We start from the raw sequence: 57,016 nt of genomic DNA, 5'->3' as shown, positions 1-57,016 counted from the left end.
GGGGTGTTCCCGATGGTGTGGGCGATCGGCCGCTTGGTGAGCTGTTCCCATGAGCCGTCAACAGTCCTTTCCTGGACTCCCCGTCGCCCTTGCCGTCGCAGCCGTCGCCCTGGGAACGCTGACCGCAGCCACCGCCGCACCGGCCGGGCCAACTCACCATTCCCCGCCCCGATTACACCCGAGCACCCAGCCCGCGCACGTGAAGACCCAGGCCGTGCTGAACGAGATCGTCGCGCGGGGCACGCCCGGTGTCATCGCCCAGGTAGGGGACGCGCGCGGTGTGTGGGACGGCCGGGCCGGTGTCGGTGACCTGGCCACCGAGCGGCCGAGGAGCACCGGCGAGAAGTTCCGTATCGCCAGCGTGACCAAGACCTTCACCGCCACGGTGCTGCTCGGGCTCGAAGCCGAGGGCAGCCTCTCGCTGGACGACAGCGTGGAGCAATGGCTGCCCGGGGTGGTGCGGGGCAAGGGCTACCGGCCCGGGAACATCACCGTGCGGCACCTGCTCAACCACACGAGCGGCATCTTCGACTACAACATGGACGAGGGCTTCCGCGCCCTGTACGCGGGGGACGAGTTCGACCGGAACCGCCACACCAGGTGGTCCCCGGAAGAGCTGGTGGACATCGCGCTCGCCCACCCGCCCAACTTCCAGCCGGAGCAGGGCAGCAGGCCCGGCAGGCCAGGCAGGTGGGACTACTCCGACACCAACTACGTCCTCGCCGGCATGGTCGTCGAGAAGGCCTCCGGCGGCACGTACGCGCAGGCGGTCGAGCGTCTGGTCGTCCGGCCGCTCGGTCTGCGCGGTACGAGCGTGCCGGGCGCCTCGCCCCGACTGCCCGCACCGCACGCGAGGCACTACTCCACGCTGTTCGAGGACGGGCCGGAGGCGAAGGTGCGTGATGTCACCGAGTTCAGCCCCACCGTCGCCTTCTCCGCCGGGCAGCTGATCTCGACCGTGGGAGACGTGAACACCTTCCTGTCCAAGCTGCTGGCCGGTGAGCTGCTGCCGCCCGCCCAGCAGCGGCAGTTGCTCGACACGGTCCACGTCGACGGGGACAAGGGACACGGTGGTCCGCAGGACCGCTACGGCCTCGGCATACGGCACTTCAAGCTCAAGGAGGGCTGCTGGGCATGGGGCCACGGCGGCATGATCCCCGGCTCCGCGACCCGGACGCTCGCCTCGGCGGACGGCCGACGCGTCATGACCATGAACCGCGACGGCGACTGGGGCGAGCAGCGACTGGAGGACGCGGCCGTCGAGACCGAGTTCTGCGAGCGCTGACCGCGCCTGCCCGTACGCGCTGCTCACAAGTTGATCCTGGCCGCCACCGGCAGGTGGTCGCTGCCGGTGGCCGGCAGTACCCATGAGCTCCGCGGTTCCACACCGCGGACCAGGATCTGGTCGATCCGTACGACCGGGAACCCCGCCGGCCAGCTGAAACCGAAGCCGTCCCCGGCCGTCTCCTGGGCCGAGCGCAGCTGTGAGGTGAGGCCGGCGAACGCGCGGTCGTCCGTCGTGCCGTTCAGGTCGCCGAGCACCACCACCCGCTCGTTCGGCTCGGCCGCGACGGCCTTGCCGAGCTCCTGCGCGCCGTCGTCCCGCTGGCTCGTCGACAGGCCCGCCCTGGGATTGACGCGTACGGAGCCCAAGTGGGCCACGTACACCGCGAGCGGCCCCTGGTCCGTGGCCACCGTGGTGCGCAGCGCGCGGGGCGTGGCCGCCTTCTCCTCGGCCGACAGGTTCCTCGCCAGTGGTCCGGCCATGCCCAGCATCGCGACGTCGACCGTCCGGGTGTCCGACAGCGGGCGCTTGCTCCACAGCCCGACCGTGCCCTTGACCGCGTGGTACGGGTACGCCTTCGCCAGCCCCTTCTCGTACGCACCCCGGGCCTGTGTGGTCAGCTCCTCCAGAGCCAGCACGTCTGCCCCGGAGGCGGCCAGGTCGCGGGCGGTGCCGGCCGGGTCGGAGTTGCCGGCGCCGACGTTGTGGCTGACCACGGTGAGGTCACCGCCCGGGTGGGACTTGTCGCTGAGCACGCCGCCGAAGAGGTTCAGCCACACCGTGACCGGCAGCAGCAGTGCGACCAGGGTGGAGGCCGAGCGGCGCCACAGCGCTCCGGCCAGCAGCACCGGGACGAACAGGCCGAACCACGGCAGGAAGGTCTCCACCAGGCTGCCGACGTTCTTCAGCCCGTCCGGGATCCGCGCGTGCAGGAGCATGAGCAGGCCAAGGAGCACCGCCAGGGCCGCGAGCACCGGGCCGCGCTTCCAGGGCTCAGGCCGGGAGACGGCGCGGATCGCCCGGCGGATGCGCGCACGCCAGGCGACGGAGCCGCCCCGGGGGTCGGCACCCCGGCGGCCGGCGTCGCCCTGTCCGGTCTCCGCCGTGTCCCGTGCGTCGGCGGCCACGAGTTCCTGAGTGTCCGGCTGGGGGGTGGTCGTCATCGCGTGGAGGCTCCCGGTCGACGGGGCCGAAGCCGGCCACGGCCGGTTCCTGTTCCTGCTGGTTCGCTGCTGGACATGCCCCCAGTCAAGGCAGCGCGGTGTTGCGGGCACGTATGCGGTTTTCGATATGCCGGCGATATGCGTCGGCTCGTAGCATCGGGCGTATGCGTGTGCTGATCGTCGAGGACGAGCCCTTTCTGGCAGAAGCCATCCGCGACGGTCTGCGCCTGGAAGCGATCGCCGCCGACCTCGCGGGTGACGGCGACACCGCTCTGGAACTGCTGGGCATCAACACGTACGACATCGCCGTCCTCGACCGCGACATCCCGGGCCCCTCCGGTGACGAGATCGCCAAACGCATCGTCGCCTCCGGCAGCGGCATGCCGATCCTCATGCTCACCGCCGCCGACCGGCTCGACGACAAGGCCTCCGGGTTCGAACTCGGCGCCGACGACTACCTCACGAAACCTTTCGAACTCCGGGAACTCGCGCTCAGGCTCAGAGCACTCGACCGCAGACGCGCCCACAACAGGCCGCCCGTGCGGGAGATCGCGGGTCTGCGCCTGGACCCGTTCCGCAGAGAGGTCTACCGCGAGGACCGCTACGTCGCGCTGACCCGGAAGCAGTTCGCCGTGCTCGAAGTCCTCGTCGCCGCCGAAGGCGGCACCGTCAGCGCCGAGGAACTCCTGGAACGCGCGTGGGACGAGAACGCCGACCCGTTCACCAACGCCGTGCGCATCACCGTCTCGGCCCTGCGCAAGCGGCTCGGCGAACCCTGGATCATCGCCACCGTGCCGGGCGTCGGCTACCGCATCGACACGCAACCGGAGGCCGGACAAGGGGCGGGACACGGGGCCGGGCACGGGGGAGGGGACCGTGGATAGGCGGCCCGGTATGAGCGTTCGCCTCAAACTCACCCTCAGCTACGCCGGATTCCTCATGATCGCCGGCGTCCTGCTGCTCGCGGCGGTGTGGGTGTTCCTCCTGCGGTACGTCCCCGATCGGGCGATGCTCAACACCGCCGACGATGAAACGCTCACGAATGGTGTCTTCCCCATCCGGTCCGTCCTCCTCGGCGTCTTCGCTCCGAGGGCGGCCGCGGTACTGGCGTTCCTGCTGGTGTTCGGCCTCGTGGGAGGGTGGATCCTCGCGGGCCGCATGCTCGCCCCGCTGACCCGCATCACGGACGCCACCCGAACCGCCACGAACGGATCGCTCTCCCACCGGATCCGGCTGCCGGGCCGCAAGGACGAGTTCCGCGAACTCGCCGACGCCTTCGACGCGATGCTCGCCCGGCTCGAAGCGCACGTCGCCGAACAGCAGAGATTCGCGGCCAACGCCTCTCACGAGCTGCGCACCCCGCTGGCGGTCTCGAAGGCACTTCTCGACGTGGCGCGAGCCGATCCATACCAGGACGCCGGCGTGGTCATCGACCGCCTCCACGCCGTCAACACCCGGGCGATCGACCTCACCGAAGCACTGCTCCTGCTCAGCCACGCCGACCAGCGGTCCTTCACCCGGGAACACGTCGACCTGTCCCTCCTGGCGGAGGAAGCCATCGAGACACTCCTCCCCCTCGCCGAGAAGCGTGGCGTCGCCTTCGAAACGTCCGGCGACATCACGCCCACCCTCGGATCGCACGCGCTCCTGCTGCAGCTGACCACGAACCTCGTGCACAACGCGATCGTCCACAACCTGCCCGAACAGGGCACTGTGTGGGTCGACACCGCCGTCCGCCCCGACACCGTGGTGCTCACCGTCGAGAACACCGGCGAGAAGCTCACCCCACAGCAGGCCTCGACACTCACCGAACGATTCCAGCGCGGCACAGAACGCGTACACACCGACCACGCGGGCGTCGGCCTCGGCCTGGCCATCGTCAAGACCATCACCCACGCCCACGACGGAACACTCACCCTCACCCCGCGCTCCGACGGCGGGATCCGCATCACGGTGGAACTGCCCGCCGCACCCTCCGGCCCGAGCTGACCTGCTACGGACTGCGGGCCTCGGTCAGGCCGAGCCGTTCCACAGCTCGGTGCTGTTCGCCCTGGTCAGTGAGGCGACCCGGTCGACGACCTCCTCGGCCGGTAGCGGTTCGAGGCGGCGGCCGTCGCGCAGGCGCAGTGCCACCCGGTCGTCCACGGCCTCCTTCGCGCCGATCACCGCCTGGTACGGGACCAGACGGGACGCCCGGACGCGGGCGCCCAGGCTACCGCTCCCCGGGCCGGCGATCTCGGCCCGCAGCCCCCGTTCGGCGCAGCGGCGGGCGAGGGAGGCGGCGTCCGGGAGCTCCGCGTCCGAGATCGGCAGGATCACCAGCTGGGTCGGGGCGAGCCAGGGCGGGAAGGCGCCGCCGTGCTGCTCGACGAGGTGCGCCACGGCACGCTCCACGCTGCCGATGATGCTGCGGTGGACCATGACCGGCCGGTGCTTGCCGCCGTCCGCGCCGATGTAGTGCAGGCCGAACCGCTCGGGCTGGTGGAAGTCGACCTGCACGGTGGAGAGGGTGGACTCCCGGCCCGCGCCGTCGGCGACCTGGACGTCGATCTTCGGACCGTAGAACGCGGCCTCGCCCTCGGCCGCCTCGTACGGCAGCCCCGAGCGGTCCAGGACCTCGGTCAGCAGTGCGGTGGACCGCCGCCACAGCTCGGGCGCGGCGACGTACTTGCCGCCCGGGCCCGGCAGGGACAGCCGGTAGCGGACCGGGTCGATCCCGAGCGCCTCGTAGGCCCGGCGGATCATCTCCAGCGCCGCCCCCGCCTCGTCGGCCACCTGGTCCAGGGTGCAGAAGATGTGCGCGTCGTTGAGCTGGATCGCCCGTACGCGGGTGAGGCCGCCGAGTACGCCGGACAGCTCGGAGCGGTACATGCCGCCCAACTCCGCCATTCTGAGCGGCAGTTCACGGTAGCTGTGCGGTCGGGAGCGGTAGATCACCGCGTGGTGGGGACACAGGCTCGGGCGCAGCACGACCTGCTCCGAGCCCAGCTCCATCGGCGGGAACATGTCCTCGCTGTAGTGTGACCAGTGCCCCGAGATCTCGTACAGCTCCCGTTTGCCGAGCACCGGCGAGTACACGTGCCGGTAGCCGGCCCGCCGCTCCTCGCCGCGGATGTACTCCTCCAGGGTGTGCCGTACGGTCGCGCCGTCGGGCAGCCAGTACGGCAGCCCCGCCCCGATCAGCGGATCGGTGTCGAACAGGTCCAGCTCACGGCCGAGCCTGCGATGGTCGTGGCGGTCGCCGTGGTCCTGGCCGTGGCTGCTGACGGTGTTGTTGTCGGTGTGGTTGTCGTTCATGGTCGCGGTCTCCTCGTGGACGGGAAGATGTCCGGGCGAGCGACCGGGAACGCCGAAGCCCCGGGGCACTCGCCCCGGGGCTTCGGACTGGCTCATGAGTCAGCGCGCCGGGACACTCTCCGGCGTCGTCGTCATATGGGCGCGCTTCATGGCAGGGACGGTAGCAAGGGGCCGGGGAGTGCGCGCGGGGTTTTTCTCCGCGTCCCGGCAAGGGGGTGTCTCCCGGTCCCGGCCGTACGGCCGTCACCGCGCCGATGCGTGCCGCCCGCCCCTCGCGCGCGCCCTCCGACGCCTGGTCACCGGGATCATCAGCGTGGCCAGCAGCCCCAGGGCGGCGGCGACGAGCCACCACGCACGCGGTATGGGACTCTCGTCGGCCGCGTTCTGCGTACGCGCGGCCTTCGGTACTGCCGACTCCGCGGCGGCGCGGGCGGTCGCGGACGGGCTCGCGGTGGTGGCGGCGGTCAGGACGACGTCGTTGCCGTCACCGCCCCGGTAGCTGATCCGGTACTTGGCCCTGCCCACCTCGACCGCAGCGCCTTCCTTCAGCCCGGTGAACGTGCCGGTCGTCCTCGCCTTGCCGGCGTGGTCGATCAGCGTGACCGTCTCCGTCTCCGTCTCGGTATCGGTCTCGGTCTCGGTCTCCGAACCCGAGCGGGCGTCCAGCTTCCCCGCCAGCGTCACCTTGCCCCCGACCTTCAACGCCTCGCCACCTACGACGAGTTGACCACCCGGCCGCTGCGTGTAATCCCCAGTCACCGTCACCCCGCCCGAGACCTTGCCCGTACTGGTCACCGAGCCGACGACCGTGCCCTTGCCGGACAGGGAGGCCGTCAGGTTCAGGGCCGCGCCGGGCGCCTTGCGGACGTCGAGCCGCGCGCCGGAAGCCGTCAGGCGGATCGCCCTGCTGCGGGTCGGGCCCGTCCCGTCGAGCGCGAGCGTGCCCTTCGTGACGGTCGTCGTCCCGGTGTACGTCACCGCCGGGCCCGTCAGCGTCGTCGTGGCGACCCCCGACTGTGTGAGGGAGCCGCCGCCGCTGATCCGGGAGAGAGCCAGCGGCTTGGAGGTGTTGCGGAGCACCAGCGAGCCGTTGTTGACCACCTTGTAGAGGTCGCCCTTGGTGTACAGCCCGCCGTCGCCGCCCGTCTTTCCGCTGCCCAGCCGCAGGACCGCACCCTTCTGGACGGTCGTGGAGCCGTCGTAGTACTGGACGGCGGCGAAGGTGACGTCGTTGCCCTTGGTCCCCTTGATGACGACGTCCCCGGCACCGGGCGCGGACAGTGTGTCGTGGAACCGGCCGCCGCCGATGGGCGCGCCGAGCGTCACGGGCCCGTTGTAGTCGAAGGTGAGCAGTGAACGGGCCCTGGCGGCAAGCAGGTTGATGTAGACGGTCTCGGCCGTCCCCGGCATGAAGATCTTGTTCGTGGTCCCGTCGCCCCACTGCACGTTGGCACCCTTGATGTTGGTACCGCGCTTGTTGACGTTCTTCGCCGCGGGCCGCCAGTTGAGCGCCGGGTCGCTGAGCGAGGGGTTCGTGTCGCCGCCCTGGTTCGACCAGCTGTACTGGCCGGTGAGTACGACCTTGCTGCCGGGCCGCGACTGGACGTTGATGTCGCTGCCGTACTCCCGCTGGTAGAAGTTCTGCCGCAGGGTGACGGTCTGACCGAGCGGGGTGTCGACGGTCCAGGTGCCCTGGTTGAGGATGGCGCGGGCGTTCGGCAGGGACACCGGGTACTCGGACTTGCCCGCGTCCATCGCGGTGCCGTTGTCGATCACCCCGGTGAACGGGTGCGTGCCCGCGATGTCGAGCTTGCCCCACATGAACCGCGGCTGGCTGACCAGCCCCGAACCGCTGATCGTGCCGAGGTTGAAGGTCCGTACGAGGGAGAGCCGCAGGGTTCCGTCGACCCTGACGTTGAGCTGGTTCAGCTGGTAGCCCGGGGTGTTGTACGGGAAGTGTCCGATCAGACCCGTGCCGCCGCCCGTGCCGTACTGGAGGGTCGCCCCGCGCTCGACGGTGATCGCCGGCGGGTCCGGGTTGCTCACGGTGGTGTACGGGTGGTTGCCGCCCAGGGTGGCGATCCGCTGCCGTTGCCGGGCCTTGGGCAGCGTGAAATCGCTGTCCTTGGTGAGGACCAGGGTGCCGGAGCCGCGCACGGTGAGCGTGCCCTCGCCCCGGAACACCCCGTCGTACGTGGTCTCCCCGGCCGGCACGGTCACCACGGTGTCGCCGCTCAGCGTCACGTCCCGGTCGGCGAGCACCGCCGCCGTGACGTCCTTCGCCCCGGCGGGCGCCGCGACCGCGCCCGGTGCCATGACTCCTGTCGCGACGACGACGGCGAGCGCTCCGCCGACTCCCGCCGCCCGTCCACGAATCCCTGTCGCCCGTACGCGAATCCCTGCCGCCGGTACGCGGATGTTCTTGTTCACGTCCGTGGAGACGGGTTCGGGCGGGGGCCGATAACAGAAACTTCGGTCGCAAAAGTTTCGCTCCCCGGTTCTCTCCCGAACCGTTGACCTCCCCGGAACGCACCCTTACGGTTTCGGCGTTTCTTAATGTCAGATGTTGTTCGAAATTGTGAACATGAGCGTGGAGGGGCACACGCATGAGCCGCAATGACGTCGACCCGTCCGAAGTCCCCAGCCGCAGACTCCTTTTGAGGGGCGCCGTCGCAGCGGGCGCGCTCACGGCCGTACCCGGGGTCGGGGGCGCAGTCGCCGAGGCCGCCGCCGACGGGGCCGGACGGGGCGGCCGGTACATCAACCCGCTCGTCCGCAACCGCGCCGACCCGCACATCCACCGACACCGGGACGGCCACTACTACTTCACGGCCACGGCCCCCGAGTACGACCGGATCATCCTGCGCCGCTCCCGGACCCTGCGCGGGCTGACCGGGGCCGCCGAGTCCGTGATCTGGACGAAGCACGCGAGCGGTGACATGGGTGCGCACATCTGGGCGCCGGAGATCCACCACATCGACGGCAAGTGGTACGTCTACTTCGCCGCCGCGCCCGCGAACGACATCTGGGCCATCCGCATCTGGGTGCTGGAGAACGCGAGCCGTGACCCCTTCCGCGGGGAGTGGGTCGAGAAGGGCCAGCTGAAGACGGCCTGGGAGACCTTCTCCCTCGACGCCACCACCTTCACCCACCGGGGGACCCGGTACCTGTCCTGGGCGCAGCACGAGCCCGGCATGGACAACAACACCGCGGTCTGGCTGTCCGAGATGGCGGATCCGCTGACTCTGACGGGACCTCAGGTCCGGCTCACCACTCCGGAGTTGCCCTGGGAAGTAATCGGCTTCAAGGTCAACGAAGGGCCGTCGGTCATCAAGCGCAACGGCCGTGTCTTCATGTCCTACTCGGCGAGCGCCACCGACTTCAACTACTGCATGGGCCTGCTGACCGCCGACGCCCGCAGCGACCTCATGGACCCCGCGAACTGGTCCAAGTCGCCGACCCCCGTCTTCACGAGCAACGACACCACCAAGCAGTACGGCCCGGGCCACAACAGCTTCACCGTCGCCGAGGACGGCCGCACCGATGTCCTCGTCTACCACGCCCGCCAGTACAAGGACATCGTCGGCGACCCGCTGAACGACCCCAACCGGCACACCCGCATTCAACGGCTCGGCTGGAAGCCCGACGGCACCCCCGACTTCGGCATCCCCGTGGCCGACACCTCGAAGGAGAGTGTCTGAGATGAGACGTGCGTACGCGGTACTCCTGGCCCTCTGTCTGGCGCTGGCCGGCGCACTCGTCACGGCCGGTCCGGCCCAGGCGGCACCCCAGACCGTCACCAACGGCACGCAGTTCACCGACACCAGCGGGAACCCCCTGCACGCGCACGGCGGCGGGGTCATCAAGGTCGGCACGTACTACTACTGGTTCGGCGAGAACCGGAACACCGACAACACCTTCCGGTACGTGGACGCCTACCGCTCGACGGACCTGAAGAACTGGGAGTTCCGCAACCACGTCCTCACCGAGGCGAGCGACCCGGAACTGGCGACCGCGAACATCGAGCGGCCGAAGGTCATGTACAACGCGTCCACCGGCAAGTTCGTGATGTGGATGCACAAGGAGAACGGCGTCGACTACGGCGAGGCCCGCGCGGCGGTCGCCGTGTCGGACACGGTCGACGGCAACTACACCTGGCAGGGCAGCTTCCGGCCGCTCGGCACGCACATGTCCCGTGACATCACGGTATTCGTGGACACCGACGGCGCCGGCTACATGATCTCGGCAGCCCGTGAGAACTACGACCTCCAGATCTACCGCCTGACCGCCGACTACACGGGCATCGCGAGCCTGGTCGCGGACCCCTGGCACGGCGGCCACCGCGAGGCACCGGCCCTCTTCAAGCGCAACGGCGTCTATTTCATGCTGACTTCGGGCGCGACTGGCTGGAACCCCAACCAGCAGCAGTACGCCACGGCGACCTCGATCGCGGGCCCCTGGACGGCGATGACGAACGTCGGCGACTCGACGACCTACGGCTCGCAGACCGCGTACGTCCTTCCCGTACAGGGGAGTTCGGGCACCTCGTACCTCTACATGGGCGACCGCTGGGGCAACGCGTTCGGCGGCACGGTCAACGACTCCCGTTATGTGTGGCTGCCGTTGACCTTCCCGAGTTCGACCACGATGTCCATGTCCTGGTCCCCGGAGGTCACCGTCGACACGACCGCCGGGACGGTCACCGGAACGAGCGCCGCCTACAACACGCTGATCGCCCGCCACTCCTCCAAGTGCGCCGACGTGACCAGCCAGTCGCTGTGGGCGGGCGCCCAGATCAAGCAGTACACCTGCAACGGCGGCAACAACCAGAAGTACTGGTTCAAGTCCCTGGGCAGCGGCTACTACCAACTGAACGTCCGAGGCAGCTCCCTGTGCGTCCAGGAGAACGCCAACACCGTCACCCAGGAGAACTGCAGCTCCTCGGCGACCAGCCAGCAGTGGTCGCTCACCACCAGCGGCTCCTACGTGACCATCACGTCCCGCGCGAGCGGCGAGTGCCTTGACGTGAACGGCGCTTCCACCGCCGACTCCGCCGCGATCATCACGTACACGTGCAACGGGGCGACCAACCAGCAGTGGACCCGAGGGACTTGAGGGAATTGAGGAGTCGCGTTGAGACGCATGACGATCACCCTGCTGGCCGCGCTGACCACCGCCACGGCTCTGTCCGCCGTCCCGGCCCAGGCACACGGCCGCGGGACGGGGACGGGGACGGGTATGGGGATGGCGAACTGCACCGCGACGGCATGCCACTTCGACGTCGCGCCCGGCACGTACGACGTGCGTGTCCGGCTCGGCGGTGACACCGCGGCGAGCACCGGCATCACCGGTGAGACGCGGCGCACCCTGCTCGCCGAGACGCCCACCGGGGCGGGCGAGGCGGTGACCCGCACCTTCACCGTGAACGTCCGCACGCCCGAGGGTGAACCCACCGGAGCCGAGGGCACGCCCGGTCTCGACCTGGTCGTCGGCGGCTCGGCGCCCGCGCTCGCCGACATCCGGGTCACTCCGGCCGCCGTCCGGCACACCCGCCAGATCTTCCTCGTCGGTGACTCGACGGTCTGCGATCAGCCGGGTGACCCCTACTCCGGCTGGGGCCAGCAACTTCCGCAGTACCTTCGCAAGGGCGTCTCGGTCGCCAACTACGGGGATTCCGGGGAGAGTACGGTCACCTACCTCGCCGACCCGCGGCTCTTCGGGACCGTCCAGCCGTTGATCCGCAAGGGTGACCTCGTTCTCATCCAGCTGGCCCACAACGACAAGCAGACCGACGAGGCGACGTACCGCGCGAACCTCGAAACGCTCGTCGCGGGCGTACGGGACAAGGGTGGCCGACCGGTTCTGGTCACTCCGATCGTCCGCCGCTGGTTCAACAGTGACGGCACTCTCAACAACGGCACGGCCCTGCTGGTGAACGGCCTGGGCGTCGACCATCCGGCCGTCACCCGCTCGGTCGCCGCCGCCCGCGACGTGCCGCTCATCGACCTCACGGCCAGGACGAAGGCCCTGGTCGAGTCACTGGGTGTCGAGGGCTCCAAGGCGCTCTACCTCTACAACGAGAAAAGGGACAACACGCACACCTCCGCGTACGGCGCGACGGCGTACGCGGAACTCGTCCGCGACGAACTACTTGCCCAACACCTGGTGCCCGAGCGCCTGGTGAGGTGAGCTGGACTCCTGGGGCGTCCCGTCCGGAACCGGGGCGTCCCAGGTACACACATTCCACCCGAGCGAGACAGGAAGCCCGACCGATGTCCGCAGGCCCCGCCGGAATCCCCGAGGACCGCGCCCTCAGCCCGCACACCGGCTACACACGCGCGCACTGGGAGGCGGCGGCCGACTCCCTGCTCGCGGCCGTGGAGCCGTACGCGACCGAGGACCGCGCCCTCTATCACCTGCCCGGCGAGCACACGAGCTGGTCGGGCCGCCTCTCCGACGGCCTGGAGGGATACGCCCGTACGCTGATGCTGGCGGCCTTCCGCCGCGACGAGAAGGCCCTGGAACGGTATGCCGAAGGCCTCGCCGCCGGAACGGCCGGCATCTGGCCGCGCATCGAGGACCGCAGCCAGCCCCTCGTCGAGGCCGCCTCCATCGCCCTCGCCCTGCGCCTCACCCGGCCCCTCCTCTGGGACCGCCTCGACGACGGAGTACGGCAGCGGGCCGCGGCCTGGCTCGGCGACGCGCTGACGGCCGAACCCTGGCCCTGCAACTGGGAGTTGTTCCCGGTGACGGTCGGCGGCTTCCTGGAGGACATCGGGTACGAGCCCACGCTGTCCCGTGCCGCGATCGACCGGGGCCTCGACCGCATCGAGCAGTGGTACGTCGGCGACGGCTGGTACACCGACGGCGACGGGCGCGCCTTCGACTACTACAACGGCTGGGCCATGCACCTGTACCCGGTGCTGCACGCCTGGCTGGCCGACGACGAGCGGCTGCTGGACCTCTACGGCGGCCGTCTCTCGGCCCATCTCGCGGACTACGCCCGCCTGTTCGGCGGCGACGGTGCGCCGATGCACCAGGGCCGCTCACTGACCTACCGCTTCGCGACGACCGCGCCCCTCTGGCTCGGCGCGCTCACCGGCCGTACGCCCCTGTCGCCGGGCGGGACGCGGCGACTGGGGTCCGGCGCGCTGAAGTACTTCCTCGACCGGGGAGCCGTCGACGGCCACGGCCTGCTCACCCTCGGCTGGCACGGCCCCGACTCGGCCGTCCTGCAAGGCTATTCGGGCCCCGCCTCCCCGTACTGGGCGAGCAAGGGCTTCCTCGGCCTGCTGCTCCCGCCGGACCACGAGGTGTGGACTGCGACAGAGGAGCCTCGACCGGCGGACCGGGCTGACGAGTCCCACCCGATCGGCCCGCCCAACTGGCTTCTGCAGTCCACGAGTTCGGACGGTCTGGTCCGCCTCCACAACCACGGCAGCGAGGACGTCCGCTACGACCCGTACTACACACGGCTCGCGTACTCGACGGTGACGACGCCCTCAACGTCGTACGACAACAGCGTGATCGTCGGAGACGACCCGAGCCGCACCGGCATCGAGCCGTTGGGTGTCGGCGAGGGCTGGGTGGCCTCCCGGCACACGACGGCCTCCGGTGCCCGCGTCACGAGCCTCGTGCTGGCCGAGGGCGCGGTGGAGGTACGGGCGTTCCGGGTGTCGGCCGCGCCGGAGGGCACGGCGGTACGGGTCACTGGGTGGGCGACCGGGGAGAGTGGCGCACAAGCCGAACTCCGGCCCATTCACGGTCTGTTGAGCGCATCGTCCGACGGCTTGACCGGTGTCACGGCCGCAACCGACACCGTCTTCGTCGCGCTCGCCCGTCTCACCGCCGAGCCGGATCCGGTCCCGCTGGAGGAGTCTGTGACCTTGACCGTCGTGGACGGGACGAACGAGATCCATGCCTGCTGGAGCGGTGGGCGCGAGGTACGGGCCCGGCTGGACGACGGCGCGGTCACGGTCGGCACCGAGCGGCCGGGCGTCTGAGCGCGCGGGTCACAGGTGTCGGTTCTGGGGCAGCCGGGTGATCTCGACGAACATGACCACGGACACCGCCGTCGCCGGAGCGAAGGCGGCGAACTCGTCCCAGTGGGAATCGCCGAGACCCGGCAGCTTCACGGACAGGAGCCGGGCGAGACCCCAGCCGACGGCCCACGAGATCAGGAAGGCCGGCCAGCGGTGCCGCACACCTTTGATCACGTCGTCGAGCGTGGCCACCCACACGACGACCGTCATGATCGACGGCGTCAGGACATCGTCGTCCGGGGTGAACACCGCGAAGAGGGCCCCCACAGCCAGCGCGAACAGCCACGCCCGCACCAGGGGCATCGCCGCGGCCGGACGGCGTGGCATGTCCCGGGGCAGCCAGAAGAACCGGCGCACGCTCCGGACGAATCCGTGTTTCCCCTTGTCGGCCATCGCGCCGTCCTCCCCCGTACCGGGCACGCAGGGGTGCCCGGCGCTGGTTGAGACGCCCGAGTCCCGGCAGGGGTTGCACGGAGGGAGCGGGTCCGCCTCCGGGTCCCGGACTGTTCGGCGAGTACCGAAGCGTTCCGCCCCTAGCGTTGCCGTATGACCACGTCCGAAGCACGCACCGCGGCACCTGCGGCCTCCGGGTACGACGCCCCGGCCACCGACGACCGCAACCCGGCGGAAGCGGTCACCGCCATGGTCGACCACGTCCTCGCCCTGGCCGCGACCTGGACCGCCTGGGACGGGACGCCCGCCCACGTCGACGACCGTGTCTACACCCCGCACAAGGCCGTCCGCAGGGTCGCCGACCACCTGGTCGACCACCTCGCCGAACTGGAGGCACGGCTCGTCGGCGAGCGCCCGCTGCCCGACCACTGGCACGCCTCCGCGACCACCACACCGGCCGATCTCGCGCCCTTCACCCAGGAGGACCTGGACGAGGCCCGCAGCAGGCTCGGCCGGCTGGCCCGGATGTGGGCGAACCGGTTGTCCGCGCTCACCGAGGAACAGCTCGACCACTCGCCCGGAGAGGGCTGGACCTTCCGTCAACTCGCCTTCCACCTCACGGGATCCACGTACTACGCCGACGCCGTGGGAGACCTGGGCGGCACGCCGTGACAGCCTTCGCCGCACTCCACCACGCCGACGCCCCGCTGCTGCTTCCCAACGCCTGGGACCACGCCTCGGCGGCGGCCCTGGCCGCCCAGGGCTTCGCGGCGGTCGGCACGACCAGCCTGGGAGTGGCCGCGGCCGCCGGACTGCCCGACGGGGCGGCGGCGACCCGTGACGCGACGCTCAATCTGGCCCTGGCGCTGAGCAGCGGCCCGTTCCTCCTCTCGGTCGACGCCGAGGGCGGTTTCAGTGACGACCCGGACGAGGTCGCCGGGGTGTCCCGCGAGCTGGTGGCCGTCGGGGCCGTGGGCATCAACCTGGAGGACGGCCGTCCCGACGGCACCCTGACACCCTTCGAACTCCACGCGGCGAAGATCGCGGCGGTGAAGTCCGCCGTACCGGGCCTGTTCGTGAACGCCCGGACCGACACCCACTGGCTGGGCGGCGACGGCGATGGCGGCGCCGGTGATTTGGACGACACGAGCCGACGCCTCGACGCCTATCAACAGGCGGGCGCCGACGGCGTGTTCGTCCCGGGCCTCTCCGAACCGTCCCGGATCACCGCCCTGTTGAAGACCCTGGACATTCCCCTCAACATCCTCTACTCGCCCACCGGTCCGACCGTGCCCGCCCTCGCCGACCTGGGCGTACGCCGTATCAGCCTCGGCTCGCTCCTCTACCGCAGGGCCCTGGGCGCGGCGGTGGAGACGGCGGCCCTGATCCGCGCGGGCCGGTCCGTCGAGGGGCCGGCACCGACGTACGGCGAGGTGCAGGCGCTCGTACGGCCCGGCTCCCAACGGCCGGACACCCTTGGGTGACCCTGGTAGCGTTGATGTTTTCGTGGGTATAGAACCCTGTGGACTCCGACCGGCGAGGAACCGAGGGACCGAGGAACCATGGACATGGAGATCCCCGGCGACAAGCGACTGGCGGCCGCCGTCGTGATGCACGAAGGCCGTGTGCTGTTGGTGCGCCGCAGTGAGACCGAGCGGTTCCTGCCCCTGGTGTGGGGCGTTCCCTGCGGAAAGCTGGAGCCCGGCGAGAGTCCCGAGGACGGGGTGCTGCGGGAGCTCAAGGAAGAGACGGGCCTGCTCGGCGAGGTCGTCCGGAAGGTCGGCGAATCATCGTTCGTGAGTGAGTACCAAGGGCACGAGATCAAGAACTGGCAGGACAACTTCCTGGTCAAGCCCCTCTCCTGGCACATCACCCTCCAGAAGCCGGATCAGCGGTACGTCTGGCTGAGCCCCGCCGAGCTGGACAGCGTCGACATCGACGCGTACAACCTGGACATCGTCCGACAGGCCCTCACGAGCTTCTGAGCAGCTCCGCCAGCGCGTCGAGTTCGGCCAGATAGTCGGCCACGTCGAGCGGCACCTTCGGCACCGACCCCGGATGCGGCCCCGCCGCCGTGAACACGTCGGTGTGCTGCCGCCGTCCGCTCCCCGTCTCCAGGAAGAGCGTCACCGTCGGCTCGGCCGTGTCGCACCACGCGCGGTGCAGGGTGTGCGCCGGCAGGGCGTAGGTGCTGCCCGCCGCGTACTCCGCGACCTGCGTGAGGTGCAGCCGGGCCGGTCCCGTCGGCTCCAGCAGCCAGTCGGCCGACTCGTCCGCCAGGGACTCCCGGTAGCGGTCCGCCTCGACACTGCCGCCCTCCCGGGGCGCGTACAGCTCCATCGCCAGACGCCCCCGCACGACGTAAGAGGCAAGCGGGGAACGGTGGTTGTGGATGTCCTCCTTGCCGATCACCCCACGCCCCGCGTGCCACAGATGGGCGCGCAGCATGTGGTGCGGACCGCCGTCGATGAGCAGGAGCTTGTCGAAGCCGAGGACATGGCGGTACGACAGGCGGGCGCAGCCCTCCGGGTCGCCCTCACCGGAGGCGAGTTCGGCGGTCAGCTCCAACAGCCGGTCGGGGGAACCCAGTTCGGCGACGACCGAGCGGGCCGCCAACACCCGTTCGTGTTCGGGCAGTTCGCCGTCCAGTGCCTCGGCGAGCAGCCTCCGAGCCGCCAGGACCTGCCGACCACCCATGCACGCTTCTCCTGTCTCAGCCATGCGGTTGGTATACCCATACGGCATGAGCCCGCAGCGCCGAAAGGCCCTGATAGGTCATCCACATGGGGCGGCGCAGCTCGCTGGTGTCGTCGCGGACCCAGGTCCATATGCCGTCCGTCTGCCCGGCCCACACCGCGCTGACCGCGCCGTTCAGCCGGTCCCGCCACTCCTCCTCCAGGCCGTCCTCGCGGGCGATGTCCCGGGCGCCGGGGGTGAGCAGGGCGCGGACGACCCACGAAGCGGTGAAGTGCCGTACGTTCAGGACCTCGTGGCGGGACGGGTCGTCGGTGCGGGGCCTGCGCACCTCCTCGCGGAGGTTGGCCAGATCGAGGCAGGCGTCGTGCGGGGCGTCCGGGCAGGCCAGCAGCCAGCGCACGCCGTCCTCGCGGGCCGCGCGGCCGTTGGCGCTCTCGCCGCCCAGCACCCGGGCCGCACGGTCCAGCGCGACCACGGCCTGTGCGGTGTGCAGCGGCGACGGCGGTCCGTGGAAGGGAGCGAGCCGGTAGCCCCAGCAACGGCGGTGCTCGCGACGCGGATCGGTGACCGCGCCCTCGACGAGAGCGTCCCGCAGCAGCGACAGCGCTTCCGAACCGGGCGCGGCGCGCAGCAGACCGCGCAGCACGGTCGTCACGACATGCGTCAACTCCCGTCCCGTACGGTCGAGTTCATGGGTGAAGCCCGTCTCGCACACCGCCACCTCGGCCGCCAGCCGCTCCCGCGAAGCGCCTGCCCGGGCCAGCGCGCCCAGCACCAGGGCGGTCACCGCCGGGCGGGCCTCGGAACCCTGCGAGCGCGCCGACCATCCGCCGTCGGGCAGTCGCAGCCGCCACAGAGTGTCCACCAGGTCGCCCGCGCCGATCCGGCCCTCGGGCATCCCGAGGTCCAGCATGATGTGCAGGCCGTACGCGGTACCCACCGAGGTGGGTCGGCCGGGGCCGCTCTCGCCGAGGGAGTGCGCCCATCCGGTGAGCCGCCCGCGGACCGGGTCGTCGACCACGCAGACCTGTTCGGCGAGGGTGTCGTAGGCGGCGGAGAAGAGCGCGGGGAGCGGTCCTGGCCCCGACAGAGCGGAGGCAGTGCCCGTCAACGGCCCCGGCAATACAGGGGTGTTGTCCGCGTCCGCGTACCGGGACCGGAGCAGTGCCGCCGACAGCCAGGCCGCGACGGCCGTCGCGAGCCCGCTCACCGCGGCGATCGCGTACCGCGCGGAATCTCCGTCGATGCTGTCCGGCAGCACCCCGACGAGGGACTGGAACACCGCGTAGCCGGCGGCCGCGCAGCCGAATCCGCCCAGCCAGCGCACTATTCGCGCGGGGCGCGGGCCATGGGGCAGATGCGGATCGGGATCCGGCCTGGACGGGTTGCGTCGGAGCTGCTGTTGGGACACTGCGCGCTCCCTCCCCCAGGGCGGCACCTGAAACCGGCGAAGTTTCCAGTCTAAGTGGTCAGGGGGGCACCTGGGGTAGGGCAACTCAAGGGCAACTCATGGGTGAAAGGCGCGAGTTCGTCGTGGCCGGTCGTGCCCACTCGGCGGCACCGAAAGATGTCACAGCTCCCCGCCGCTACGGGGCGCTCGTAGTCGGCCAGTTCTCCAGCAGCACGTGGAGCGCGTCGATCGTCCGGTTCCAGGACGTCTGTACGTCACGGGGCGCACCGAAGCCGCCGGAGGCCTCCAGCGCGCAGTAGCCGTGGAAGGTGCTCCTCAACAGGCGGACGGCGTCGGTGAGATCGGGTTCGTCGAGGCCGTACGCGCGGAGCATCCCGTACGTGACCTCGGCGGTCCGGGCGAAGGCGGGGGAGGCGGCGACGAGGGACTGGTCGATACGGATCTGGGTGGCCGCGTACCGCCCCGGCCGCTCCAGCGCGTACTCACGGTAGGCGTCGGCGAAGGCGGCCAGGGCGTCCTTGCCGGCCCGTCCGGCCACCGCCGTGGAGATCCGGTCGATCATCTCGCCGCCCGCGAGGAGCGCGACCCGGGTGCGCAGGTCGTGCAGGCTCCTGACGTGCGAGTACAGGCTCGCGTCCTTCACACCGAACCGCCGGGCCAGCGCGGACAGCGTGACGCTCTCGAAGCCGACCTCGTCCGCGAGATCGGCAGCGGCCTCGACGAGCCGGTCGGCCGTGATCCCGGCACGGGCCATCATCAACCATCTCCTAAGGGTTCTGGCCAAAAACCTGGAGATGGTAGCAAGCAAGGCGGCGGATCCCGGCCTTGGATCCCGGTCTCGGATCGCGGGCGGTCAGCCGGCCAGGTGCTTGCCGAAGAACTCGGTGAGCCTGGCGACGGCGGGCGTGACGTACTCGTCCCTGTCGTACAGGTCGATGTGGGTGGCGCCCTCGATGACGAACAGTTCCCTGGGCTCGGCCGCCCTCTCGATCGCCTCCCGGCTGAAGTAGGCGGTCTCCGCCTCCGAACCGGCGATCATCAGCAGGGGCCGGGGCGAGATGAGCCGGATCATCGCGTACGAGTCGTACTGGGCGAGCAGGTCGACACTGCGCAGCACCCACCCCTGGTCGGCGCGGGGGTGATGGCCGCGCGGGGTGCGGTAGAACTCGTACGTCTCCCGGAACTGCCTGGTGGCCGTCTCCAGCAACTCCTCGGCGTTGTCGGGGATCCACGCCTCCAACTGCGGGGCCGCGCCGCGCGCTTCCGCGGTGCGCAGTTCACCGGCCCGGTCGAGCATGGCATCGAGGACCGCCGGGTCCTGTGTGCGGCCCAGTCCCTCACGGATCACCGAGCCCATGTCCGCGGCGCTGACCGTGGCGACGCTCTTGATGCGGTGGTCGGTCTGCGCGGCGAAGGGGACGTAACCGCCGGACGCGCAGATGCCCAGAGCCCCGATGCGGTCCGGGTCGATGTCGGCACGGGTGGTCAGGTAGGACACGGCGGACTTGATGTCCTCGGCCCGCTGGAACGGGTTCTCCAGACCGCGCGGCTCGCCCTCGCTCTCGCCCTGGTGGGCGGCGTCGAAGACAAGCGCGGCGAACCCGGCAGCGGCCAGACGCTCGGCGTAGATGCTCGGGCTCTGCTCCTTCACGCCGCCTCCGGGATGGGAGATGACGACGGCGGGCAACCGGCCGCCGACGTGGTCATCGGGGGTGTCGGGCGTATCGGGGGTGAAGAGAATCCCGGCGAGAGTGAGGTTGTTGCTGGGGAAGGTGACGTCGGCCTTCATGTTTCTGCGTCTCCTGGGTGCGGGTGCGGGTGCGGGTGCGGGTGCGGGTGCGGGTGCGGGTGCCGGTGCCGGTGCGGTGCGGAAGTGCTGTGACGGCCTCGGGGAGGCCCGTCCGCCGGTCATGTCATCGACGCTCCCACGCGGTACGCGGGTGGGTAAGGGGCGACTCCTGTCCTCGGACAACCCTGTCCTGGGACACGTCAGGCCCCCTGTCACGGGCATGGCTGTCTGTAAGACTCGTATCCATGAGCAGCGGCAACGCGCACCCCGGCGAGCTGGGTGCCTTCCTCAAGGCGCGGCGCACGGAGCTGGGCCCGGCCCAGGTCGGGCTGCCCGATTCGGGCGGCCGGCGCAGGGTCAAGGGGCTGCGCCGGGAGGAAGTTGCCCTGCTGGCGTCGATCAGCCCCGACTACTACACGCGCCTGGAACAGGGCCGCCGCCAGGCCTCCGAACCGGTGTTGGACACCCTCGCGCGTGTTCTCCGGCTCGACGACAGCGAGCGTGCCTACCTGTTCGAGCTGTCGGGCAAGGACGCCGCCCGGCCCCGCCGGCGCACCACGCAGAAGGTCCAGCCGCAGCTACGGCGTCTGCTGGACGACCTGGCCACCACACCGGCCGTCGTCCTGGGCCGGCGCACGGACATCCTCGCCTGGAACCCCATGGCCGCCGCCCTGTTCACCGACTTCGCGCGGATTCCCGAGAACAAGCGCAACTTCGTACGGCTGGTCTTCCGCGACCCGGCCATCAGGGCGCTGTACCCGGACTGGGACTGGGTGGCACGGACGAGCCTGGCCCAGCTGCGTATGGAGGCCGCCCGTGACCCGCAGGATCCACGGCTGGTCGAGCTGGTGGGCGAGTTGTCGCTCCAGGATCCCGACTTCCGGCGGTGGTGGGGCGCCCATCGCGTCGCCGTCCAGGGCACGGGCACGAAGGTCCTGAACCATCCGGTCGCGGGTGAGCTCACCCTCGACTGGTCCTTCCTCACCTGCACCGCCGATCCCGACCAGCAGCTCATCACCCTGACCGCCGAACCCGGCACCCCCAGCCACGACCGTCTGCGCATCCTCGCGTCCTGGGCCGCGCAATCGGCCGGCCACTCCGCGGCGGACCACTAGACGCCGGCGGCCTTGCCCGGCGGCGGCTGCTTCACGCGGTGACCTTGGCGATGAACGCGCCGAGGTTCGCGACGGTCCGCTGGATCTTCTCCTCCAGGGTCAGCGACTCGGGGAGCCGCGCGCCGACGCCCGCGTCCTTCTTCCCCCGTACGTACAGGGGGCAGGCGAGGTCGCTGCACATGTAGGCGCCCACGGAGTTGCCCTGCTGCCCGGCCTTGCCCGCCTTCGCGGCGACCATCAGCGAGACGCCTCCGGTGTGGGTGGTCAGGCATATCGAGCACATGCTGCGCCGCGTCTGCCAGGAAGCGGCGCCGGTGCCGCGCAGTGCGAGCGCCACCGGGCGGCCGTCCAGCTCGGTGGCGAGGTAGGCACGGTCGGGGGCCTGGGGGTCGCGCCAGCCGAGGAAGTCCAGCTCGTCCCAGGGCCGTTCGGCCAGGTCGCGGGGGACGGACAGGCGCTTCGACTCGCCCTTGGTGCAGTTCACGAACGCCGTACGGATCTCTTGCTCGGTCAGAGGTTTCATGAGAGGCAGGCTAATTTGCCTAAAGATGTTAGGCAAATGCATAATGGTTGTCGGCAATAGAGAGGACGGTTATGGTTCGAGTGGGGCTGACCACGGAGCGTCTGACCCGGGCGGGGGCGGAGCTGGCCGACGAGGTCGGCTTCGACCAGGTGACCGTCTCGGCGCTCGCCCGGCGGTTCGACGTCAAGGTCGCGAGTCTGTACTCGCACGTGAAGAACTCGCACGACCTCAAGACGCGGATCGCCCTGCTCGCGCTGGAGGAACTCGCCGACCGGGTCGCCGCTGCCGTGGCCGGGCGGGCAGGCAAGGACGCGCTGGCCGCCTTCGCGGACGCCTACCGCGACTACGCCCGGGAGCACCCCGGTCGCTACGACGCCGCCCGGCTCAGGCTCGACCCCGAGACGGCGGCCGCCAGTGCCGGGGTGAGGCACTCGCAGATGACGCGGGCGATCCTGCGCGGCTACGACCTGACGGAGCCGGACCAGACGCACGCGGTCCGGATGCTGGGCAGCGTCTTCCACGGATACGTGAGCCTGGAGATGGCCGGAAGCTTCAGCCACACCGCCGTCCCCTCGCAGGAATCCTGGGCCTGGACCCTGGACGCCCTCGACACCCTGCTGCGCACCTGGACCACGACCTGAGGCGATGAACGAGGCAATGAACACCGAACACGACTGGATCACCACGCCCGTCACCGCGGACTTGCTGCGCGGTTTCCTGGATCTGGAACAGACCCCGCACGGCCTGCTGCCCCATCGCCTGCCCGCCCGGGCTCGCCGCCAGATCCCCGACGACCAGCTCGCCGTGGCCGAGGCCCAGCCCTCCGGCGTGCGGTTGGCCTTCCGCACCAGGGCCACCACAGTCGAACTGGACACGCTGCCCACCAAGCGGGTCTACCGAGGTTTCCCGGCCCCGGCGGACGGCGTGTACGACCTGCTGGTCGACGGCCGTCTCACCGCCCAGGCCACGGTGGCCGGCGGCAACGTACGCACGATCGTCGACATGGTCACGCAGTCCGCCGAGCTGACCGAGGGGCCCGCCGGCACGGCCCGGTTCGCCGAACTGCCCGCGGGCGACAAGGACATCGAGATCTGGCTTCCGCACACGGAGATCACCGAGCTGATCGCCCTGCGCACCGATGCCCCCGTCGAGCAGGCGCCGGACAACGGCCGCAAGGTATGGCTGCACCACGGCAGTTCCATCAGCCATGGCTCCAACGCGGCCCACCCGACCGCCACTTGGCCGGCCCTGGCCGCAAGCCGGGGCGGTGTGGAGCTGGTCAACCTGGGGTTCGGCGGCAGCGCGCTGCTCGACCCGTTCACCGCGCGTGCGATGCGGGACACCCCCGCGGACCTGATCAGCCTCAAGATCGGCATCAACGTCGTCAACGCCGACGCGATGCGCCTGCGCGCCTTCACCCCCGCGGTCCACGGGTTCCTGGACACCATCCGCGAGGGGCACGCGACCACGCCGCTGCTGGTCGTGTCCCCCGTCCTGTGCCCGGTCCAGGAGGACACCCCGGGCCCCCTCGCGCCCGACCTCGACGGCGGGACCCTCCGGTTCAAGGCCACGGGCGATCCCGCCGAACGCGCCGCCGGGCGTCTGACGCTCAACGTCATCCGCGACGAACTCGCCCGGATCGTCGGACAGCGGGCGGCCGACGACCCGAACCTGCACTACCTCGACGGTCGCGACCTCTACGGCGAGAAGGACTACGCCGAGTTGCCGCTGCCCGACGAGGTCCACCCCGACCCCGCGGGACACCGCCGCATCGGCGAGAACTTCGCACGGCTCGTCTTCGGCGACGGCGGCCCCTTCGCCACCGGGACCGGGACCGGTCTGACCGATCGCCATCCGTGAGCCGCCGGGGGACGGGGAGCCGAGGACTTCCCGGACCCCGGTCGGCGCGGATCGCACCGCCTCACCCGGAGCGCCGAAGCCGAAGGAGATTCCCGTGCCCTATGTGGCCCTGGCCCTGCGCTGCCTGATCGGCGTCGTCTTCCTGACCTCGTCGCTGAGCAAGGTCGCGGGCCGAGGGCGTTTCCATGCCTTCGCCGAGTCCCTGCGCACGATGGACCTGCTGCCCGGGGGCTGGGTCGGGGCGGCGGCGCGGATCATCGTCGTGGCGGAGTTCGCCACGTGGATGCTGCTGGTGGTGAGCCCGGCCGCCGGGTTCGTGCTGGCGGCCACGCTGCTGACCGTGTTCGCCGTCGGCATCGCCCATGCCGTGCGTCGCGGCGTCCACGCGCCGTGCCAGTGCTTCGGCGGTACCTCCGTACGTCCCCTGGGCCGCCCGCACGTGCTGCGCAATGTTCTGCTGGCGGCCGGGGCAGCCGTGGGCACCCCGGCCGTGCTGCTGCCCGGCGAGCTCCGGCCGGCCGGAGCGTGCGTCGCGGCCCTGGCCGGACTGTGCGGCGCCGGCCTGGTCGTGCTGCTGGACGACTTTCTGGAACTCTTCGCCCCGGCCGTCCCGCCAGTGGGCCGGGGAGGCGGCCGGGGAGACCGGGACGACAGACCGCCACGTGAAGACCGGGCAGCTGACGGCTCAAGACAGACAACAGCTCAGAACAGCTGACAGCCCAACACAGCTGACAGGTCAAAACAGATGACAGTCCATGGGAGGACTCATGCCGTTCCTGATCGTCGCCGTGGTGTTCGTGGGGCTGTTGTGCGCCCTGGACCTGACGCTCACTCTGGGCGTGGTCAAACGGCTGCGGGAGCACACGGAACTGATCGGCAATCTCAGCGGCCGCGCCTCCATAGGTGTCGGGGAGGAGGTTGGCGAGTTCACCACTGTCACCGTGGACGGCACTCCACTCAGCCGTGAAGGGCTCGCGGACGACACGCTGGTGGGCTTCTTCTCGCCCGGTTGTCCGGCCTGCAAGGAGGAGCTGCCCAAGTTCGTGGAGTACGCGAGGGCCATGCCCGGCGGACGCGAGCGCGTGCTCGCCACGGTCGTCGGTGACGTCGCACGGACCACCGACATGGTCGCCCAGCTCACACCGGTGGCGCAGGTGGTGGCGGAACCGGCTCAGCACGGGACCGTGGGCCCGGCCTTCCAGGTCGCGGCATTCCCGTCCGTCATGAGGGTGGGGGCGAACGGTGGCGGCCGGTCGGTCGTGACCGAGGCACGGGTCGACCTGGACCGACGGCCGTCGCCCGCCGCATGAGCGAGAAGGCCCCGGTGCGTCGGGAGAGCACCCCGATGCCGAGCGTCCCGAGCCGGTTCACGGCCGCCGTGTCCCTGTCCGTACGGGCCGCTCCCGTAGCCTTCGCCGCGCACACCGCCCTCACCCTGGTCACGAGCGTCACACCGGTGGTCTCGGCGTGGCTGATGAAGCTGGTCGTCGACAACATCGTCGACCGGGGGCCGCGTGGCACTCTGCTCGCACTCGTCGCGGGGCTGGCCGCGGCCGGTGTCGGTACGGCGACGCTGCCCCAGCTCATCCAGTACCTGCGCGGCGAACTCGACCGTCGTGCGGGGCTGTTGACCCAGGACCGGCTGTTCACCGCGACCAACCGCTTCGTGGGCCTGGGACGGTTCGAGGACCCGCGTTTCCTCGACCGGCTGCGGCTCGCCCAGCCCAATGTCGGAATGAATCCGAACGACGTGGTCGGTGGCGGACTGAACGTACTGCGGGCCCTTCTCACCCTGACCGGTTTCGTCGGCACGCTGTTCCTCCTGGGCCCGGTCATGGCCGTACTGCTCCTGCTGTCGGGCGTTCCGATGCTGGCCGCCGAGATCTCCCTGTCACGTCGGCGGGCCCGGATGATCTGGAAGGTGGGGCCTGTCGAACGGAGGGAGTTCTTCTACGTCGACCTGCTGTCCAGCGTGGAAGCGGCCAAGGAGATACGGCTGTTCGGAACCGGCGGATTCCTGCGCGGCCGGATGCTGGCGGAGCGAAGGACGGCCAACGCGGCCAAACGGGCGATGGACCGGCGGGACGTCGTCGTCCAGGCGGGGCTCGCGACACTGACCGCGGCGGTCTCCGGCGCAGGGCTGGTGTGGGCGGTCGCCGCCGCGCACAGCGGGGCCCTCTCGAGCGGTGACGTCACTGTCTTCGTGGCGGCGGTCGCCGCCGTACAGGGCTCGCTGTCCATGATCGCCGGCGAGATCGCCCGTTCCCATCAGGCACTGGAACTGTTCGGCCACTACCTGGTCGTCACCACCGCGGGTCCCGACCTGCCGACCAGGGCGGAGCCGTGCCCCCTTCCCGTCCTGAGCCGGGGCATCACCCTCGACGACGTGTGGTTCCGTTACGCACCAGGCCACCCCTGGGTGCTCCGCGGGGTCACCCTGCACATCCCGCACGGAGGGGCGCTGGCCCTCGTCGGCCTGAACGGGGCCGGGAAATCCACCCTGGTCAAACTCCTGTGCCGGTTCTACGACCCCACGCGCGGCACGATCCGCTGGGACGGCGTGGACATCCGCGAGGTCGACGCGGCGGAACTCAGACGGCGGATCGGTGCGGTCTTCCAGGACTACATGCACTACGACATGACGGCCGCCGAGAACATCGCCCTCGGCGATCTCGACGCCCTCGACGATGCTCCCCGGCTGCGGACCGCCGCGCTCCGCGCCGGAATCCACGACACGATCAGCGGGCTGCCGCACGGCTACGCGACCTTGTTGTCGCGGACGTTCTTCATGACGGCGGACACTCCGGAGGCCCCGGACACGGCAGGCTCGCCGGACCGGGGCACGGACGGGGTGGGCACCGGGGTGTCCCTGTCGGGCGGGCAGCAGCAGCGGTTGGCACTCGCCCGCGCGTTCCTCCGCGACCGCTGCGAGCTGATGATCCTCGACGAGCCCTCCGCCGGCCTGGACGCGGCCGCCGAGCACGACCTGCACAGGTCATTGCGCCGGCACCGCGAGGGACGTACGAGTCTGCTCATCTCGCACCGGCTGGGCGCGATACGGGACGCCGATCTCATCGTCGTGCTGTCCGAGGGCAAGGTCGTGGAACGGGGCGACCACGCCGCCCTCCTGGCCGCGGAGGGCACGTACGCGAGGCTGTTCGCGCTGCAGGCGGAGGGCTACCGGCCCCACGGCACGGATGCGCCGCTGCCCGCGTCCACTGCCACTGCCACGACGAGGAACCACTGAGAGCCGACAAGGGGAGAGCATGGGAAGAAGGTTGCCGCTCCTCGCGTTCGGCGTGGCGGTCACGGCCGCCATCGCCGCACTGACGCGCCGAGTGCTGGTCTCGGTCACCGTACGCGGCGCGAGTATGGAGCCCCGCCTATCACGACGGCGACCGGGTCGTGGTCCTTCGTGTCCGCCGGCCGTCCCGGGGGCGGGTGGTCGTGGCGGAACGCCCCGGGCCGGGAAACAGCTGGCTCCGCCCAGCGCTGCCGCCCGGCGCGGGGGCGGGCGCCGTGCGCGGGCGAGAGTGGATGATCAAGCGTGTGGGCGCCGTGCAGGGGGACCCGCTCACTCATGCCGGTCCACGGCCGGGCCAGGGCGCGGCCGCTTCCGCGCACTCCCGGCCGGACCGCGTACCGTCCGGCAGCCTCGTGCTGCTCGGGGACAACGCACGGGCGAGCGTCGACTCGCGGCAGCTGGGGTGTGTTCCCGCGGCGCGTGTTCTCGGTGTCGTCCTGCTGCCCCATGCGGCACACCGAGGGCCCGACCCCACCACGTCCCCGCGGGGCGGATGGACGATGGCGGACCGTCGAGGCACATCCTGAGCTCCCCTGTCCTGAGAGCCCGAGGCCACCTACCCTGACAGTCGGCCCACACCATCACCATGCGAACGCCTCCGGCGAGGGCCCGGGACGGGGGAAGATCTCGTTGGCCGCGGCTGTGGAGGCGGTGCCTCCCGCGACTCCCAGCACGCCGATCGCACGGAACGGGTACGCCGCGAGCTGTCCCCCGGTGATCTCGCGGAGCCGCTGGAGCTGCCCGACCCCTGGGTCGCCCATGTGCCGCTCGTACACATCGAGGTGAATCCCACGCCAACAGCCCGCACACGCAGCCGCCCGGACAGGCCGTACACACCTGTCCGGGCGGAGGTTCGTCGGTCGCGTCGTCGCCGACGGGATCAGCCGATCGGCGCGTACACCACGCCCAGCTTGTCGATCTCGTCGCCCGAGCGGCCCGTGAAGCCGACGATCTGCCAGCCGGCCGGAGCCGTGTAGGTCACCGCGTCGGAGGTGGCCGAACCGGCCGTCACCGTACGGGACTTGTCGGTGGTGAAGGCGGCCGAGAAGACCCGGGTCCGGCCGTCCTTCTGGCCCCGGGTGAGCTTGACCGAGGTGAGGTGCTCACCGGCGGCGAGGGTGAGTGAGGCCGCCGTACCGCCCGTGCCGCCGTGCGTCAGGGACGTACCGCCGTCGAGCGTGAGCGACACCGCGTCCAGGCGGGAGGCACCGCGCAGCGTCAGCGTGCGCGGCGAGGGCGTGGCCGGGAGGTTGTCCGCGTCGTTGAAGGCCGTGCCGTGCGGGCCGCCGAACGTGTCGCTCGCCCGGAGGTTGGCCGGCAGCGTCCAGGAGAAGTCGACGGTGTGCGGGAAGTGGTCGGAGAGGTTGCCGCCCGCCGAGTCCAGGAACTTCGCCCACTCGTTGTTGTAGCGGCTCGCGGAGAGGTTCACGAGGTCACTGCCACGGTAGAGGACTTTGTCCACGACCTCGCAGGCGTTCGTGGGCGCGGTGGTGGGGCAGACGATCGCGTCGCTGCCCTGGGCCGGGGCGTTTCCGCCGCGCACCAGCTGGACCCACGCGTCGGTGAGACCGTTCGCGGTCGACAGCAGGCGGATGTTGTCGCCCGCGCGCGTGTAGCGGGTGTTGGTGTCGCCCATGACGATCACCGCGTTGCCCGAGGAGTTCGCGGTGATGAAGGCCGAGAGCTGTGCGACATTCGCGCGGCGGGCGGCGTGGGCCTCGGCCGTGTCGTCCGCGTTCGTGTGCACGTTGTAGAGGTCGACGAAGACGCCCTCCGCCAGCCGGACCCGGGCGAGCGAAAAGCCCTTGGGTGTAAGGCAGTTGGTGCCCGTGCAGTCGTTCCACCGCACCCGCTCGAAGTCGTCGAACGCGTAGTCCGAGAGGGTGTTGAGCCCGTCGCCGAAGGGCACACCGCCACTGGTCGCCGTGCGGTACGGGTGGTTGTCGCCCGCGTACAGCGCCGCATGGTAGTTGAAGTCCTCCTGCACGTTCACTATGTCGTACGCCCCGAGACGCGGGGCGAGCAGCGGGGTGTTCACCTCCGGGTTCCCGGAGCTCAGCAACTCCGGGAGGCCCGCGACGTTGTACGTGAGGACGTTGAAGGTGCCGGAGGAGGGGGCGGCGGCAGCGGCGGGGGTCGAGGCGGCGGCAGTGAGCCCGGCGAAGGCCAGCGCGCCGGCCATCAGGGAGCCGATGAGTCTTCTCATGGTGGGGGTGTCTCCAGTCGGAGGAAACAGCGGGGAGGATCAGGGGGACGAGCGGAGGAACCTGAAATGCCGGAACCTGAATGTTGTTCAGGTTCAAGGTCAACCAGTGTGACGGACAAGGGCAGTTGGGGGAACAGTGGGAGACGAGGCGACCTGCCGTGTCGGTGTCGCCCTGTGATCACCGTGGTGTCGACCAAAGTTCATGTTTCGCATCGAGTCTCCATACGCGCGTCCGCACCGGCGGCGCTCGACACAGGAGGCCGACATGGGGCACAGCCACGGGCATGGACACGGGCACCACCATCACGACCACGACCACGCTCACGAGGGCGGTACGAGCCTTCCGGCCGCCTTCGACACCTCCGTGCCCGACGAGGCCCTGACACCCGACCAGCGGTCGCGCCGCTCCATGCTGCGCCGCGCGGGTCTGCTCGGCGCGGGCCTGGCGACCGCCGGAGTGCTCGGCGGTGCGACGAGCGGGACGGCCGCCGCCGCCCAGCCGGCGTCCGGTGGCCGGAGAAAGAAGGGCTTCCTCTGGCTGGCGGGCGACCACCACATCCACACGCAGTACAGCAGCGACGGCAAGTACCGCGTCGTCGACCAGGTCCGTCAGGGCGCCAGGCACGGCATGGACTGGCTGGTCATCACCGACCACGGCAGCACCACGCACGCCAAGATCGGTGTGGACAAGGTCAACCCGGACATCAAGGCGGCCCGTGACGCCTACGAGGACACCCTCGTCTTCCAGGGCCTGGAGTGGAACATCCCGGGCGCCGAGCACGGCACGGTCTTTGTGCACCCCGGCAAGAACGAGGTCTCCGTCCTCAAGCAGTTCGAGACCGACTACGACGGCAGCGTCAAGAACGCCTCCGGCTCCTCGCCCGCCAACGAGGCGCTCGCCGTCGCGGGTCTCGCCTTCCTCGGCGACCAGGTGAAGCGGCGCAAGGTCAAGGACGCGCTGATGCTCGCCAACCACCCGGCGCGTCGCGGTGTCGACTCCCCGCACGAGATCCGCGCCTGGCGCGACGCGACGCCCGCGAGCCACCAGATCGCCGTCGGCTTCGAGGGCGCGCCCGGCCACCAGGCCGCCGGTATCCCCGCGCCCCTCGGCATGGGCCGGGCCCGGGGCATCTACGACAACAACCCCAGCGTCGACTCCTTCGCCGGCTACCCGCCGGAGAGCTACCGCACCTGGGGCGGCTTCGACTGGATGACCGCCACCGTCGGCGGCCTGTGGGACAGCCTCCTCGCCGAGGGCAAGGCCTGGTGGATCAGCGCCAACTCCGACTCGCACCAGGTCTACGCGGACACGGCCGCGCGCGGCGGCGGTGACTTCAACACCAACGGCCGTTACGACGACCCGGTCTACGCCGGGAAGATCGACATCACCCAGGGCGACTACTGGCCCGGCCAGTACAGCCGCACCCACGTCGGCTCCGACGGCTTCTCGTACGCCGCCGTCATGGACGGCATACGCGCCGGCCGCGTCTGGGTCGACCACGGCCAGCTCCTCAGCGGCCTCGACGTCCGCCTCTCCGGCGGCAGCCGCTGGGCCACCCTCGGCGGCGCCCTGCACGTCAAGAAGGGCACGAACGTCACGCTCACCGTGGAGATCGCTCTCGCCGACGGCCCCAACTGGGCGGGCTTCACACCGAAGTTGGCCCGCGTGGACGTCATTCAGGGTGACGTCACCGGACCGGTCGCCGACAAGGACACCTTCACCGCGCCGACCGCCAAGGTCGTCAAGTCGTACGAGGTCAACAAGTCCACCGGCACGGTCCGGATCACGTACTCCCTCGGTCGCGTCGACCGCCCGCTGTACGTCCGCCTGCGCGGCTCCGACGGCAAGCGGTCCGCCGTCGGCTCGCGGGGTGCGGCCGTCGACCCCGCCGGTCCCGCGATCGACGTCGTCGGCGACGCCGACCCCTGGAACGACCTGTGGTTCTACTCGAACCCCGTGTGGGTCCTGCCCGCGTGAACCAGCACGTCATCACGGTCGACACCGACGTGCGCGACCTGCGTGCGGCCGACCACCTGCTGCTGGAGCTGGCAGCCGAACTCGCCCTCGCGGAGGGCGGGTTCGGCTGTACCCACCTGGTGCGGGGGGAACGGCCGCGGGTGGTGCTGTCGTTCACGACGGCGTCCGGGGAGGCCGCGCGACTGCTCACGGCCAAGGGGTACGAGGTGACGACCGGCGCGCCCGACGAGGTGGGCCGGGCCGTCGTCTACCCCGGGTCGGCCGCCCTGACCGGCACGGTGACGGTCGCGGAGCTGCTGTCCGGCTCCGCGATCGACCGCGTCACAGTACTGGGGTCGGCGGGTGAACCCCCGCCGGGGCAGGGGGTGGTGACGAGGGATCACGTCCGCCCGCAGTGGCAGGACGGCGAACTCGTCCTCACCCTCATGCCCGCGGTGGGAGGGGTACTGGTCCCCTTCGAGGTCCCGGACCCTACGCCGTGCTGCGCGGACCACTGACCGACGAGATGAAGCCCGCCCAGGCGTCGGGGGAGAGGGCGAGCTGAGGCCCGCGGCTGTTCTTGGAGTCGCGGACGTGGATGGCGGCGGGGGAGGCGGCGACTTCGACGCAGTCGTCGCCTTGCGAGCCGCTGTAACTGCTCTTGAACCAGGCGAGTTCGGTGGTGGTGCTCATAGCGCTCCTCGCATCTCCCGGAGCAGGCTCACGGAGTCTTCGGGCGTGAGAGCCTGTGAGCGCATCTTGGCATACCGCTGCTGGACCAAGCTGATCTCTTTCCGGTCGGAGATCAGAACACCGGTCTGCTGCCCCTCGGAGTACGCGAACCACTCGTGCTCCGGGGTCTCCAGCAGCCGCACCGGGCCGTCAAGGCCTGCGTGATTCGCCTGCCGCAGGGGCATCAACTGCAACTCGATGTTCCAGTGCCGGTCGTTCAAGTCCAGCAAGTGGTCGAGCGTCTCCCGTGTGACGTTCTCACCGCCCGTATGCCGTTCCAGCACGGCCTGCTCGATGATGAAGCTGAACGCCGTCGGCTGCTCCCTGCGCGTGCTGAGCAACTCCTGGCGGGCGAGCCGCGCGGCCACGCGCTGCTCGACCTGTTCCTCGGTCGGCAGGGGCGGCACGCTCCAGATCACTGCCCGGGCGTACGCCTCCGTCTGCAACAGGCCCGGCACGACCCGGCATTCGTACGTATGCAGAGTCACCGCCTGCTCCTCCAAGTCCGCCCACTTGCGGAACCAAGAAGCCAAACCCGGCTCCCGAGTCGCATACTTGGCAGCCGCCCGCAGCACCCCGAACGCATCCAACACCTCCTCCGCCCGCTCCACATACACCCGCGGCGGTAAGCGGCGCCCCTGCTCGATCGACGCCACCGTCGACGGCTGGTACCGCACCAGCGGGGCGAACTCCTCCTGCGTCAGACCCGCCCGCTTGCGGAAAGCCTTGTGGACCAGCCCGAACGTCTTCAAACTGTCCGACGGCTCGGGCTCGTTCGTCGTGCTGTTGGTCATTCCGACATGGTCACGGAACGTCACGCGTACTGTCCACAACGTGAACTCGTACGGTGCCCAGCGTACGAGTGGCGGAGCTGGTCGACGGCCCGTCGCCCCGGGACCGTTGACCCATGCAAGGAGACATCCGGGTCCAAGTGCCCGACACCGTACGTACGTTCACGCAGCTCTTCAGTTGCACCCCGCGAGGGGCCCGGCTCGCGCGGCGGCTGGTCGCGAACCGGATGGACGTGTGGGGGTTCGCCTACGACAGCGAGGCGAGCGAGTCCGTGACCCTGGTTGTCGCCGAGCTCGCGGCGAACGCGGTGCGGCACGGGCGGGTGCGGGGCCGCGACTTCCGCGTACGGCTGGTGCTGCGGGACGACGAGGATGTCGTACGTATCGAGGTCGCCGACGGGGGACCGAGCGGCGGCCGGTGCTCCAGGAGCCGTCGGACGAGGGCGGGCGCGGGCTGCTGATCGTGGCCGCGCTGGCCGAGAAGTGGGGTACGGACCTGTGCCTGGGCGGGACCTACAAGGTGGTGTGGGCGGAGGTCCGGGTGCCGTGCCGGTGACACCGGTGGTGGAGCAGCCGGCTGGAACTGTGGTGAGGGTCCCAGCCGACGTCGCTCCCCCAGGAAGAAGGTACGGAAGCGGCGGCGTGGCGAGTCTCCACTTCCCGCCCGGCCCGTCGCCGATTCGCGCCCAGAAACCGGGTAACTCTCCAGTGGGTCAATCGATATACCGATAAATGCCCGGGCGAGTCAGGGAGCGGTTCGATGAGCGGTGGCGCCTTACACGTACACCAGGCCACTGTCGGTGAGTTACAGATGGCCGCGTCCACGGTCCTCGCGCCACTCGCGGTGACGGCACCAAGGCCGGTGGCAGGTACGGGAGTTGAGGCGAACGTGTTCCGGGCCGACATCGACGCGGCGGTCGTCGGACGGGCGGCGGTGGCGCGGATCCGTGGCTCGGGGCATCTGGTCCAGCGGTCGGCGCGGGCGATCTCGTCCACCGACCCCGAGCTGCTGAAGATCACGCTGCACAGGTCGCCCGAGCCCGCCGCGGTGGACCAGGGCGGCATCCAATCCCGGGCGCACAGCGGCGACTTCGTGGTCTTCGACATGACACGCCCGTACCGATTAGCCGTCGCCGACGACTGTGACGTCATGGCCGTCGGCATCTCGCGCACCGAACTCGGGCGGCACGCCGACACCGTGGCAGCCCGGGCGGCCCGTCGCCTGCCCGCCGACACCGGTGCGCAGGCGGTGCTCGCCGCGTTCCTTCAGGGACTCGGCAGCCACCTCGACGAACTGGCGGGCCCGGCCCAGGCCCACGCGGGAGATGCCCTGGTGTCCCTACTCCTCGCGGCCTTCACGGAGACCGAGCCGGGCCGGATGGACACGGCCACCGAACTGGTCGACCGCATCCGCGTCTACGTGCTGGCGAACATCTCCGACCCGTCCCTGTGCGTCGGCTCGGTCGCGGCGGCCCACGGCATCTCGGCCCGCCAGCTCCACCGCCTCTTCCACCGCACCGGCATCCCCTTCGCGGCCTGGCTGCGCGGCGAACGCCTCGACCGCATCCGCCGCGACCTGCTCGACCCCGCCCATGACGGCCGTACGACAGCCGCCGTCGCCGCCCGCTGGGGCCTGCACGACCCACGCCACCTGGCCCGAGCCCTCAAGTCCCAGTACGACATGACGGCCCGCGACCTGCGACGGGAGCGGTGACCCGGTTACCAGGGCCTCTCTGACGGGCTCTAGATCACGCAGCCGTTCAGGCCGGGTACGCCGTCGATCCAGTTGGTGTTGTTCTCCACGTAGTAGCTGGAGATGATCCCGTACTTGTCCCAGCCCCGCGGCGCGACCATGACCCAGTAGGGGTTGCCGCCGACCGTCTGGCCCGGGACCTGGCAGTACACCAGCACCTCGTCCCAGGAGTTGATCTGGCCGATGACGGTGGGGCAGTTGGAGGTGCTCGGTGAGTGGACGCAGTTGCCCTCGTTGATGTCGCGGACGTTGACCCCGTCCGCCCACACGCCGTACCAGCCGCGGCCGTGCCCATCGGCTGCGGCGCTCTGGGCGGTGGTGATCGTGAGGGCGAGTGCTCCGGCGGCGGCGAGCGCTGCGGTCATCTTGCGCATGACGTTCCTTTCGATGCCGTGGCGGGTCGGACTGCGGGTTGGTTCCGTACTCGTCGCCCCGCACTGTAGGCAGGCCCGGGAGGCTCTGGTCCCTGACATCTGTCAGGGACCAGAGCCTTGGAACAGGAGCAATGCTTGGCCACTTGGAAGCGGCCGGACGGCAACAGCCGCCCGGTAGTTACTGAGACGGAGGAAGCTTTGAAGGCACGGTTCCGCAAGAAGGCCGGCGTGGGCGTAGCGGCACTGCTGATGACGGCGGGCATGGGTGTGGCCTCGGCACCACCGGCGTCGGCCGCTCCGGCGGACTGTCCCAGGGGATACGTCTGCGTGTGGAACAACGACGTGGCGTGGGGCGCGCCGACATGGAAGTCGACCGGGAACCTGTACAACCTGCACTCGGAACACGGGATGTACATCCTCAACAACGGCGTGCGCTTCCCGGGCGCGGACCACATCCGGTTCCGCGTCAGCCCCCCGTCGGGCGAAAACATCACGGGGTGCCTGCACTACCCGAACGACCCCAACGTGGACATCTTCACGGGCCCCATCACCCTGCACAGTGCGGAGTGGGGCGGCGAGTGCTGAGCTGATCGCCGGCGCTCGCACAGGCCACGGGGGTGCCTGTGCCAGTGCCGCGAGTGAGGGCGTCACGCACGGCAGGACCCCGGCCCACCCCGGGGTCCTGCCGTCCTCACCCGTTCACACCCGTGTAGTGCCGAAGGCTCCACCGCCACAGCAGCCGCGACCCCAGATAGGCCGCGGCGCCGAGCAGGGGTGACACGGCCGCCAGCCAGTACGGGACAGCGGTGTCGTGCCCGGTCAGCACCGCCGCCGGGAAGTACGCGACGAACGCCAGTGGCAGGCCGAACGTGAGGAAGCCGCCAACAGCCTTGGGCAGCACGTTCAGCGGATAGCTGCCGAACGTGCCGAGCAGCTCCTCCAGCCAGCGACCCCAGTAGTCGGCGGCAGGGAAGCGCAGCGAGGCGCACGCGACCGCCGTGAACATGGCCGCCTCCAGGAGCATTCCGCCGAGGACGCAGACGACGAGGTACGTGATCCGGGTCGCCGTCCAGTCCAGGTCGCTGCGGCTCAGGGCGCCCGCCATCAGACCGGCCGCCACGGTCAGGTCACCGATCGCGTTCGTCGGGAAGTAGGACAGCTGCAGCTGGCGGTAGACCGGCATCGGGCGGACCAGATACGTGTCGATCACCCCCTCCTGGATGTGCCGCGCCAGACCGTGCACCCGCCCCAGGAACAGCACGAACAGTCCGTGCGCCAGCATCCGCGTCGCCGGGATCAGCAGCACGTCCGAGCTGTCCCAGCCGCCCATCCCGCTGAACCGGGTGAGCAGCACGGTCGCGAACACGATCACCGACACCTGCCAGACCGCGCCGATCGCGATCATCATCAGGAACTCGGAGCGATACTCCAACTGGGCACGGAAGTTGAGCCGGGTGATGCGCCAGACGACGCGAAGAGCCTTGGCCGACATGTCAGCCTCCCTGCGAGATCACGCGCCGGGCGGCCCGCCGCCACAGCAGCCGGGTGAGCAGGGCGAGGGCCACCACCCAGGCGGCCTGTACGGCCAACTGCGGGCCCGCGTCGGACAGTTCGATGCGGCCGACGTACAGGGACAGCGGCACGCTCAGCGTCGCCTGGAACGGCAGGAAGCCGCTCATGGTGATGAACCAGTCCGGGAAGAACCACAGCGGCGCGTACACCCCGGACAGCAGGTTCTGCGCGAAGATCAGGATCAGCATCGCGGCGCCGTTGCGGAGCGTCCAGAAGCAGAGCTGGTCGATGGCGAGCATCACGTAGTAGAGAACCCACTGCCCAAGGAACGCGCTGACCGCGAACACCCCTGCCACGGCAGCCGACTTGGGCGGCTCCACGACTCCGGCGGCCAGACAGATCACGTATCCGGCGAGCACCCACACCAGCCCGTACAGCTGCTCGCCGAGCGCCCGCAGCGCGTAGTAGCGCTGGGGCGGGAGCGGGCGCAGATACCAGTAGATGATCGTGCCGAAGTGCATGTGCTGGAGCACGGTGTCCCGGCCCGCGTACTGGTCCAACTCCCTTATTCGGGTGGCCAGTACGGCCAGAACGGCATACGTGACCGCCTGGTCCTTGGTCAGGCCGGCCGTCGTGCCGGTGGCCGAGTACAGGCCGTGCCACAGTGAGGCGACCAGCACCACCTGCACCGTGAGCCGGAGCAGCGCGGCGGTCATGCGTGGCGGGGTGTGGAGTTCGCCGAGCGGGGTGACGCGGGCGGCCCGCCAGCCCTGGAGGACGGCCATGGTCACTCGTCGCCCGCCTGGACGTACGCGGCACGCATCACGTCCTCCAGGTCGGCCTCGTCCAGCGCGATGTCGGTCACCTCGTACCGCTCGATGACCTGCTTCAGCGCCTGGTGCATGGCAGGCGCCGTGGGCCCGTCGGGTCCGAACACCACCTGCGGGCCCTCGTGGCGCACCAGCACCATCCCCGGCAGCGCCTCGACGGGCGCGTGCGGGTCGGCGAGGGTGACCCGCACCTGCCAGGTCGAGCCGAACTTGCGCCGGATCTCGTCCAGCGTGCCGTCCAGGACGAGCCGCCCGTGGTTGATCAGGACGACCCGCTCGGCGAGCCGCTCGACCTCCGTCATGTCGTGCGTGGTGAGCAGCACCGTCCGCCCGCGCTGCTCCACCTGGTACCGGAGGAACTCGCGGACCTGTTCCTTGACCACCACGTCCATGCCGATGGTGGGTTCGTCCAGGAACACCACCCGCGGATCGTGCAGCAGCGCCGCGGCCAGGTCGGAGCGCACGCGCTGTCCGAGCGAGAGGTGCCGTACCCGGGTGTCCCAGAAGGAGGACAGGTCGAGCAGCTCGTCGAACTCCCGCAGACGCGTGCGGTGTTCGTCCTCGGGAACGTCGTAGATGTCGCGCAGGATCGCGAAGGACTCCCGCACCGGAAGGTCCCACCACAGCTGGGTGCGCTGCCCGAACACGGCCCCGATGTTGCGCGCGTTGCGCTCGCGCTCCTGGTACGGGACCACGCCCGCGACCCGTGCCTCGCCGGACGTCGGGGTGAGGATGCCGGTGAGCATCTTGATGGTGGTGGACTTGCCCGCGCCGTTCGGCCCGAGCAGGGCGAGGAGTTCGCCGGGGGCGACGTCGAAGGTGATGTCGGAGACGGCGTCCTTGGCGACCCGTTCCGGATTGACGAGAGACCTGACGGCGCCCATGAGACCGGGGCGGCGCACGGTGGTGTGGAAGGTCCGGGACAGGCCACGGACCTCGATGGAACCGATCACGCGGGGAACCTCCGGGGGAGCGGGAGACACACGGACACGGCCGTCCGGCTGGGGGAGCCGGACGGCCATGTGACCGGTAACAGTGTCAGTCGTCGACCGTTGAGAACACAAAGGAGAATTCAGCCGGTTGAACCCGCAGCCGGTACTGCGGCAGCACGCCGGGACCGCACGACTGCGAGCCGATGCCCTGCTGACCGTGGTCGAGGTTGACCCAAACGGTGTCGCCCGGCGTGAGGTCGGTCAGGTGCCGGGCCGCGTCCAGCTGCTCGGTCGTCCACTGCCGCGCGGTGAACCAGAACTCCGGGTCGCCCTCGAACCGCAGGTCTCCGACCTCGGCCCAGCGGACGTCGGCGCGGGCGCCGTTCTCCTGCGGGCGCACGTACGGTGTCTGCAGGTCCTCGACGGTCGTGTCCCACAGGAGTGTCTTCGCCGCGGCCCTGGTGTCCGGGTACGCCTCGCCACCACTGCCGAACCACGTCACGTTCTCCCCGAACGACGCCGGCAGCCCCAGTCGGATGCCGAGCCTGGGCAGCGGCACCGTCCAGTCGCCCTCGGGAGCGACCGAGACGGTCAGGCGCAGCCGTGTCCCGTCGGACGTCCACCGGTACACGGTGCGCAGGCCCACCTCCCGGGCGGCCGGTGCCACCCGGGTCCGTACGGTCAGCGCGCCGTCCGTCAACTCCACCGCGTCCAGCCGGTGTTGCATACGGTGCAGGCCCAGCTTGCGCCACTCCACGCCGTTGCGGACGCCGTCCTGCCAGGACGCGCCGTCGTCGTTGTCGGTGGTGGCGCGCCACACGTCCAGGCGCAGGCCGGTGACCTCCGTCGTGCCGATGGTCCGCAGCGCGCCGGTGCGGGCGTCGAAGGAGCCGGGGCCGAGGGTGATCCGGTCGCTGTCGGCCGCGGGCCGCGCGCCGGTGGCCGCCGGAAGGGGCCCGCGCGGCGTGACGGTCTGCTGCGCCCACGCCACCTCGTGGCTGCGGCCCGCCCAGGCAGTGTCCTCGGCGAGCAGCGCGCGGACCGTCCACTGGACCTCCTCGCCCTGACCGTCGGGCGCGGTCGCCGGCAGCTTGACCTCGGCCGACTCCCCTGGCGCGAGCGAGGGCACGGTGAGCCAGTGCGCACCTGTGGGAAATCCGTCCACCTGGTACGAGAACTCGAACGCCAGGTGCGAGAGGTCGGCGAAGTCGTACGCGTTCGTCATCCGTACCGTGCCGTTCGTGCCATCGCCCTCGATACGGACCGGCTCGATGACCTTCTTGTACTCACGGAGCCCCGGTGAGGCCCTGCGGTCCGGGAAGAGCAGCCCGTCGCAGACGAAGTTCCCGTCGTGCAGCTCCTCCCCGAAGTCACCGCCGTACGCGAAGCCGTACCGCTCGTCCTTGACGCCGTGGTCGATCCACTCCCAGATAAAGCCGCCCTGGATGCGGTCGTGCGCCTCGAAGATCCGCTGGTAGTCGGCGAGTCCGCCCGGGCCGTTGCCCATGGCGTGCCCGTACTCGCACTGGATGAACGGCAGTTGGCGCCGCTTGAGCGGACCGCCGTCGAGGCCCTTCCCGATCCGCTCGACCTCGGCGTGGTCCGCGTACATCCGCGAGTACATGTCCGTGTCGCGGCAGTTCCAGTCGCCCTCGTAGTGGATGAGCCGTGAGCGGTCACGGCCACGGATCCACTCGGCCATCGCGGTCAGCCCGCGCCCGGTGCCCGCCTCGTTGCCCAGAGACCAGATGACGATCGACGGGTGGTTCTTGTCGCGCTCGACCATGCGGGACACCCGGTCCAGGAGCGCCGGTGTCCAGCGCTCGTCGTCCACCGGGTTGTCCCGCCAGGCCTGTTCGGTGAAGCCGTGGGTCTCCAGGTCGCACTCGTCGACGACCCACAGCCCGTACTCGTCGCACAGGTCGAGGAAGGCCGGGTGCGGCGGATAGTGGGAGGTGCGCACGGCGTTGATGTTGTGCCGCTTCATCAGCAGCACGTCCTCACGCATGGTCTCCAGGTCCAGGGCGCGGCCGGTCTCGGGATGCCACTCGTGCCGGTTGACGCCCTTGAACAGGACCGCCGTTCCGTTCACCTTGATCAGGCCGTCCGCCAGCTCGACCGTACGGAAACCGATCCTGAGCGGCACCCGCTCGCCCTCGGTGACCAGCGTCCCGTCGTACAGCCGGGGAGTCTCGGCGGTCCACGGCCGGACCGGCACGGTCACCGACTCGCCCGTCGCGACATCGATGTCCAGCTCGGGCACGGTCACCCGCCCGTCGACATCGGAGTCGACGCGCAGGGTCCCGGTGCCTTCGAGATGGTCGTACGAGGCGTGCACGAAGAAGTCGAGCGCGCTGCCCGCCGGCCGGTGCAGCAGCGTGACGTCCCGGAAGATGCCGGGCAGCCACCACTGGTCCTGGTCCTCCAGGTACGAGCCCGCCGACCACTGGTGCACCCGGACGGCGAGCACGTTCCCCGACGCCTTCAGGAGGTGCCCGACCGCGAACTCGTGCGCCAGCCGGGACCCCTTGAACTCACCGATGTCCGTCCCGTTCAGCCACACCCGGGCACACGACTCCACCCCGTCGAAACGGAGCACGGCCCCACCGTCCGTCGGCCAGCCGTCCGGCAGGTCGAAGACCCGCAGATGGTCGCCGGTCGGATTCTGAGTCGGCACCCGCGGCGGATCAACCGGGAACGGATAGAGGTGGTTGGTGTAGATCGGCGCCCCGAAGCCCCCGTCACCCTGGAGGACCCAGTGCCCGGGGACCCGCACCTCGGGCCAGTCCCCGGCGTCGAACCCCTCGGCGGCGAACGACTCGTCCTCGGCATCGGCCGTCGCCGACAGCCGGAGACGCCAACTGCCGTTCAGGGAAAGGGAATCGGCGTCCGAGGAGGCGTACCACGCCCGGGGCGGCAGCGCGCCGCTCCCGGGCGAGACGTCCTCGACATAGCCGACGTCGGAGGAATGGGTGGTGCGCAAAGACATCGTTCTCCTTGGTCAGCCCTTGATGCCCGTCTGTGCGACCCCCTGCACCAGCCAGCGCTGGAGGAACAGGAACACGAGTACCAGGGGCAGGATCGAGATGGCGGTGGCCATGAAGATCAGGTGGAAATTGACGGTCTGGTTGGTCATGTACGAGGAGAGCGCGACCTGCACGGTCCACGCCTCCTGGTCCTGGCCGATGACCAGCGGCCACAGGAAGGCGTTCCAGCCGCTGATGAAGGTGATCGTCGCGATCGCGGCGAAGAAGTTCAGCGAGTTGGGCACGACGATGCGCCAGTACGCACCCCAGTACCCGAGCCCGTCCACGCGCGCCGCCTCCTCCAGTTCTTTGGGGAACCCCAGGAAGTACTGCCGGAACAGGAAGCAGGTGAAACCACTGAACAGCCCCGGAACGATGAGACCTTGCATACTCGACACCCAGCCGAGCGACGAGACCAGCACGAAGCTCGGTACGAAGGTGACGGCGGCCGGGACCATCAGGGTCACCAGGACCGCGTAGAAGATCTTGTTGGCGTGCTTGTAGGGGATGCGGGCGAGACCGTAGCCCGCGAGCGAGCAGACCAACAGCGTGCCGATGGTGTGCAGGACGCCGACGACCGTCGAGTTCCACAGGGACTGGGCGAACGGGACCGTCGGGTCGTCGAACAGTTCAGTGACGTTGCCCCACTGGATGTCGGTCGGGAACCACTTCCAGTTCTCGCCGGTGATCTCGGCGTCCGTGGACAGGGCGTTGCGGACGATCAGGTAGAAGGGGATGAGGAAGAGCAGCGCGCAGACGGCGGTGGCGAAGTAGAGCCCGGCGCTGCTGAATACACTCCGGCCCCGCTTCCTGCGCGGGTCACGCGTCTTCCGCGCGGCGCCGGCCTCGACCGGTTCGCGTACCTGGGTGGTGGTCGTCACTTGGTCTCCTCCCCCCTGCCGAAGCCCATGAACCTGCCCTGGAGCAGCGTCACCGTGCAGATCAGCAGGGTCAGGATGACCGCGCCCGCACTGCCGGCGCCGTAGTCCTGGTCGTCGCCGAGGGCCGTGTAGTACAGCTCGACGAGGGGCGGGCGGCCCCAGGTCGTCTTCGCCAGCAGGTTGAAGAACTCGTCGAACGCCTGGTACGCGGCCACGAGCAGCAGCAGGATCACCGCCGTCGAGGTGGCCCTCAGCTGGGGCAGCGTGATGTACCGGAAGGTCTGCCAGCCCGGCTTGGCGCCGTCGATCGCGGCGGCCTCGTACAGCTCCGGCGGGATGTTCTGCAGGGCCGCCAGGAACAGGATCATGTAGAAGCCGGCCTGGAGCCACAGCCGTACGGTCACGATGACCAGCCAGTACCAGGGCGGGTTCGGGTTGGCCAGCCAGGCGATGTTCTCGACCCCGAACCAGCTGAGGACGGTGTTCATCATGCCGAAGCGGACACCGCTGAAGATGGACATCTTCCAGATCAGCGAGGCGGCGACGAAGCTGCACGCCGTCGGCAGGAAGAAGACGGACCGGAAGAACGCCTTCATGAAGCGCAGCCGGTGCACCATCAGTGCCAGCCCGAGCGACAGCGCCCAGGTGACCGGCACGATGATCGCGGCGAACACGGTGAAGGTGACGAGCGACTTGGTGAAGTCGCCGTTCGTCAGCATCAACTTGTAGTTGTCGAAGCCGATGAACTTGTCGGGTGTGACCGTGTAGCGCGCCTCGAAGAAGCTGAGCCAGGCGCTCCATCCGATGGGTATGTAGACGAAGATCACCAGGCCGATGAGGAACGGGCCGGTGAAGAGCCAGAAGTTGAACGTGCTGCCGCCCATGCCCCGCCGCGGCTTGGTCTTGGAGACCTTGGCCGGGGCGGGGCGCGTGGCGTCACGCGTCGTGGTGGTCGACATGTCGCTACCTGTTGTCCGTCGGCCTATCCGAAGAGCTTCTTGAGTTCGAGGTTGACCTTCTTGTCCGCGGCGTCCAGGGCCTTCTCCGGGTCCATGCCCTTGCGGACGGAGTTGGCGATCACTTCTTCGAGCGCGGTGATCATCGCCTGGGTCCAGGAGATGTTGTCGAAGCGTCCGTAGTCGGTGAAGAGCTTGACTCCCTCAGCGGGCAGGCCCGACTTGAGCTTGGTGGCGGACTCGGCGATCGAGGTGCGCGGCGGGATGTGGAAGCCGTAGCTGAGCGCCCAGTCCTCCTGGTACTCCTTCTGGTCGATCCAGAGCCACTTCACGTACTCCTTGGCCAGGTCGACGTTCTTGCCCTTGGCGTTGACGAACATGGACCAACCGCCGTTGTAGACCGCGGGCTTGGCGCCGGAGGCGGCCGAGGGGAAGGGGAATATGCCGAGGTCGTCGCCGAGGGCCTTCTGCATCACGGGCATGGCCCACATGCCGCACCACTGGATGGCCGTCAGCCCCTGGACCAGCGCGGACGGGTCCCAGTAGTCGGCGGGGGCGTCCAGGAGCAGGTGGCCGCTGGTGAACATCTTGCGGTACACCTTCAGCGCCGCGGCCACGTCGTCGGTGTGGTAGGCGATCTCGTTCTTGGCGTTGAGCTGGTCGGCGCCGGCCGCCCAGACCAGGGCGTAGTTGGTCGACACCATGCTGTTGCCGAGGAACAGGCCCTTGACCTTGTCGGTGGTGAGCTTCTCGGCGGCCTCGGCGAGCTCTTCGAGGGTCTGGGGCACTCCCACGCCCGCCTTCTCCAGCACCGACTTCCGGTAGTAGAAGAACTGCGGGTCGTCGATCATCCGGACGCCGTAGACCTTGCCGTCGACCGTGTGGGACTTGATGTCGGCCGGATTGAAGTCGTCCTTGACCGGAGCGATGATGTCGTCCAGCGGCGCCACCTGGCCGCTCTTGATCATCTGAAGCTGCGGGTGGAACTCGAAGACGTCGGGCGCGTTGTCGGTGAGCAGCGCCGAGAACAGCTTGCTCTCGAAGTTGTTGCCCGTGATCCACTGGGTGGTCACGCGGGCCTCGTCGTAGGCCTTCGCGTACCTCTTGATGGCCTCCTGCGTCCCGGCCTCCCCGTACGCGTGGAAGTACTGCACCAGGCCCTTGCCCGAACTGCCGCCGCCCTCACGGCCGGTGTTGCCGCCGCAGGCGGCCAGCGGACCCAGCGCGGCGAGCCCCGCCGCGGCTCGCAGTACGGATCGACGGTCCCAGTTGCTGTTGCTCAGTGCCGACATTCTGACGTCCTTGTCTCGAGTACGGCTGCGGCTCGAAATCGCTGTGCGGTGGCGGGACGTTAACCTTCGGCTAATGCTTCGGCAAGGGGTTGGACGAAGTCTGTTAGAAGCGTTGTGCCCCGTCCGGAATACCGGACGTGGCAGAGCGCCGACGTCAGGAAGACGGCGCTGTACGGCTCTTCGTGGGGGAGACACGACGAGGGGCGGAGGCCTTGCCGCCGACGGGTCTCAGGCCCACCGAGCTGAGGGCACCCTCCAGCGCGAACGTCGCCGCGCCCAGGCACACCGGGTCCGTGGGAATGGGGGAGAGGACGATCTCGGTGCTGGCCAGCGGCCGTCTCAGCGCGTGCCGGGCCACGGCCTCGCGGACCTCGTACAGCAGCGGCTCGGCGAGCGTGGCCGCGACCCAGCTGCTCAGCACGACCACCTCGGGATTGAGGAGGTTCACCAGGTCGGCGATGGCGGCGCCGAGATAGCGCGCCGTGTCCTGGACCACCTCGGTCGCCACCGGGTCCTGCGCGGCGACCCCGCGGGCGAGCGCGTTGATCGTCGCGGTCTGGTCCTCGGGATGCAGCAGAGCGCTGTCCGGGCTCGACTCGCGGAGATTCAGCATGATTCCGGGCGCCCCGACGTACGTCTCCACGCACCCGTGGTTGCCGCAGTGGCACGGCCGCCCGTCCAGCACGAGCGTGGTGTGCCCCCACTCGCCGGCGCTGTTGCTCACCCCCCGGTGCAGCCCGCCGCCCAGCACGAGCCCGGCACCGACGCCCGTCCCGAGGTTCACCACCACGGCGTCCCCGCGACCGCGTGCCGCCCCGAACCACAGCTCGGCGACCGCGCAGGCGCGCAGCGGATTGTCCAGATACAGCGGATACGCGATGTGCTCGGCGAGCAGGTCGAGCAGCGGCACGTCGTGCCAGTCCCAGTTCGGCGCGTACTCCGAGACACCGGCCTCGCGGTCCACCTGGCCCGGCACGCTGACCCCGACCCCGAGCACCCGGGCGCCCTCGATACCGGCCTGTGCCACCACCGAGCCGACGGCCGAGGCGACATGCCCGACGACCTGCTCCGGACGGATCTCACCGGGGCGCATGTCCTCGTCGGCACGGGCCAGCACTCCCAGCGCCAGGTCGAACAGCTCGACCCGGACGTACGTCTCCGCGATGTCGACGCCGATCAACGCGCCCCCCGACGCGTTGACGGCCACGAGGCCCCGCGGGCGGCCACCCGCGGAGTCCTCGAACCCGACCTCCGTCAGCATCCCCAGGTCGAGCAGCTCACCGACCAGCGTGGCGATCGTGGCGAGGCTCAGCCCGGTGGCGGCGGCCAGCTCCTGGCGGGACGTGGGTGAATGGGCGATGATCTGGCGCAGCACCCCATAGCGGTTCGCGGTGCGGATGTCGCGTGATGTGCGCTTCACCAGAATGTGCCCCCCGGTCCCTCCAGGCCATGGCGGGGCCCGACGGCCCCGGCGCGGCGCAAGGCTATGACCGTCCGGGGACTTTCGACAAGGGGTTAGGAAAGGGGCTGTACAAAGTCCCTGCCGCTCACAGTCGGCAGAGTGGGGATCGAGCCGTCCGTCACCCTTCCGTCACCCGCCCAGCACCTCACCGACGAACGCGTTGCGGAACGTCCCCGTCGGGTCCAGCTCCGCGGCCAGGTTCCTGAACTCCGCCAGCTGCGGATAGCGTCCGCGCACCACCGGTGCCGCCATCGTGAACACCTTGCCCCAGTGCGGCCGCGGATCGAACGGCGTCAGCGCCTCCTCAACCCGCCGCACCACGGGCAGCACGGCCGCCGTGTTCTCGACCCACGTGAAGTGGAAGGCCACCGTGTCCCGCCCGTACGCCGGACTCAGCCACTGCCGGTCGGCCGCGACCGTACGCACCTCGCAGACCTGCAGCACCGGCGCGATCCTCTCCCGGATCGCGTCGAGCGCACGCAGGGCACCCGTGGCGTGCGGGCGCGGCAGCAGGTACTCCGACTGGAGCTCCGCGCCGCTGCTCGGCGTGAACTCGGGCCGGAAATGCGGCAGTCGCTCGTGCCAGGGCCCGGGCACCCCGAACTGCTGGGTGCAGTTCCCGGCCGGCATCCCCGGCACCGGGTGCATCGCCTCGGTGGCCGGCTCGGCCCACGGAAACCCGTCCCACGGAACATCCGTACGCCGCTTGACCCACGCCTGGACGAAGCCCGACCGCCGCCAGTCGGTGAACAGACTCACGCTGTACGCCGACGCCGACACCGTCTCGAAGTCCAGTTCCGTGAGCGGCAGCCGGCCGAACACATGCTGGGCGACCTCGAAGTCGGGCTCCAGGTCGAGCGTGAGCGCGGTGACGACACCGAGTGCGCCCAGCGAGGTCACGGCCCCGCTGAAGCGGGGGTCACCCCGGCCGATCGTCAGGGCCGATCCGTCGGCGAGGACCAGCTCGACCTCCCGTACGGGCGCGGCCAGCGAGCCGTTTGCGTTCCCCGAGCCGTGCGTGCCGGTCGCCACCGAACCCGCCACCGAGATGTGCGGCAACGAGGCCATGTTGGGCAGCGCGAACCCCCGTTCGTGCACCGCCCGGGCCAGCTCCGCGTACCGAACCCCGCCCGCCACTCTGACCGTACGGGCCGCGGCGTCCACCTCGACCGACGGCGGCAGCCCCGTCAGCGAGAGGAGCGCACCCTCACTGCCCGGGTCGGCGATCTCGTTGAACGAGTGCCCGCTGCCGAGAACCCGCACGCGACCGGCACGCGAGACGAGCGCCCGCAACGCGTCGAGCGACCGCGGCCGCTGCAGCTCCTTGACGGAGTACGTGATGTTCCCCGCCCAGTTGGTCAGAGCCTCTGCCATCCGTGGGTCCTTCCCGGAAGTTCTCGGTGACCGGTGAGCCAGCCACATTGGAACTTACCTCGCCCATTCCGACTCAGGGGCGCGGGGAACTGCGCGACCAGCCACAACCAACCCGCACCCACCCACTCACCGTCGGACCCTGTCCAGCGCCGTCGGGCCCCGGTCCATTGACCCTCTCGCTCCGCGAGACCTACCGTAGAGACCGGTTGCTATAAACGCGTCACCGATCCGGAAGGCCACCCCACCTTGCGCCCACGCCCCGCCGCGCTCTTCGCCATGACAGCCGAGAACGTGCCCCACATCTTCCCTCCGGACGTACTGGCCCGCCTGGGCAACGCGGTAGAAATCGATCCCACTCTCACGGCCGAGAACTTCACCGACCCCCGAGTACGGGACGCACTCGCCGACACGGAGATCCTGATCACCGGCTGGGGCTGCCCCCACATCGACGAGGCGGTCCTGACCGCCGCCCCCAGGCTGCGGGCGATCCTCCACGCGGCCGGCTCCGTCAAGGGACTCACCTCGCCCGCCGTCTGGGAACGCGGCATCACCGTCTCCTCCGCGGCCGGCGCCAACGCCCTCCCCGTGGCGGAGTACACGCTCGCCATGATCCTCCTGGCGGGCAAGGACCTCTTCGCCCAGCGCGACCGCCTCCGCGCCCAACGCGCCTTCCCCTACGGGGAGATCATGCCGGGCATCGGCAACTTCGGCCGCCGCGTGGGCGTCGTCGGCGCCTCCCGGATCGGCCGCCGCCTCATCGAACTGCTGCGCCCCTTCGACCTGCGGGTCACCCTCGCCGACCCCTACGTCGACGCGACGGAGGCCGCCGCCCTCGGCGTACCCCTGCTGCCGCTCGACGACCTGCTGGCCACCAGCGACATCGTCACCGTCCACGCCCCGCAGACCCCCGAGACCCTCCACCTCATCGGCCGCCGCGAACTCGCCCTGATGCGAGAGGGATCCGTGCTCGTCAACACGGCCCGCGGCGCCCTCCTCGACCACGACGCCCTCGTCGAGGAGCTGCGCGCGAACCGGCTCAGTGCGATCCTCGACGTCACCGATCCGGAACCGCTGCCCGTCGACTCGCCGCTCTTCGACCTGCCGAACGCGTTCATCACCCCGCATCTCGCCGGCTCGCAGGGCAACGAGGTGGCCCGGCTCGGTCTCGCCGTCACGGAGGAGGCCGAACGCCTGCTGTCCGGACGGGAGTTGGCCCACGCGATCGACCACGCCGTACTGGAGCGCACCGCATGACCTCGATCCTGGCCCCGCGGGCCGACGCCACCGCCCCGGGCGAGCCCCTGCACCACTTCTGGTCCGTGTGCACCGGCGCGGGCCGCGCCGCCGAAGGCCTGCGCGCCTCCTGGCAGGAGCAGTTGCGCCAGGTCGCGGAAGGCTGCGGCTTCCGATACGTACGCTTCCACGGCCTCTTCCACGACGACATGTTCGTGTACCGGCTCGGCGAGGACGGACAGGCGGTCCTCAACTTCCAGTACGTGGACGACCTGTTCGACCGGATCCTCGACGCGGGCGTCCGCCCCTTCGTCGAACTCGGCTTCAGCCCAGGGGACTTGGCCCGCGAGAAGGCCACAATCTTCTGGTGGGGCGCCCACGGCTCCCCGCCCACCGACCTGGTGGCCTGGGCGAGCCTGGTCTCCGCGACCGTCCGCCACTGGGTCGCCCGGTACGGGATCGACGAGGTCCGCCAGTGGTACTTCGAGGTGTGGAACGAGCCGAACCTCGCCCCGTTCTTCCGCGGCACCCGAGCCGAGTACTACGACCTGTACGCGGCAACGGCCCACGCCCTCAAGGCAATTGACCCCGACCTGCGCGTCGGCGGCCCGGCCACCAGCAACTTCGTGCCGGACGCCCGCTTCGACGGTGACACCGAGGACAGGAGCGGCCACGTCACGGTCACCGCCGACAACCTCGACGCCCTGGAGTGGCGGCCCGTCTGGCTGGAGCACTTCCTCGACCACTGCTCCCGCGAGCGGCTGCCCGTCGACTTCGTCTCCTGCCACCCGTACCCCACGGACTGGGCGCTCGACGACCACGGCCAGGGCGCCCACTACACACGCGGCGCCGACGCCACCCGCAGGGACCTCGCGACGGTCCGGGACATCGTCGGCAAGAGCCCGTTCCCGGACGCCGAGATCCACCTCACCGAGTGGAGCTCGACCCCCTCCTCCCGCGACCACACCCACGACCACCCGCAGGCTGCGACCTTCGTCGTCCGGGCCAACCTGGAGTCGATCGGCCTCGTCGACTCACTCGCGTACTGGACGTTCACGGACGTCTTCGAGGAGATGGGCGCCGGGGACACCGCCTTCCACGGCGGCTTCGGACTCCTCAACCAGCAGGGCATACCCAAGCCGACGTACCACGCCTACCGGTTCCTGCACGCGCTCGGCGACGAACTCCTCGTGCACGAGCCGGGCACGGTCGTCACCAGGGAGGCGGCCTCCGGCCGGATCACCGCCCTCACCTACCACTACCCGGCCGAGATGCCGCTCGCCGTGCCCCTCTCGACACCGGACCGCACGGTCGCCGAGCGGACACTGGCCCTGGGCACCCCCGTCCTGTACACCCTGAGCCTCACCGGACTGTCGGCCCGCGCCGCCTTCACCGTGGAGATCCTGGAGCCCGGCAGCGCGGCCGGCGGAGACACCCTCGCCGCCTGGCGCGAGCGCGGAGCACCCGAACCGCTCTCCCGCGAGGACATCGCCGCCCTGCGACGGGCGGCCCCGCGCACGGAGACCGTACGGGCCGACGCGGCGGGCGAGCTGACGTACGAACGGCAGCTCGCGCCCTGGTCGGTGGTGCTCGTACGGCAGGACGACGGGGGCCCGACCAGCGCGTACGAGAACCCGGCCACCCCATAGGGTGGCCGGTACAGAGCAGGGGAGGGGATCCCACCGGTGGCCAAGAAGACGGAGCCCGTGATGGGCAATGACGCCTCCACGGTCCGGGACGTCGCCGCACGGGCCGGCGTCTCCGCGTCGACCGTCTCCCGGGTCCTGGGCGGCACCTACCCGGTCGCCGCGAGCACCCGCGCCCGGGTGCTCAAGGCGATGCGCGAACTCGACTACGTGGTCAACGCGCACGCCCGCGCGCTCGGCGGCTCCACCAACAAGACGGTGGCGTTCGTCGTCGACGACGTCACCGGCCCCTTCTACGCCCACATCGCACGCGGTGTGGAGGAGCAGGCGTCCGCCGAGGGCAGGCTCTGCATGCTGTGCACCACGCACGGCGATCCGCAGCGCGTCCTCGCCGTCGTCGAGACCATGCGCGAGCAGCGGGCCGACGCCGTGATCGTCGTCGGCGGAGCCTGGGAGGACAAGGCCTACCAGGACCGTATGACGCACTTCGCGCACGCCCTGGACCGGGTGGGTTCGCGGCTCGTGCTCGTCGGCAGGCCGCCGCTCGGCCCGGGGGTGCCCGCCACGGTCGTCGAGTACGACAACGAGGGCGGCGCCTTCGCGATGACCACCCATCTGCTGACCTCGGGCCATCAGCGCATCGCCTACCTCGGCCGGGTGCCGGGCCTGTCCACCAGCGGGCAGCGCCTCAGCGGCTTCCGGCGCGCCCACGAACTGCTCGGACTCACCCCGGACCCGAAGCTGATCCTGGACGGCACGTTCAGCCGCTCGCACGGCTATCAGGGGGCCCGTCAACTCCTCGCGTCCGGCGCCGACTTCACGGCCGTGTTCGCGGGCACCGACATGGTCGCGGCGGGCGCGCTGCAGGCGCTGCGCGAAGCGGGCGTGAGCGTCCCCGACGACGTGTCCGTCGTCGGCTACGACGACGTGCCGCTGGCCCTGGACCTCTTCCCGGCGCTCACCACCGTCAACGTCCCGCACGAGGAACTGGGCCGCGCGGCCGTCCGGCTGGCCCTGCACCGCGAGGAACTCCCCGGCAGCCAGCACCTGGTGCTCGGCACCCACATCGTCCTGCGGGACTCGACACGGCGACCCGGGCACTGACTCTCCCCGGCCGGCACGAGGCCCCGGGCACCGATCTTCCCCGGCGGACGCGGCGATCCGGGCACCGATTTCCCCGGCCGGCACGGCGGCCCGGGCACCGACTTCCCCCGCCCGTCCCTGACTTCCCGGTTCCACCCCTCCCCGCGGCAGCCTGCGCGCTTCTCTGGACAACCGGTCTCTAGAGAATCGGCTGTCCGGTAGGCACCCATTTTCCGGTTACTCGTTCGAAATCCCGTGCAATTCCGGGTGAGTTGGCCCGGTTCCCCAGTTTTCTCTGCCCGATGTCTTGCCGACGTCCGGGACCGGTTCTAGCTTCCATAGAGACCGATTTCTATGGCGCCCTCGGACGGCAGAACCCGAGCGGCGGACGGTCCCCCCTGTTCCAGTCCCCTCAGGAGCCGCCATGCCCCAGCCCCGTGTCCCGCACCGCGCGACCCTGTCCGTCGCCGCGCTCGCCACCGTGCTCGCCCTCACCGCGACCGCCTGCGGCGGTGGCTCCGACGACTCCTCGGACCAGTCGAAGGGGCCGGTCACGCTGGAGTACTGGAGCTGGTCGGAGACGAAGAACGTCGACCCCGTGGTGGCCAAGTTCAACAGCACACACCCCGGCATCAGGCTCAAGTTCGTCAAGCAGGCCGACAACCCGGGCACGGCACAGAACCTGCGCAACGCGGTCGCCGCCAAGAAGGACGTCCCCTGCCTGGTGCAGAACTTCGGCGAGGTGCCGAGCCTCGTCGGCGAGGGCCTGCTGAGCAGCGTCGACAAGGAACTCAAGCCGTACCTCGACCGGTTCAACCCGGCCGCCCTGCCCAGCGTCCAGGCCGGCGGCACCTACTACGCCGTCCCGACCGGCTTCAACCCGACCTTCATGATGATCAACCGCTCGGTGTACGACAAGTACGGCGTCGACGTTCCCAAGACCTGGGACGACGTGATCGCCGCGGGCAAGAAGCTCAAGAAGCACGGTGTGTACGTCATGAACCTGGCCGGCGAGGACCCGTCCACCCTGGTCAACCTGGTCCAGCAGGCGGGCGGCACCTGGTACGAGCAGAAGGGCGACAGCTGGAAGATCGACTTCCTGTCACCCGAGTCCCTCAAGGCGGCCGACATAGTCCAGCAACTGGTCGACGGCGGCCTGGTCGCCAACCAGACCTACCAGGACCGGCCCGCCCTGATCAGCTACTTCGATTCCGGGAAGATGGTCTCGCTGCCCACCCAGACCTGGCAGCTGCAGAACTACGAACTGAACTACAAGAAGTCCCTCGGCGACTGGCAGCCCATCGACCTGCCCCAGTTCTCCGACGCCACGGAATTCACCACCCCCTCCTACAGCGCCAACAACGGCGTACTCGTCCCCAAGGGCTGCGAGCACGTCAAGGAGGCCGTCGAGGCGGCGGTGTGGATGAAGACCGACAAGGCAGGCATCGACTCCACCTACCAGAAGGACACCAAGCAGTACGAGTGGCCGGGCGCAGTCAAGGACGTCACGCCCTGGGTCGACTCGGTGGTCACCGACAAGCTCTTCGGTACCCACAAGTCCGAGGCCCGCGGCGTGATCCTCAAGTCCGTCGAGCACGCCAGGAGCAACTGGACGGTCGGCCCCAACTACACCGGTGTCTTCGCCGAGTTGCAGGACCAGTGGGCGAAGATCGTCACCAAGAAGATGACGGTGAAGCAGGCCCTTGAGCACCTCCAGGAGTTCACGGTCGACGACCTGAAGTCCAAGAACATCAACGTCGAGGGCTGACCCATGGCAGCCGTCACCGAACCGCCGTCCCGGGCCGCGCGCCTGGGATGGCGGCGGATCATGGCCCTCAAGGGCGCCTCGTTCACGGTCCCCTTCTTCCTCGGGTTCCTTTTGTTCACCGTGACCCCGCTCGTCATGGCGCTCAAGGAGAGCCTCTACAGCGAGAAGGGCTCCGGGCTCGGATTCGGCGAGAAGACCGTCGAGTTCGTCGGCCTCGACAACTTCGTCGAGGGCTTCGGCGACGGCCGCTTCTGGGCCTCGATGCTCCGCGTCGGCCTCTTCGCGGTGATCAGCATCCCGGTCATCCAGATCGCCAGTGTGGGGCTCGCGCTGCTCCTCGACGCGGCCTCGCAACGCGTCGCCGACCGGTTCCGTATCCCACTGCTGATCCCGTACATGATCCCGGGCATCGTCGCCACCCTGATCTGGATCTACCTCTACAGCCCGGTCGTCGGCCCGCTCACCCCCTTCTTCGACCTCTTCGGCATCGACGCCAACTTCTACGGCGGCGAGCTCATCTGGGTGTCCATCGGCAACCTGATGGCGTGGAGCGGGATCGGCTTCAACATGCTGATCGTGTACTCGGCGCTGCGCTCGGTCGACGCGAACGTGTACGACGCCGCCCGCATCGACGGGGCCTCCGAGTGGCGGATCGCCTGGTCGATCAAGGTGCCGCTGGTCCGCCGCTCCCTGGTCCTCACCACCGTGCTCAGCATCATCGGCACGCTGCAGATCTTCAGCGACACGATGCTCTTCAAGTCCATGGCGCCGGAGACGGTCACCCGCGACTTCACCCCGATCATGGCGATCTACGACTGGGCCTTCCAGCAGGGCAACTTCAACTACGCCTCCGCCCTCTCGATCATCCTCGCCCTGGTCGTCGGCACCGCGTCCGCACTGTTCTACCGACTCACGAACAAGGCGCCCACGTCATGACTGCCCCCAGCAGCAGGCCCACGACCGCTGTCCCGGCCGCGCCCCTCCACGTCGCGCGGCGCGAGCCCGCCGCGGCGGGCGCGGGCGGTGTGTCCGTTCCTCGGCCCACGAGCGAGGTCTCCCCTTCATGACCGCAACCATCGACCGATCCACGACCACACCCCCGCGCCCGAAGCGCGGCGCCACCGCCTCCCGCGAGGGAACCGGCCCCGTCCGGCACAGCCGGCGGACCAAGGCCCTGGTCCTCGGCGGAGTCGTGCTCTTCACCCTCTACTCGCTGGCCCCCGTGTGGTGGCTGATCGTCTCGGCGACCAAGAACCAGTCCGACCTCTACACCACCAACGGCCTGTGGTTCTCCGACCTGCACTTCACCGACAACCTGAAGGCGCTGTTCACCTACCAGGACGGCATCTTCCTCAAGTGGCTGTGGAACACGCTCTACTACGGAGTCGTCGGCACCGCCGGCATGACCCTGGTCTGCGTCGCCTGCGGATACGGCCTGGCGATGTACCAATTCCGGGGCCGGGGCGTACTGATGGGCTGCATCATCGGGTCCTTCCTCGTCCCGCACGCACTGCTCACCATCCCCTCCTTCCTGCTCTTCACAGACCTGCGGATGGTCGACACCCCGTCGGCGATCATCGTGCCGAGCCTGTTCAACGCCTTCTCCGTCTACCTCGCCAAGGTGTACGCGGAGGGCGCCATCCCGCCCGAACTCCTGGAGGCGGCCCGCATCGACGGCGCGGGGGAGTACCGCATCTTCTTCACGGTCGGCGCCCGCCTCATGTCCACGGGCGCGGCGACGATCTTCCTGCTCGGCTTCGTCGGCTCCTGGAACTCGTTCTTCGGACCCCTGGTGTTCCTGCGTACGCCGGAGAAGTGGACCGTGATGGTCGGCCTCTACTCCTGGCTGAAGGTCAAGGTCGACACGTCCGCCGACCTGACCGGCATGGTGGTCGTGGGCTCGCTGCTGTCCCTCATCCCCATGGTGATCCTGATGATCTCGATGCAGCGCTTCTGGCGCTCGGGAGTCACGCTCGGCTCCCTCAAGTAACACGAGCCCCGCGTGGCCGGTCGTAGCCGACGCGGCCGCCCCTTCCCCTCCCCATTTCTCCCTTCCTCCCCCTTCCTCGTCCCCCTTTCGCCGCTGTGAGGATCCCGCATGTCCGTCACCAGAAGATCCGTCCTGGCCGGTACCGCCGCCGGCACCGGTGCTCTCGCGCTGACCGGCTGGTCCTGGACCGCCGCCGAACAGGCGTCCGCCGCGGGGGCCGAGGAGGCCGAGGGCGCGAGACGCCTCGACCTCGTCGACTTCGGCGACCCCGACTCCGAGACGGCGCACGGCTTCCACGCCCCCGACTCCGCCGCCGTCGACGGCAACGCGGGAGACCGGGCCCGAGTCGCCGAACCGCTGGCCACCCCCGACATCAAGACCGGCGACCTCCGCTTCACGATGCGGGTCGATCCCCTCCACCAGAACTACCTGACCGTCAAGTTCTGGGGCGGGGACACCTCCCCGTACAAGACGATCGCGTACATCAACGGCGAGCAGATCGGCTACCGCCGCTCCGGCGACTACGAGGCGCTGAACACCGGCACGAACCGCCCGCTGCCCGGCCGCTTCTTCTACGCCACGGTGATGCTGCCACTGGAGCACACCAAGGGCAGGGAGCAGGCCGAGATCACCCTGCGCACCTACGACGCCGCGTTCACCGCCAAGGTCACCGCCGACTCCCGCGGCTACTACCGCGCGTACACCCACACGGGCGCGTACCTCGACGTGAGCGACGACCCGCAGGCCGACTTCACACCGCCCACGGACACGGTCGCGGACCTGTCAGAGGCGCAGAAGCAGGCACTCGTCGACGGCTATGTGGCCGGCCAGGCGAAGCTGTTCAACGACCACTCGGCGAAGATCGACGCATCGGCGACGGCCAGGCTCAGCATCGTCCGCTACGAGGACGAACTCCGCTTCTACGCCTCGGCGTTGACCCAGGCCGGCTGGTGCCCGGCAAGGACCGCCGCCGACCGGCGGACGGCCCTGCTGCGGGTCTTCAAGTGCGTCGACAACCACACCAAGGACTACTACGCCGACACGAGACTCCTGGCCCGCGGCGGCCACCAGGGCGACTGGGGCGGCTACTACGGAGCACTCGGCGAGGCCCTCTACATCGTCGAGAACCTCATCGCGGACAAGGACGTCCTCGGCCGCGATGCCTTCGAGACGTTCCTGGACGAGCCCTTCACCACAGGCACCAGCGAGAGCATTACCTCTCTCAAGGACGTCGACTTCGACGGCTCACCACTGACCCGCCGGGCCGCCTGGGGCCGCGTCCTCAAGGCCAACTTCGACTACGCACGCTCGCGGCTCTCGTACATCTACAACCAGGTGATGTACACGTACGAGGGCGCCTGGGAGGCCCACGAGGGGCTGCGGGTCATCGGCTCGGAGTTCTACGAGGGCAAGGCGCGCAGCCACCGCATCGCGGGCGAGGCGCTCGGCTGGCTGCCGTTCCTCGGCGAGGAGGTCCTCGTCGGCCCGGACGGCCAGGACCTGGACCTCTTCCACTCGCTCTTCCACCACGACACCACGGCCCGATGGACGGACGACTACATCAAGTACGTCATCAAGGGCCTGGCCAAGTCCAAGCTGGACAAGGGCGGCAACGTGGTGCGCCGGCTGCCCCTCGGCAAGCACTACACCACGATCACCGAGGCGGGCCACACCCGCGAGAACGGCTACGTCGCCAACTACGGCGAGGCCACCAACTACCTGCCCGAGTGGTTCCACCGCACCTGGGGCCACAAGGGCGACGAGGACCTGAACGACCGCATCCTGGAGATCGCGCTGCGCAACCTGCACGCCCGCTCCCTGGCCCGGATGACCGACCTCGACGACAACCTCAAGCGCACGATGCGCATGGAGATGGTGATCGACGAGCGCAACACCAACTACCCGGGCTTCCCAGGCTATGTACTGCGCATCTCCGAGGGCCGGATCCTCAACTACGTCTCCCTGGCCCGGCACATGGCAGAACACGCCGACCGGTACACCGCACGCCGCTGGGCCACCACGCGCGCGTACGCCCGCGAGGCGGTCGGCTTCGCCCAGCAACAGCTCGCCGACCACCAGTACTTCAGCTCGTTCGCCTCCGTCACCGGCAAGAACAAGTACGACCTCACGCTCGGCGAGACCTACGCCTACCTGAAGGCCCACGGGCCGACGGGAATAGTCCATCCGCACACGGACTTCGCCCACTACACGCCCGCGGAACTGACCGCACTGGCCGTGAACCGTGCCCACTACGAGCGCTTCGCCTGGGTCGACGTGGACTGCATGTTCGTATCGCTCAGGGACGGCGACCTCCACCTGTGGGCCCAACTCAACGAACG

General features: G+C 69.9%; 52 protein-coding genes (1 of these 52 running past the window's edge). 29 read left to right on the top strand and 23 right to left on the bottom strand.

The annotated features are described in order from the left end of the window. The first annotated feature begins 49 nt into the window (after window positions 1-49). A complete protein-coding gene (locus QF035_RS14130) occupies window positions 50-1,285 on the top strand; it encodes a serine hydrolase domain-containing protein (protein ID WP_307520622.1) in 1,236 nt (411 codons plus the stop codon). A gap of 23 nt (window positions 1,286-1,308) precedes the next feature. Here the strand turns inward: QF035_RS14130 and QF035_RS14125 are convergent, their stop codons facing one another. After that, window positions 1,309-2,448, bottom strand: coding sequence for an endonuclease/exonuclease/phosphatase family protein (locus QF035_RS14125; RefSeq protein WP_307520621.1), 1,140 nt, complete (start codon window positions 2,446-2,448; stop codon window positions 1,309-1,311). A gap of 164 nt (window positions 2,449-2,612) precedes the next feature. Here QF035_RS14125 and QF035_RS14120 point away from each other — a divergent pair, with 164 nt between their 5' ends. Further along, complete coding sequence (locus QF035_RS14120; RefSeq protein WP_307520619.1) at window positions 2,613-3,332, top strand: response regulator transcription factor; 720 nt, start codon at window positions 2,613-2,615, stop codon at window positions 3,330-3,332. 10 nt (window positions 3,333-3,342) lie between these two features. Further along, window positions 3,343-4,437: a sensor histidine kinase gene (locus QF035_RS14115; RefSeq protein WP_307520618.1), complete on the top strand. Its 1,095-nt coding sequence runs from the start codon at window positions 3,343-3,345 to the stop codon at window positions 4,435-4,437. Window positions 4,438-4,461: 24 nt separating this feature from the next. Here the strand turns inward: QF035_RS14115 and thrS are convergent, their stop codons facing one another. Together thrS and QF035_RS14105 are read right to left on the bottom strand one after the other, a co-directional pair. Beyond that, window positions 4,462-5,745, bottom strand: a complete 1,284-nt coding sequence (thrS, locus tag QF035_RS14110) for a threonine--tRNA ligase (RefSeq protein WP_307520616.1) — start codon at window positions 5,743-5,745, stop codon at window positions 4,462-4,464. A 243-nt stretch (window positions 5,746-5,988) separates the two neighbouring features. Beyond that, window positions 5,989-8,061, bottom strand: coding sequence for an autotransporter (locus QF035_RS14105; RefSeq protein WP_307531108.1), 2,073 nt, complete (start codon window positions 8,059-8,061; stop codon window positions 5,989-5,991). Window positions 8,062-8,351: 290 nt separating this feature from the next. Here QF035_RS14105 and QF035_RS14100 point away from each other — a divergent pair, with 290 nt between their 5' ends. From QF035_RS14100 to QF035_RS14085, 4 genes are all read left to right on the top strand, one after another. Further along, window positions 8,352-9,446: a glycoside hydrolase family 43 protein gene (locus QF035_RS14100; RefSeq protein WP_307520615.1), complete on the top strand. Its 1,095-nt coding sequence runs from the start codon at window positions 8,352-8,354 to the stop codon at window positions 9,444-9,446. Between the two features lies 1 nt (window position 9,447). Further along, window positions 9,448-10,860: an RICIN domain-containing protein gene (locus tag QF035_RS14095; RefSeq protein WP_307520613.1), complete on the top strand. Its 1,413-nt coding sequence runs from the start codon at window positions 9,448-9,450 to the stop codon at window positions 10,858-10,860. Between the two features lie 27 nt (window positions 10,861-10,887). After that, the gene (locus tag QF035_RS14090) at window positions 10,888-11,934 is read left to right on the top strand and encodes a rhamnogalacturonan acetylesterase (RefSeq protein WP_373466648.1); all 1,047 of its coding nucleotides are present in this window, start codon (window positions 10,888-10,890) and stop codon (window positions 11,932-11,934) included. Between the two features lie 83 nt (window positions 11,935-12,017). Beyond that, window positions 12,018-13,748, top strand: a complete 1,731-nt coding sequence (locus tag QF035_RS14085; protein WP_307520610.1) for a DUF2264 domain-containing protein — start codon at window positions 12,018-12,020, stop codon at window positions 13,746-13,748. A gap of 9 nt (window positions 13,749-13,757) precedes the next feature. On the opposite strand, the gene QF035_RS14080 is transcribed toward QF035_RS14085, so the two are convergent. Then, window positions 13,758-14,180 (bottom strand): hypothetical protein, encoded by a 423-nt coding sequence (locus QF035_RS14080; protein WP_307520609.1) that lies wholly within the window; start codon window positions 14,178-14,180, stop codon window positions 13,758-13,760. A gap of 153 nt (window positions 14,181-14,333) precedes the next feature. Here QF035_RS14080 and QF035_RS14075 point away from each other — a divergent pair, with 153 nt between their 5' ends. The 3 genes from QF035_RS14075 to QF035_RS14065 all read left to right on the top strand — a co-directional run bounded on the left by QF035_RS14075 (window position 14,334) and on the right by QF035_RS14065 (window position 16,165). Beyond that, window positions 14,334-14,852 carry a hypothetical protein gene (locus QF035_RS14075; RefSeq protein WP_373466647.1) on the top strand — a complete coding sequence of 173 codons (519 nt, stop codon included), beginning with the start codon at window positions 14,334-14,336 and terminating at the stop codon, window positions 14,850-14,852. Next, window positions 14,849-15,664, top strand: a complete 816-nt coding sequence (locus QF035_RS14070) for an isocitrate lyase/PEP mutase family protein (RefSeq protein ID WP_307520608.1) — start codon at window positions 14,849-14,851, stop codon at window positions 15,662-15,664. Before QF035_RS14075 ends, QF035_RS14070 begins: the two co-directional genes overlap by 4 nt. A gap of 78 nt (window positions 15,665-15,742) precedes the next feature. Beyond that, on the top strand, window positions 15,743-16,165 hold the full coding sequence (locus QF035_RS14065; protein WP_307520607.1) for an NUDIX hydrolase: 423 nt from the start codon (window positions 15,743-15,745) through the stop codon (window positions 16,163-16,165). Here the strand turns inward: QF035_RS14065 and QF035_RS14060 are convergent. The 4 genes from QF035_RS14060 to QF035_RS14045 all read right to left on the bottom strand — a co-directional run bounded on the left by QF035_RS14060 (window position 16,152) and on the right by QF035_RS14045 (window position 20,077). Continuing rightward, entirely contained in the window at window positions 16,152-16,877 is a 726-nt protein-coding gene (locus tag QF035_RS14060; protein WP_307520606.1) for a hypothetical protein, read from the bottom strand. The two genes, QF035_RS14065 and QF035_RS14060, sit on opposite strands and share 14 nt — an antisense overlap. A gap of 16 nt (window positions 16,878-16,893) precedes the next feature. Beyond that, window positions 16,894-18,288: a hypothetical protein gene (locus QF035_RS14055; protein ID WP_307520605.1), complete on the bottom strand. Its 1,395-nt coding sequence runs from the start codon at window positions 18,286-18,288 to the stop codon at window positions 16,894-16,896. A gap of 175 nt (window positions 18,289-18,463) precedes the next feature. Then, window positions 18,464-19,042 carry a TetR/AcrR family transcriptional regulator gene (locus QF035_RS14050; RefSeq protein WP_307531104.1) on the bottom strand — a complete coding sequence of 193 codons (579 nt, stop codon included), beginning with the start codon at window positions 19,040-19,042 and terminating at the stop codon, window positions 18,464-18,466. A 99-nt stretch (window positions 19,043-19,141) separates the two neighbouring features. Next, the gene (locus QF035_RS14045) at window positions 19,142-20,077 is read right to left on the bottom strand and encodes an alpha/beta hydrolase (RefSeq protein ID WP_307520603.1); all 936 of its coding nucleotides are present in this window, start codon (window positions 20,075-20,077) and stop codon (window positions 19,142-19,144) included. Window positions 20,078-20,322: 245 nt separating this feature from the next. Between QF035_RS14045 and QF035_RS14040 the strand changes: the two genes are divergently transcribed. Beyond that, complete coding sequence (locus QF035_RS14040; RefSeq protein ID WP_307520602.1) at window positions 20,323-21,192, top strand: helix-turn-helix domain-containing protein; 870 nt, start codon at window positions 20,323-20,325, stop codon at window positions 21,190-21,192. A 31-nt stretch (window positions 21,193-21,223) separates the two neighbouring features. Here the strand turns inward: QF035_RS14040 and QF035_RS14035 are convergent, their stop codons facing one another. After that, entirely contained in the window at window positions 21,224-21,715 is a 492-nt protein-coding gene (locus QF035_RS14035; protein WP_307520601.1) for an FBP domain-containing protein, read from the bottom strand. A gap of 71 nt (window positions 21,716-21,786) precedes the next feature. Between QF035_RS14035 and QF035_RS14030 the strand changes: the two genes are divergently transcribed. The 6 genes from QF035_RS14030 (at window position 21,787) to QF035_RS55765 (ending at window position 27,406) form a co-directional block, all read left to right on the top strand. Beyond that, entirely contained in the window at window positions 21,787-22,356 is a 570-nt protein-coding gene (locus QF035_RS14030; RefSeq protein ID WP_307520600.1) for a TetR/AcrR family transcriptional regulator, read from the top strand. 16 nt (window positions 22,357-22,372) lie between these two features. Continuing rightward, window positions 22,373-23,575, top strand: coding sequence for a GDSL-type esterase/lipase family protein (locus tag QF035_RS14025; protein ID WP_307520598.1), 1,203 nt, complete (start codon window positions 22,373-22,375; stop codon window positions 23,573-23,575). 94 nt (window positions 23,576-23,669) lie between these two features. After that, a complete protein-coding gene (locus QF035_RS14020; protein ID WP_307520597.1) occupies window positions 23,670-24,290 on the top strand; it encodes a MauE/DoxX family redox-associated membrane protein in 621 nt (206 codons plus the stop codon). A gap of 52 nt (window positions 24,291-24,342) precedes the next feature. Then, entirely contained in the window at window positions 24,343-24,885 is a 543-nt protein-coding gene (locus QF035_RS14015; protein ID WP_307520596.1) for a hypothetical protein, read from the top strand. Continuing rightward, a complete protein-coding gene (locus QF035_RS14010; protein ID WP_307520595.1) occupies window positions 24,882-26,822 on the top strand; it encodes an ABC transporter ATP-binding protein in 1,941 nt (646 codons plus the stop codon). The genes QF035_RS14015 and QF035_RS14010 overlap by 4 nt, the downstream gene beginning before the upstream one ends. Before the next feature lie 290 nt (window positions 26,823-27,112). Next, complete coding sequence (locus tag QF035_RS55765) at window positions 27,113-27,406, top strand: S26 family signal peptidase (protein ID WP_373466646.1); 294 nt, start codon at window positions 27,113-27,115, stop codon at window positions 27,404-27,406. Between the two features lie 54 nt (window positions 27,407-27,460). Here the strand turns inward: QF035_RS55765 and QF035_RS14005 are convergent, their stop codons facing one another. Continuing rightward, on the bottom strand, window positions 27,461-27,640 hold the full coding sequence (locus QF035_RS14005) for a hypothetical protein (RefSeq protein ID WP_307520594.1): 180 nt from the start codon (window positions 27,638-27,640) through the stop codon (window positions 27,461-27,463). A 119-nt stretch (window positions 27,641-27,759) separates the two neighbouring features. Further along, a complete protein-coding gene (locus QF035_RS14000) occupies window positions 27,760-29,085 on the bottom strand; it encodes a jacalin-like lectin (protein WP_307520593.1) in 1,326 nt (441 codons plus the stop codon). Between the two features lie 265 nt (window positions 29,086-29,350). Here QF035_RS14000 and QF035_RS13995 point away from each other — a divergent pair, with 265 nt between their 5' ends. Both QF035_RS13995 and QF035_RS13990 read left to right on the top strand, forming a co-directional pair. Then, window positions 29,351-31,063 (top strand): PHP domain-containing protein, encoded by a 1,713-nt coding sequence (locus QF035_RS13995; RefSeq protein WP_307520592.1) that lies wholly within the window; start codon window positions 29,351-29,353, stop codon window positions 31,061-31,063. Continuing rightward, window positions 31,060-31,560 (top strand): hypothetical protein, encoded by a 501-nt coding sequence (locus QF035_RS13990; protein ID WP_307520591.1) that lies wholly within the window; start codon window positions 31,060-31,062, stop codon window positions 31,558-31,560. Before QF035_RS13995 ends, QF035_RS13990 begins: the two co-directional genes overlap by 4 nt. Here the strand turns inward: QF035_RS13990 and QF035_RS13985 are convergent. Together QF035_RS13985 and QF035_RS13980 are read right to left on the bottom strand one after the other, a co-directional pair. Then, entirely contained in the window at window positions 31,535-31,735 is a 201-nt protein-coding gene (locus QF035_RS13985) for a DUF397 domain-containing protein (protein ID WP_307520589.1), read from the bottom strand. The two genes, QF035_RS13990 and QF035_RS13985, sit on opposite strands and share 26 nt — an antisense overlap. After that, the gene (locus QF035_RS13980; protein ID WP_307520588.1) at window positions 31,732-32,568 is read right to left on the bottom strand and encodes a helix-turn-helix domain-containing protein; all 837 of its coding nucleotides are present in this window, start codon (window positions 32,566-32,568) and stop codon (window positions 31,732-31,734) included. Before QF035_RS13980 ends, QF035_RS13985 begins: the two co-directional genes overlap by 4 nt. 113 nt (window positions 32,569-32,681) lie before the next feature. Here QF035_RS13980 and QF035_RS13975 point away from each other — a divergent pair, with 113 nt between their 5' ends. Both QF035_RS13975 and QF035_RS13970 read left to right on the top strand, forming a co-directional pair. Continuing rightward, window positions 32,682-33,026, top strand: coding sequence for an ATP-binding protein (locus tag QF035_RS13975; RefSeq protein WP_307520587.1), 345 nt, complete (start codon window positions 32,682-32,684; stop codon window positions 33,024-33,026). 350 nt (window positions 33,027-33,376) lie between these two features. Continuing rightward, a complete protein-coding gene (locus QF035_RS13970) occupies window positions 33,377-34,279 on the top strand; it encodes an AraC-like ligand-binding domain-containing protein (RefSeq protein ID WP_307520586.1) in 903 nt (300 codons plus the stop codon). A gap of 29 nt (window positions 34,280-34,308) precedes the next feature. Here the strand turns inward: QF035_RS13970 and QF035_RS13965 are convergent, their stop codons facing one another. Continuing rightward, complete coding sequence (locus tag QF035_RS13965) at window positions 34,309-34,692, bottom strand: hypothetical protein (RefSeq protein WP_307520585.1); 384 nt, start codon at window positions 34,690-34,692, stop codon at window positions 34,309-34,311. A gap of 135 nt (window positions 34,693-34,827) precedes the next feature. On the opposite strand from QF035_RS13965, the gene QF035_RS13960 reads away from it, so the two are divergent. After that, window positions 34,828-35,277, top strand: a complete 450-nt coding sequence (locus QF035_RS13960; RefSeq protein WP_307520583.1) for a peptidase inhibitor family I36 protein — start codon at window positions 34,828-34,830, stop codon at window positions 35,275-35,277. A 106-nt stretch (window positions 35,278-35,383) separates the two neighbouring features. Here QF035_RS13960 and QF035_RS13955 read toward each other — a convergent pair whose 3' ends face one another. The 9 genes from QF035_RS13955 to QF035_RS13915 form a co-directional block, all read right to left on the bottom strand. Beyond that, entirely contained in the window at window positions 35,384-36,184 is an 801-nt protein-coding gene (locus QF035_RS13955; RefSeq protein WP_307520581.1) for an ABC transporter permease, read from the bottom strand. 1 nt (window position 36,185) lies between these two features. Then, on the bottom strand, window positions 36,186-36,989 hold the full coding sequence (locus QF035_RS13950) for an ABC-2 family transporter protein (protein WP_307520580.1): 804 nt from the start codon (window positions 36,987-36,989) through the stop codon (window positions 36,186-36,188). 2 nt (window positions 36,990-36,991) lie between these two features. After that, the gene (locus QF035_RS13945; protein WP_307520579.1) at window positions 36,992-37,987 is read right to left on the bottom strand and encodes an ABC transporter ATP-binding protein; all 996 of its coding nucleotides are present in this window, start codon (window positions 37,985-37,987) and stop codon (window positions 36,992-36,994) included. Between the two features lie 85 nt (window positions 37,988-38,072). Next, on the bottom strand, window positions 38,073-40,955 hold the full coding sequence (locus tag QF035_RS13940; protein WP_307520578.1) for a glycoside hydrolase family 2 TIM barrel-domain containing protein: 2,883 nt from the start codon (window positions 40,953-40,955) through the stop codon (window positions 38,073-38,075). 12 nt (window positions 40,956-40,967) lie between these two features. Next, the gene (locus QF035_RS13935; protein ID WP_307520577.1) at window positions 40,968-41,873 is read right to left on the bottom strand and encodes a carbohydrate ABC transporter permease; all 906 of its coding nucleotides are present in this window, start codon (window positions 41,871-41,873) and stop codon (window positions 40,968-40,970) included. Beyond that, a complete protein-coding gene (locus tag QF035_RS13930; RefSeq protein ID WP_307520575.1) occupies window positions 41,870-42,832 on the bottom strand; it encodes a carbohydrate ABC transporter permease in 963 nt (320 codons plus the stop codon). Before QF035_RS13930 ends, QF035_RS13935 begins: the two co-directional genes overlap by 4 nt. A 23-nt stretch (window positions 42,833-42,855) precedes the next feature. Next, window positions 42,856-44,121: an ABC transporter substrate-binding protein gene (locus QF035_RS13925; RefSeq protein ID WP_307520574.1), complete on the bottom strand. Its 1,266-nt coding sequence runs from the start codon at window positions 44,119-44,121 to the stop codon at window positions 42,856-42,858. 154 nt (window positions 44,122-44,275) lie between these two features. Then, complete coding sequence (locus QF035_RS13920; protein ID WP_307520572.1) at window positions 44,276-45,541, bottom strand: ROK family transcriptional regulator; 1,266 nt, start codon at window positions 45,539-45,541, stop codon at window positions 44,276-44,278. Window positions 45,542-45,712: 171 nt separating this feature from the next. Beyond that, on the bottom strand, window positions 45,713-46,957 hold the full coding sequence (locus QF035_RS13915; protein ID WP_307520571.1) for an FAD-binding protein: 1,245 nt from the start codon (window positions 46,955-46,957) through the stop codon (window positions 45,713-45,715). A gap of 246 nt (window positions 46,958-47,203) precedes the next feature. Between QF035_RS13915 and QF035_RS13910 the strand changes: the two genes are divergently transcribed. From QF035_RS13910 to QF035_RS13880, 7 genes are all read left to right on the top strand, one after another. Beyond that, window positions 47,204-48,211 carry a hydroxyacid dehydrogenase gene (locus QF035_RS13910; protein WP_307520569.1) on the top strand — a complete coding sequence of 336 codons (1,008 nt, stop codon included), beginning with the start codon at window positions 47,204-47,206 and terminating at the stop codon, window positions 48,209-48,211. Further along, window positions 48,208-49,839 (top strand): GH39 family glycosyl hydrolase, encoded by a 1,632-nt coding sequence (locus QF035_RS13905; protein ID WP_307520568.1) that lies wholly within the window; start codon window positions 48,208-48,210, stop codon window positions 49,837-49,839. Before QF035_RS13910 ends, QF035_RS13905 begins: the two co-directional genes overlap by 4 nt. 36 nt (window positions 49,840-49,875) lie before the next feature. Beyond that, a complete protein-coding gene (locus QF035_RS13900; RefSeq protein ID WP_373466645.1) occupies window positions 49,876-50,940 on the top strand; it encodes a LacI family DNA-binding transcriptional regulator in 1,065 nt (354 codons plus the stop codon). A gap of 403 nt (window positions 50,941-51,343) precedes the next feature. Then, window positions 51,344-52,687 (top strand): ABC transporter substrate-binding protein, encoded by a 1,344-nt coding sequence (locus QF035_RS13895; RefSeq protein WP_307520567.1) that lies wholly within the window; start codon window positions 51,344-51,346, stop codon window positions 52,685-52,687. 3 nt (window positions 52,688-52,690) lie between these two features. Continuing rightward, a complete protein-coding gene (locus QF035_RS13890) occupies window positions 52,691-53,623 on the top strand; it encodes a carbohydrate ABC transporter permease (RefSeq protein ID WP_307520566.1) in 933 nt (310 codons plus the stop codon). 127 nt (window positions 53,624-53,750) lie between these two features. Next, window positions 53,751-54,677, top strand: a complete 927-nt coding sequence (locus QF035_RS13885; protein ID WP_307520565.1) for a carbohydrate ABC transporter permease — start codon at window positions 53,751-53,753, stop codon at window positions 54,675-54,677. 108 nt (window positions 54,678-54,785) lie between these two features. Further along, window positions 54,786-57,016, top strand: the 5' end (the start) of a protein-coding gene (locus tag QF035_RS13880; protein ID WP_307520564.1) for a Tat pathway signal protein. 2,269 nt of this gene lie beyond the right edge of the window; only the first 2,231 of its 4,500 coding nucleotides appear in the window; the start codon lies at window positions 54,786-54,788; the stop codon falls past the right edge of the window.

Origin of the sequence: Streptomyces umbrinus (assembly GCF_030817415.1) — a bacterium.
GTDB lineage: Bacteria > Actinomycetota > Actinomycetes > Streptomycetales > Streptomycetaceae > Streptomyces > Streptomyces umbrinus_A.
Note: the sequence above shows the minus strand (reverse complement) of the source record. Positions and strands in the feature narration are given on the sequence as shown.

Excerpts from the sequence above, each read along its gene's own strand:
- QF035_RS14130 (WP_307520622.1), top strand. The coding sequence starts at position 50 with ATGAGCCGTCAACAGTCCTTTCCTGGACTCCCCGTCGCCCTTGCCGTC.
- QF035_RS14125 (WP_307520621.1), bottom strand. The coding sequence starts at position 2,448 with ATGACGACCACCCCCCAGCCGGACACTCAGGAACTCGTGGCCGCCGAC.
- QF035_RS14120 (WP_307520619.1), top strand. The coding sequence starts at position 2,613 with ATGCGTGTGCTGATCGTCGAGGACGAGCCCTTTCTGGCAGAAGCCATC.
- QF035_RS14115 (WP_307520618.1), top strand. The coding sequence starts at position 3,343 with ATGAGCGTTCGCCTCAAACTCACCCTCAGCTACGCCGGATTCCTCATG.
- thrS (WP_307520616.1), bottom strand. The coding sequence starts at position 5,745 with ATGAACGACAACCACACCGACAACAACACCGTCAGCAGCCACGGCCAG.
- QF035_RS14105 (WP_307531108.1), bottom strand. The coding sequence starts at position 8,061 with ATGGCACCGGGCGCGGTCGCGGCGCCCGCCGGGGCGAAGGACGTCACG.
- QF035_RS14100 (WP_307520615.1), top strand. The coding sequence starts at position 8,352 with ATGAGCCGCAATGACGTCGACCCGTCCGAAGTCCCCAGCCGCAGACTC.
- QF035_RS14095 (WP_307520613.1), top strand. The coding sequence starts at position 9,448 with ATGAGACGTGCGTACGCGGTACTCCTGGCCCTCTGTCTGGCGCTGGCC.
- QF035_RS14090 (WP_373466648.1), top strand. The coding sequence starts at position 10,888 with ATGACGATCACCCTGCTGGCCGCGCTGACCACCGCCACGGCTCTGTCC.
- QF035_RS14085 (WP_307520610.1), top strand. The coding sequence starts at position 12,018 with ATGTCCGCAGGCCCCGCCGGAATCCCCGAGGACCGCGCCCTCAGCCCG.
- QF035_RS14080 (WP_307520609.1), bottom strand. The coding sequence starts at position 14,180 with ATGGCCGACAAGGGGAAACACGGATTCGTCCGGAGCGTGCGCCGGTTC.
- QF035_RS14075 (WP_373466647.1), top strand. The coding sequence starts at position 14,334 with ATGACCACGTCCGAAGCACGCACCGCGGCACCTGCGGCCTCCGGGTAC.
- QF035_RS14065 (WP_307520607.1), top strand. The coding sequence starts at position 15,743 with ATGGACATGGAGATCCCCGGCGACAAGCGACTGGCGGCCGCCGTCGTG.
- QF035_RS14060 (WP_307520606.1), bottom strand. The coding sequence starts at position 16,877 with ATGGGTGGTCGGCAGGTCCTGGCGGCTCGGAGGCTGCTCGCCGAGGCA.
- QF035_RS14050 (WP_307531104.1), bottom strand. The coding sequence starts at position 19,042 with ATGGCCCGTGCCGGGATCACGGCCGACCGGCTCGTCGAGGCCGCTGCC.
- QF035_RS14045 (WP_307520603.1), bottom strand. The coding sequence starts at position 20,077 with ATGAAGGCCGACGTCACCTTCCCCAGCAACAACCTCACTCTCGCCGGG.
- QF035_RS14040 (WP_307520602.1), top strand. The coding sequence starts at position 20,323 with ATGAGCAGCGGCAACGCGCACCCCGGCGAGCTGGGTGCCTTCCTCAAG.
- QF035_RS14035 (WP_307520601.1), bottom strand. The coding sequence starts at position 21,715 with ATGAAACCTCTGACCGAGCAAGAGATCCGTACGGCGTTCGTGAACTGC.
- QF035_RS14030 (WP_307520600.1), top strand. The coding sequence starts at position 21,787 with ATGGTTCGAGTGGGGCTGACCACGGAGCGTCTGACCCGGGCGGGGGCG.
- QF035_RS14025 (WP_307520598.1), top strand. The coding sequence starts at position 22,373 with ATGAACACCGAACACGACTGGATCACCACGCCCGTCACCGCGGACTTG.
- QF035_RS14015 (WP_307520596.1), top strand. The coding sequence starts at position 24,343 with ATGCCGTTCCTGATCGTCGCCGTGGTGTTCGTGGGGCTGTTGTGCGCC.
- QF035_RS14010 (WP_307520595.1), top strand. The coding sequence starts at position 24,882 with ATGAGCGAGAAGGCCCCGGTGCGTCGGGAGAGCACCCCGATGCCGAGC.
- QF035_RS55765 (WP_373466646.1), top strand. The coding sequence starts at position 27,113 with ATGATCAAGCGTGTGGGCGCCGTGCAGGGGGACCCGCTCACTCATGCC.
- QF035_RS14005 (WP_307520594.1), bottom strand. The coding sequence starts at position 27,640 with ATGGGCGACCCAGGGGTCGGGCAGCTCCAGCGGCTCCGCGAGATCACC.
- QF035_RS14000 (WP_307520593.1), bottom strand. The coding sequence starts at position 29,085 with ATGAGAAGACTCATCGGCTCCCTGATGGCCGGCGCGCTGGCCTTCGCC.
- QF035_RS13995 (WP_307520592.1), top strand. The coding sequence starts at position 29,351 with ATGGGGCACAGCCACGGGCATGGACACGGGCACCACCATCACGACCAC.
- QF035_RS13985 (WP_307520589.1), bottom strand. The coding sequence starts at position 31,735 with ATGAGCACCACCACCGAACTCGCCTGGTTCAAGAGCAGTTACAGCGGC.
- QF035_RS13980 (WP_307520588.1), bottom strand. The coding sequence starts at position 32,568 with ATGACCAACAGCACGACGAACGAGCCCGAGCCGTCGGACAGTTTGAAG.
- QF035_RS13975 (WP_307520587.1), top strand. The coding sequence starts at position 32,682 with ATGCAAGGAGACATCCGGGTCCAAGTGCCCGACACCGTACGTACGTTC.
- QF035_RS13970 (WP_307520586.1), top strand. The coding sequence starts at position 33,377 with ATGGCCGCGTCCACGGTCCTCGCGCCACTCGCGGTGACGGCACCAAGG.
- QF035_RS13965 (WP_307520585.1), bottom strand. The coding sequence starts at position 34,692 with ATGCGCAAGATGACCGCAGCGCTCGCCGCCGCCGGAGCACTCGCCCTC.
- QF035_RS13955 (WP_307520581.1), bottom strand. The coding sequence starts at position 36,184 with ATGTCGGCCAAGGCTCTTCGCGTCGTCTGGCGCATCACCCGGCTCAAC.
- QF035_RS13950 (WP_307520580.1), bottom strand. The coding sequence starts at position 36,989 with ATGGCCGTCCTCCAGGGCTGGCGGGCCGCCCGCGTCACCCCGCTCGGC.
- QF035_RS13940 (WP_307520578.1), bottom strand. The coding sequence starts at position 40,955 with ATGTCTTTGCGCACCACCCATTCCTCCGACGTCGGCTATGTCGAGGAC.
- QF035_RS13930 (WP_307520575.1), bottom strand. The coding sequence starts at position 42,832 with ATGTCGACCACCACGACGCGTGACGCCACGCGCCCCGCCCCGGCCAAG.
- QF035_RS13925 (WP_307520574.1), bottom strand. The coding sequence starts at position 44,121 with ATGTCGGCACTGAGCAACAGCAACTGGGACCGTCGATCCGTACTGCGA.
- QF035_RS13915 (WP_307520571.1), bottom strand. The coding sequence starts at position 46,957 with ATGGCAGAGGCTCTGACCAACTGGGCGGGGAACATCACGTACTCCGTC.
- QF035_RS13905 (WP_307520568.1), top strand. The coding sequence starts at position 48,208 with ATGACCTCGATCCTGGCCCCGCGGGCCGACGCCACCGCCCCGGGCGAG.
- QF035_RS13895 (WP_307520567.1), top strand. The coding sequence starts at position 51,344 with ATGCCCCAGCCCCGTGTCCCGCACCGCGCGACCCTGTCCGTCGCCGCG.
- QF035_RS13890 (WP_307520566.1), top strand. The coding sequence starts at position 52,691 with ATGGCAGCCGTCACCGAACCGCCGTCCCGGGCCGCGCGCCTGGGATGG.
- QF035_RS13885 (WP_307520565.1), top strand. The coding sequence starts at position 53,751 with ATGACCGCAACCATCGACCGATCCACGACCACACCCCCGCGCCCGAAG.